The following is a 55,551-nucleotide window of genomic DNA, read 5'->3' as shown; positions in this document are numbered from 1 at the left end:
ACGACCTCCTCGACGCCGCCTACGCGCAGGGCGTGCGCTACTTCGACGCGGCCCGCTCCTACGGGCGGTCGGAGGAGTTCCTCGCCGCCTGGCTACGGGAGCGCCCCGACGCGGGCGACGTCGTCGTCGGCAGCAAGTGGGGTTACACCTACACCGCCGACTGGTCCACCGACGCCGAGCAGCACGAGGTCAAGGACCACGGTGTCGCCACCTACGAGCGCCAGCGCGCCGAGACCGACGCCCTCCTCGGCGACCGGCTCGACCTCTACCAGATCCACTCCCTCACCCCCGACAGCCCGGCCCTCACCGACGCGAAGCTCCACGCCAAGCTCGCGGAGGCCGCCGCGCGGGGCGTCACCGTCGGCTTCTCCACCAGCGGCCCCGCCCAGGCCGACACCATCCGCGCCGCGCTCGCCGTGACCGTCGACGGCGAGCCCCTCTTCCGCGCCGTCCAGTCCACGTTCAACGTGCTGGACACCTCCGCCGGACCCGCGCTGGCCGAGGCGCACGACGCCGGGGTCACGGTGATCGTCAAGGAGGGCATGGCCAACGGGCGCCTCGCCGAGCCGTACGCGCCGGACGTCCTGAAGGCCGTGGCCGAGGAGACGACCCTGGGCTGCGACGCGGTCGCGCTCGCGGTGATCCTGCGGCAGCCCTGGGCCGGCGTGGTCCTCTCCGGCGCCGCGACCGTGGGCCAGCTCGGCTCGAACCTGCACGCCGCCGTCGTCGACCTCGACGACGACCAGGTCGCACGCCTCGCCGCCCTCGCCGAGGACCCGCGCGCCTACTGGGAGCGGCGCGGACAGCTGCCCTGGCACTGAGCGGGCCCCCGCCCGTGTGACCACCCCGGCGGCCCGGTGCCCCGGTGGTGAGTCACACATGCCCGCCGTGAGACATCAATGTCTCATATGGGTTATCGTTGTCTCATGGCCGTCGATCGAGAACAGGTACTGCGCAGCGCCGCGGCCCTGCTGACCCGCAGAGCCACCGCGACCATGGACGAGGTCGCGAGGGCCGCCGGAATCAGCCGGGCCACGCTGCACCGCCACTTCGCCGGGCGCGACGCCCTCGTCCGCGCCCTGGAGGCCCTCGGCATCGCCGAGTGCGAGGCGGCCATCGACGCGGCCCGCCTGGACGACGGGCCCGCGGCGGAGGCGGTGCGCCGGCTCGTGCGGGAGATGGAATCCGCCACCGGCCTCCTCGCCTTCCTCTACACCGAGAACCAGCTGTTCGAGGGCGAGCAGCAGAACGAGGGCTGGGCCCGCATGGACGCCCGGCTCACGGAGCTGTTCCGCCGGGGCCAGGAGAGCGGCGAGTTCCGCATCGACCTGACCCCGGTCTGGCTCACCGAGGCGCTCTACGGCCTGCTGGCCTCCGGCGCCTGGGCGGTGACCGAGGGCCGCGTGGCCCGCAACGACTTCACCCACATGATCGTCGAGCTGCTGCTCGGCGGCGCACTTCGGAGAGAGTGAACCATGACCCGCACCCTGCAGTCGGCGCAGTCGACCGAGGCGGTGAAGCGCCCCGGCCGCTGGCTGGCGCTGTCCGTCCTCGTGCTGGCCGTACTGCTGGTGGCCGTCGACGCGACCGTCCTCGGTCTCGCGACCCCCTACATCAGTGAGGACCTCGCACCCTCCGGCACCCAGCTGCTGTGGATCGGCGACGTCTACTCGTTCGTCATCGCCGGCCTGCTGGTCTCCATGGGCAGCCTCGGCGACCGCATCGGCCGCAAGCGGATCCTGCTGATCGGCGCCACGGCGTTCGGCCTGATATCGGTCCTCAACGCCTACGCCTCCACGCCCGAGCTGATGATCGTCGCCCGGGCCCTGCTCGGCGTCGCGGGCGCCACCCTGATGCCCGCCACCCTGGCCCTGATCCGCAACCTCTTCCACGACCCGCGCGAACGCAGCCTCGCCGTCGGCATCTGGGGCGCCACCGCCTCCGCGGGCACGGCCGTCGGCCCGATCGTGGGCGGCTTCCTGCTGGAGCACTTCTGGTGGGGCTCGGTCTTCCTGATCAACCTGCCCGTGATGGTCGTCCTGGTCCTCGTCGGCATCAAGCTGCTGCCCGAGTCCCGCAACCCGAACCCGGGCCCGTGGGACCTGGCCAGCGTCGTCCTCTCCCTGGTCGGCATGGTCGGCGTCGTGTACGCCGTCAAGGAGGCCGCCGCGCACGGCTTCGGGTGGGCCACGCTCGCCGCGGGCCTGCTGGGCGCCGCCGCGCTGTACGGCTTCGTCCGCCGTCAGCTGACCATGCCGGTCCCGCTGCTCGACATGCGGCTGTTCCGCAGCCGTGGCTTCAGCGGCGCCGTGCTGGCCGACCTGCTGACCATCCTCGGCCTGTCCGGGCTGGTGTTCTTCCTGTCGCAGTACCTCCAACTCGTGCAGGGCAGGCCGCCGTTCGAGGCGGGGCTGGCCGAACTGCCCGCCGCGATCGGCGCGGTGGTGGCCGGTCTGATCGCGGGCCGCGTGGCCCGGCGCTTCTCGGTGCGTGCCGTGGTCTCCGGCGGGCTCGCCGCCGTCGGCCTCGCGCTCGCCGCGCTGACCGTCATCGGCCAGCACACCGGCTACCCGCTGCTCGGCGCGGCCCTGCTGGTGGTCGGCGTGGGCGCCGGTTTCTCGTTCACCGTCACCGCCGACGTGATCCTCTCCAGCGTGCCCAAGGAGCAGGCGGGCTCCGCCTCGGCCGTCTCCGAGACGGCGTACGAGCTCGGCGCCGCCCTCGGCATCGCCCTGCTCGGCTCCATCGTGACCGGCGTCTACCGGGACTTCACCGGCCCGGCGGGCACCCCGGCCGCGGCCCACGAGTCGCTCGGCGGGGCGGTGCAGGCCGCTTCCGAGCTGCCCGCGGACACGGCCGGAGCACTGCTGGACGCCGCCCGTCAGTCCTTCGTCGACGGACTGACGCTCGCCTCGGGCGTGGGCGCGGTGGTGCTGCTGGCGGCCGCCGGCGCGGCCTGGTTCCTGCTGCGCGGCCAGCGGCTGGAGGACGGGGTCGAGCACCCGTAGCCGTACGGACACGGAGAGGGCGGGCCACTGGATCAGTGGCCCGCCCTCGGTGCGTGTGCTTCGCGCGGTGTTACGCCGCCTTCGCCTTGCTGGCGTACATGTCCACGTACTCCTGGCCGGACAGGCGCATGACCTCGGTCATCACGGAGTCGGTCACGGCGCGCAGGACGTAGCGGTCGCGGTCCATGCCCTCGTAGCGGGAGAACTCCATCGCCTCGCCGAAGCGGACCGTGACCTTGCCCGGCCGGGGCAGGCCCGCGCCGCCCGGCTGGAGCTTGTCGGTGCCGATCATGGCGAACGGGACGACGGGGGCGCCGGTCATCAGGGTGAGGCGGGCGATGCCGGTGCGGCCGCGGTAGAGGCGGCCGTCGGGGGAGCGGGTGCCCTCCGGGTAGATGCCGAAGATCCTGCCCTCCTCCAGCACCCGGCGCCCGGTCATCAGCGCCGCGACGCCGCCCCGGCCGCCGTCCCGGTCGACCGGGATCATGCCGACGCCGGTGAAGAACCAGGCCATCAGCCGGCCCTTGAGGCCCTTGCCGGTGACGTACTCGTCCTTGCCGATGAAGACGACCTGCCGGTCGCAGACCAGCGGGAGGATCATCGAGTCGATGAAGGTGAGGTGGTTGCCGGCCAGGATCACCGGGCCGTCACCCGGAATGTTCTCCACGCCCTCCACCTGTGGGCGGAACATCAGGCGCATGATCGGGCCGAGCACTGCCTTGATGAGCGCGAAGCGGGACAACGGGTCCTCCGGTGTCGGGGATGCGGTATGAGTCTGTGCAGGTGAGGACATTACTCGCGGCCCAGGGGGTCGCGCACGTCGGGTTCACCGAGGTCTTACCTGGTGTTGACGCGTGTTCACCTGGGAGGCCGGGCTGTCGCACGGCCGTAACGCGGACGGCGGGTGTGAGGCAACTCGCGTCCACGGGGAAGGATCCGCCCGCCCACGCTCGCCGCCCGCGCCGTGCCGTCCTGGTCCACAGGGACCGGCGTCGTCGCTCCTGGCCGTGTCCGCGAAGTCCGGACACGTCCCAGACGCGGACACCGCCCGGATCGAAGCACGTGCGGCGCGCGGACCGCGTGAGGCGCGCCGTCCGAGCCGCGCCGCCGACCCTGTCTGCGTGGCCCACGGGTCCCGTCGGGCACCGCCGGACGGGGCGCGGCCACCGATCGCGTACCCCCGGAACGGCACCCCCAAGCCGACGGCACGTCAGACATCCCGCCCCGCCTGCCCCTCCACGCCCGTCCGACATCCCGGGTCACCCGCGTGTTCCGCGGGCGGTCTCCCGCTCGTCATGTACGCGCCCCTACGATCGGCCCGCAGCGACGGTCAACGGCGGGAGGCCCCCATGGCAACGCAGGGAACGCAGGAGTCGGACGAGCGGGCGGACGGCACCGGACGGCGGGCGCTCCTCGGTGCCGCGGTGCTCGGCGCGGGAGGGGCCGTACTGGGCCTGTCCGGCACGGCGAGAGCCGCCGGCGCCCGGCACGGCGGCGGGCAGGGCGGGCTGAAGGGCCTGCCCGTCCCCACGGTCATCGGCCACCGCGGCGCCAGCGGCTACCGCCCCGAACACACCCTCGGTTCCTACGAACTGGCCCTGGACATGGGCGCCGACATCGTCGAGGCCGGTGACCTGGTCCCCACCAAGGACGGGCACCTCGTCTGCCGTCACGAACCGGAGATCGGCGGCACCACGGACGTCGCCGACCACCCCGAGTTCGCCGGCCGCAAGCGCACCAAGCTGCTCGACGGCGTCTCCACCACCGGCTGGTTCACCGAGGACTTCACGCTCGCCGAGCTCAAGACGCTCCGCGCCACCGAGCGCATCCCGGCCAACCGCCCGCACAACACCCTCTACGACGGGCGCTGGGAGATCCCCACCTTCGAAGAGGTGCTCCGCTGGCAGGACGAGCAGACCCGCAGGCGCGGCAAGCAGGTCTGGATCTACCCCGAGCTCAAGCACCCCACCTACTTCCGCAAACTGGGCCTCGGGACGGAGGAGCGCCTGGCGCGGCTGCTGCGCGAGCACGGCAAGGACAGGAAGAACTCGCCCGTCATCATCCAGTCCTTCGAGCCGACCAGCATCCAGCGGATGAACAAGCTCGTCGGCAACCCCCTCGCCGTCCTGCTGTCCGGCGCGAACAGCCGCCCCTGGGACTTCGTCGAGACCGGCGACCCGCGCACGACCGCCGACCTCGTCACGCCCGCGGGCCTGAAGGAGATCGCCTCCTACGCCCAGGGCATCGGCCCCACCCTGGACCTGATCATCCCGAAGGACTCGGCCGGCAGGCTCACCGAGCCCACCACCCTGGTGCGCGACGCCCACCGGGCGGGACTGATCCTGCACCCGTACACGATGCGCAACGAGAACCCCTTCCTGCCCGCGGACTTCCGCAAGGGCTCGGACCCCGACGCCTACGGCGACGCCTTCGGGGCCTTCCGGACGTACTTCGCCACCGGCATCGACGGCGTCTTCACCGACAACCCGGACACCGGCGTGCTGGCCCGCGAGGACTTCGTCAACCGCTGAGCGGCACCACCCCGGTTGGGGTGACGTTCGGCTGCCCGGGGCAACCACTGCCCGGGCGGCCGCGTCGCACTGCATATGACGCACGACCTGGTCACCTCCCTGCGCCCCCTCCTCACCGCGGAGGCCTCGGCCGAGGCATATGCCACCGGCGCTGAGCCCGGAGATCTGGAACAGGCGGTGTGGCTGCGCCTCCTGGAACGCCTGGAGGCCGACGGCCCGCCCCACGACCCCCACCGCTGGCTGCGCAGCGCCGTCCGCATCGAGGCCCGCCGCAGCCGCCGCACCTCCTGCGCCGAGCGGCCGTACGAGACCGAGCCCGCCGACGCCCTCGAACGCGAGCCCGAGCAGCTCGCCCTCACCGCCGCCCGCCACCGCGCCCTGCGCGACGCCGTGCGCCGGCTGCCCGGCCGCTGCCCCCGCCTGATGGAGGCTCTGCTGTCCCCGAGGGACCTCACATACCGGGAGATCGCGGGGGAGTTGGGTATCTCACAGGGCAGTCTTGGACCGGAACGCTCCAGATGTCTGGGATGTCTTCGGCGATTGCTGACGCCGGAGGTTGCGGCTCGCTGAGGACGGGGATAGGAGTGGGGGACCACAGGTGATCAGGTGAGCGGGAGGCATGCGCACATGGGCATGAGCGTGACCATCTCGGCGGCGACCGAGCAGGATGCCGAGCAGATCTTCCGGCTGCAGTACCTCTGCTTCCAGAGCGAGGCGGCGCTGTACGGCAACTACCGCATCGACCCGCTCGTCCAGACCCTCGACTCCGTGCGCGAAGAGGTCGCCGGGGACTGCGTCTTCGTGGCGCGGCTCGGCGACGAGGTCGTCGGCTCGGTCCGCGGCCGGGTGACCGAGGACGGCGCCGCATCCATCGGCAAGCTGTGCGTCCACCCCCGCCTCCAGGGCCACGGCATCGGTGCCCGCCTGCTGCGGGCCGCGGAGTCCGCCCTCGCCGAGGAGCGCGGCGCCACGCGCTTCCGTCTGCACACCGGCCACCGCAGCGAGAGCAACCTGAGCCTGTACCGACGGGTCGGCTACGAGACGGTGGGGACGGCCGAGGGCGCGGACGGCGTCATGATGATCGTTCTGGAGAAGCCGGCGGGGACGTACGCGACGACGGCGTGAGCCGCGGGCGCGCCCCGGGCGCCCGATGTCTCAGGCGGCGTCCCCGTGAGGGGCGCCCTTCCGCAGCCAGTACAGCGCGGACAGCGGCAGGAGCACCGGAATGAAGACGTAGCCCATGCCGAAGTCGGACCACACGGTCGCGTCGGGGAACACCGACGGCTCGGCCATCGTCCACGTACCCACGGCCAGCACGCCCACCAGCTCGGCGGCGCAGCAGACCCGCGCCGCCCTGCGGGCCGTCTCCCCGCCGCGTACCAGGGTGTACGTGATGAACCCGTAGACGACACCGGCGACGGCCGACAGCGTGTAGGCGAGCGGTGCCCGGTCGAAATCGGTGGCGATCTGGTACGCGGACCGCGACACGGCACCGACGACCATCACCCCGTACAGCCACACCAGCAGGATCCCGGGCCCGCCGATCAGCCGTGTGCGGGCCGGCTTCTCCTCGGTCGCCGCCATCTCAGCCTCCCCAGATGTCATACAGCCGCACCTCGAGGACGGCGAGGACCACACCGCCGGCGGCGACCGTCACCGAGCCCCAGCGGGTGCGCTCGGCCAGCGACATGAACCCCGCCGCCGGGACACAGGCGAAGGCGCCCAGCAGATACGCCACGAAGATCGTCGTGCCCTGCTCCGGCTTCTCGCCCCGCGCCAGCTGCACGATGCCGACCGCCAGCTGGATCAGCGCCAGCACCGAGACCGCGGCCATGCCGATGAAATGCCAGTCCTTCGTCGGCTGGTCACGGTAGGCCGCCCAGCCGCACCAGGCGGCGAGCAGCAGCGCGGCGACTCCGGTCACCAGCGTCAGGGCGTCAAGCATGGCAGCGACCCTATTACGCCGCAAAAGGCCCGCCGCGCGCGGCCCCGCCCGTGACGCCCGGCCGGACACCTCGCGGCGGCGCCGTAGGGTCGGGGGCATGACGATCCACGCCCAGGCCCTGCTGTTCGACAACGACGGAACCCTCGTCTCCTCCCTCGAGTCCGTGCGCCGCTGCTGGACGCGGTGGGCCGGCGAGTACGGGATCACGGCCGAGCGGTTCGCGCAGGTCGAGCTGCACGGGCGGCCGGCCGCGGAGATAGCCGCCGACCTGCTGCCCGCCCATGTCGTCCCGGAGGCCGTCGCGCGGATCGAGCACCTGGAGGTCGAGGACGTACCGAACGGCGGTGTGCACCTGCTGCCCGGCACCCGGCTCTTCCTCGACGCGCTGCCCGCCGACCGGTGGGCCGTCGTCACCTCCGCCACCAGGCGGCTCGCCGAGGCCCGGCTCGACGCCGTCGGCATCCTCCCCAAGACCCTCGTCGCCGCCGACGACATCACCCGCGGCAAGCCCGACCCCGAGCCCTACCTGCTCGGTGCCCGCGCGCTGGGCGTCGACCCGGCGGCCTGCGTCGTCTTCGAGGACGCGCCCGCCGGACTGCAGGCCGGCCGGGCCGCCGGCATGACCACCGTGGCGTTGGCCACAACCCACCGGGCCGCCGAACTCGACGCCGACCTGGTGGTCGACGACCTCTCGGCCCTGTCCGTCCTGGTCACCGACGGCGGGATCGAGATCTCCGTCCGGCGCTGAGCCGCGCCCGTCGTGACCGGTCACCGTCCACCGCTGTCCAGCATCCGGACAGCAGGATCCGCCCAGAACCGCCGGTCTGCTTTACTGATCGCATGAGCACCACGAGCGACCGCACCCCTGCGACCGAGGCGACGACGACGCCCGGTGCTCGTTGTATGTGCCGAATGTGCGCCTTCTAGAGGGCCCCTGCACCACCTGAGCCTCGCGCCCCGAAGCGAGTGCCGGCTCGTGTCCGCCGCCGCGCCCCGCGCAGGTGACCGAGCGACGCCCCGCGCACGTTCTCCCCGGTTTCACCGCCATCGCGCATCGCCACCGCGAGAACCGTGCCGCGTTCCGAAGGTCCCCCGAGAACCCCGAAGAACAACGCCCCCGTGCCCGGCGCCCACACCCGCGCCGTGCACTCGACAGTGACGGAAACCCACGTGATCACCACATCGGGCCTCACCAAGGTCTACCGCTCACGCGGCCGCGAGGTCACCGCCCTGGACGGCGTCGACCTGCACGTCCGCGAGGGCGAGGTGTTCGGCGTCATCGGCCAGTCCGGCGCCGGCAAGTCCTCGCTCATCCGCTGCGTCAACCTCCTGGAGCGCCCCACCTCCGGCACGGTCACCGTCGCCGGTCAGGATCTCACCGCGCTGGCGGGCCGCGGCCCCCGCGCCGGCCGGGAGCTGCGGCAGGCGCGCAGCCGTATCGGCATGGTGTTCCAGCACTTCAACCTGCTGTCCACGCGGACCGTGCAGGACAACGTCGAGCTGCCGCTGGAGATCCTCGGCAGGTCCGGGAAGGAACGTTCCCGCAAGGCACTGGAACTGCTCGACCTGGTCGGCCTCGCCGACAAGGCCAAGTCCTACCCCGCCCAGCTCTCCGGCGGCCAGAAGCAGCGCGTCGGCATCGCCCGCGCCCTGGCCGGCGACCCCAAGGTGCTGCTGTCCGACGAGGCCACCAGCGCGCTCGACCCGGAGACCACCCGCTCCATCCTCCAGTTGCTGCGCGACCTCAACCGCGAGCTCGGCCTGACCGTTCTGCTCATCACCCACGAGATGGACGTCGTCAAGAGCGTCTGCGACTCGGCCGCCCTCATGGACCGGGGCCGCATCGTCGAGTCCGGCACCGTCGGCGAGCTGCTGGCCACCCCGGGATCCGAGCTGGCCTCCGCCCTCTTCCCGGTCGGCGGCGAGGCGTCGGGCGACGACCGCACCGTCCTCGACGTCACCTTCCACGGCGAGGCCGCCACCCAGCCCGTCGTCTCCCAGCTGTCCCGCACCTACAACATCGACATATCGATCCTCGGCGCGGCCATCGACACCGTCGGCGGCCTCCAGATCGGCCGGATGCGCATCGAACTCCCCGGCCGCTACGAGGACAACGTCGTGCCCGTCGGCTTCCTGCGCGAACAGGGCCTGCAGATCGACGTGGTGAACCAGGAACCGTCCCTGCTGGTGAAGGAAGGTGCCAAGTGACCTGGTCCCAGATGCAGCCCCTGCTGGAGCAGGCCTCCTGGGAGACCCTGATCATGGTCGGCTGGTCCACCCTGATCGCCGTGGCCGCGGGACTCCCGCTCGGCGTCCTCCTCGTCCTCACCGACAAGGGCGGTCTGCTGCAGAACGTCGTGGTCAACAAGGTCATCGGCCAGATCGTGAACATCGGCCGCTCGATGCCGTTCATCATCCTGATGGTCGCGCTGATGAGCTTCACCCGCTGGATCACCGGCACGACCATCGGCAGCGAGGCCGCGATCGTGCCGCTCGCGATCGGCGGCATCCCCTTCTTCGCGCGGCTCGTCGAAACGGCCGTCCGCGAGGTCGACGGCGGACTGGTCGAGGCCGTCCAGTCCATGGGCGGCAACACCTGGACCATCGTCCGCAAGGTCCTGATCCCCGAGGCACTCCCGTCGCTGATCGCCGGCACCACGACCACGATCATCGCCCTCATCGGCTACTCGGCCATGGCCGGCACCGTCGGCGGCGGCGGCCTCGGCGACCTCGCCGTCCGCTACGGCTACCAGCGCTTCGAGCCCGCCTTCATGTGGGTCACCGTCGCCCTCCTCGCCGTCGCCATCTCGCTCATCCAGTTCGCCGGCGACTACGCGGCCCGCACCCTGCACCGCCGCGGCGGACGCGGGGGCGCAGCGCCGAAGCTCCGGCTGCTCAATGCCAAGGAGCCCGCGGCGGCCGACGTCGGCAAGGTCGCCTGACACCCCCGAAGACTCCCCGTCCCACCCGCCGCCCGGCCACCACCCCTCAACGTCGGCGCTTCGCGCCGGTACCCCTTGATTCAAGGGGCCGCACCACCTCAGGAAAGGCACTTTTCGTGCGTAACACCGCCAAGATCACCACCGCCGTCCTCGCCGCCGGAGCCCTCACCCTCGGGCTCTCCGCCTGCGGCTCGGACAAGGACGCCTCCGACACCTCCGGCCCGCTGGTCGTCGCCGCGACGCCCGTCCCGCACGCCGAGATCCTCAACTACGTCAAGGACAACCTGGCGAAGAAGGCGGGCCTCGACCTCGAGGTCAAGGAGTTCACCGACTACGTCACGCCGAACACGGCGACGGAGGACGGTTCGGTGGGCGCCAACTACTTCCAGACCGAGCCCTACCTCGCGGACTTCAACAAGAAGAACGGCACCCACCTGAAGTCCGTCGCCTCGGTGCACCTGGAGCCGCTCGGCCTCTACTCCAAGAAGGCCGACAAGGCGGACGACCTGAAGAGCGGCGCGACCATCGCCCTCCCCAACGACACGGTCACCGAGGCCCGCGCCCTCCAGCTGCTCGCCTCCCAGGGCCTGATCACCCTCAAGGACGGCGCGGGCAACTCGGCCACCACCGCCGACATCACCAAGAACCCGAAGAACCTGGAGTTCAAGGAGCTGGAGGCGGCCCAGACCCCGCGTTCCCTGAACGACGTCGACGCGGCGGTCATCAACGGCAACTACGCCCTGGAGGCCGACCTCAAGCCGGCCAAGGACGCCCTCGTCCTGGAGTCCGCCAAGAACAACCCGAACGTCAACCTCCTCGTCGTCAAGGAGGGCCAGGAGGACGACCCGCGGGTCCAGAAGCTCGCGAAGCTCCTCACCTCCCCCGAGGTCAAGAAGTTCATCGAGGACCACTACGCCGGGTCCGTGCTCCCCTCCTTCTGATACCGGGCGAGCCCCGCGCCGCGCACCGGGTTCCCTCCTTCCCCGGGGAGTGGGACCCGGTGGTGCGGCTGAGTGCTTTCATGCTGCATGCTGGGCAGTTCAGCAGGCCCTGACGGTCACACAGGTTACGGAGCGGCGCATGACGAGCACCTTCCCCAACATCTCCATCAGCACGGAGCGGTTGGTGCTGCGCCCCCTCGACGAGGACGACGTCCCCGCCCTCGCGGCGATGATGAACGACGAGCAGGTCGCCGCGTGGACCCACGTCCCGCAGCCCTTCACCGAGGAGGGCGCCCGCACCTGGATCACCGAGTACGCCCCCGCCGAACGCACCGCCGGCCGCGGACTCGACCTCGCCGTCACCGAGTTCCTCACCCAGCGGCTGGTCGGCATCGTCCAGCTCACCAAGACCAACTGGCACGTACGGTCCACCGAGCTGTCGTACATCGTCGCCCCGTGGGCCCGCGGCGAGGGCTACGCCTCCGAGGCGGCGCTCGCCACCGCGCAGTGGCTCTTCGGCGACCAGAAGTTCGAGCGCATCGAGCTGCGCACCGCGGCCGACAACACCGCTTCCCAGCAGGTCGCCCAGAAGATCGGCTGCATCAGCGAGGGCGTCCTGCGCAACGCCTGCATAGCGCGCATGCGCACCGACGACGGCACCTGGACCGACGTGCGCACCGACTTCATCGTGTGGAGCCTGCTGCCCGAGGACATCGAGGGCGCGGCGGAGCAACTGGCCGACAGCGACGGTTTCACCACCTTCACCGACTGGAACTGACCTGGGGGACGGCGGCGTCACCAGCACGCCCCAAGCCGCACCAGGTACCCTCACGGAGCCCGCCACGAGCGGATTCCGCGACCACGACCTGCGAAGACCCCTGGAGACTGACGACGATGGCCGACCGGGTCACGGTGATCGGCTGGGACGGTTCGCCGCTGACCGCCGCGGCACGCGCAGCCCTGGGCGCCGCCACGCTGGTGGCCGGCGCCGCACACCACCTCGCGCTCCCCGAGGTGCCGCCCGCCGCCGAACGCATCCGGCTCGGCAGCGTCGCCCTCGCCGCCCGCCGCATCGCCGCCCACCGGGGCACGGCGGTCGTCCTCGCCGACGGCGACCCCGGCTTCTTCGGCGTCGTCCGCACCCTGCGCGCGCCCGAGTTCGGCCTGGAGGTCGAGGTCGACCCCGCCGTCTCCTCCGTGGCCGCCGCCTTCGCCCGCGCCGGCATGCCCTGGGACGACGCCCATGTGGTGGTCGCCCACCCCCGTACGCTGCGCCGCGCGGTGAACGTATGCCGGGCCCACAGCAAGGTCGCGGTCCTCACCTCCCCGGGCGCCGGCCCCGCCGAACTCGGTCTCCTGATGGAGGGCGTCCACCGCACCTTCGTCATCTGCGAGGAACTCGGCACCGCCCGCGAGCAGGTCACCGTCGTCACCTCCGACAAGGCCGCCGACCACTCCTGGCGCGACCCGAACGTCGTCATCGTCGTCGGCGGCGCCACCGGCCCGGGCACCCCGTCCGACGGGGGCGGCTGGATCGCCGGCCGGGACCCCGCCGCCGGACCGCGCGGCTGGTCGCTGCCCGCCGATGCCTACGGCGGCGAACTCGGCGAGGGCGAGACCGAGCTGCTGCGCACGGCCCAACTCGCCCGGCTGGGACCGCGCCTCGGCGACCTGGTGTGGGACATCGGCTGCGGCAGCGGAGCCTTCGCCACCGAGGCCGCGCGCGGCGGCGCCGCCGTCATCGCCGTCGACCGGGACCGGGACGCCTGCGCCCGCACCGAGGCCACCGCACGGCACTTCGGCGTCCAGCTCCAGACCGTGCACGGCACCGCCCCGCACGTCCTGGAGAACCTCCCCGAACCGGACGTCGTCCGCGTCGGCGGCGGGGGAGCGGCCGTCGTCTCCGCGGTCGCCGACCGCCGGCCGCAGCGCATCGTCGCCCACGCGGCGACCCGTGACGCCGCCGAACTCGTGGGCAGGGACCTGTCGGAGCACGGCTACCGCGTCGAGTGCGCCCTGCTGCAGTCCGTCGGACTCGACACCCGCGCCTGGACGGAGACGGAGCGGAGCGTCGCGTTCCTGCTCAGCGGAGAAATCCTGCGGCGCGAACCGCCTCGTTGAGGGGCGGTGGCCGGGCGTCGGGCGGGACTGACCGACCGCGCCCCGTGATCGGATCGTCGTACCGCGCGGGGTAGGCTGGCGGATTGTTGTACCGCACTCGGACACCGGACGCTTCGTCGTCCAATGTCCTGAAAACCCGCCAGTTTTGGGTGGTGTGTGGTACGGCAGAACCGGAGGACGCGCAACGTGGCGCAGTCCACAGCGGGCCGTCGCGGATCAAGCTGTCGTGACGGGGGAACGACCGCGACAATGCCACTCAATGGCTTTGTCGTCTTTTCCGGCGGGTCGTTCGTGCCGCTGGGCACGCACGCTCGTTCTTCACTACGGGGCGGTCGGTGCGCCGTCCCGGGTGAGCTGGTCGTAGAAGCACTAACCGATGGGCGAGGGGTTACGCATGACCGACACCGGCCAGATCCCGGGCGAGGGGCTGCCGGAGAACTCAGGCATGGTGGAGCAGCCGGGCGTCCCCGCACCCGGCGCGTACACCTACCTCTCCGAGACCACCGCCGAGGACGAGGACCTCCTGCTGCTGCCGGGCGCCCAGAGCGCCTGGGGCAACGAGGTCGCGCCGCCCGCGCCGGAGCCGGTCGTCGAGACCGTGCACCAGCCGGGTCCGCACGAGATGTCCGGCCGCGACAGCGGTTCGGTCGACCTCGGCGGCGTCCGCCTCCCGGAGCCGGCCGCGGAGCCCACGGCCGCGCCGTCCCCGCCGCGCCGGCCCCTGCACCTGGGTCCGCCGATCCCCGACACCTCCGCCAGCCCCGTCCGCTCCCTCGCCGACCGGGGCCCCGCCGACATGCCGGCGCGGCACGCCGGACCGCCGACCGTCGGCCCCGAGTACCTCGACGTCCCGCAGGCCGCCGCGATGCCTCCGCAGGGGGCGGCGCCCTGGGACGCGCAGGCGGCCCCGTCGAGCGCCGGGGCGGCGCCTGCGGAAACGGTTGTTCCGGTACCGGGGCAGCGTCCCGAGCCGGTGGGCGCGGCCCAGGCACTCGTCACCCGCGTGGCGACGGAGGCCGTGGCGGCGACCGGCGGCGTCCCGGCGCCGGGGGAGACCGGTGAGGCCGGGGCCGAGACGGACGCGCAGGCCGTGCCGGGTGACGGGACGACCCCCGCGACGGGCGGCGCGCTGGAGGCCGACGGTGTCCCCGAGGCCGATGGTGCCCAGGCTGCCGACGGTGCCCTCGGGGCCGGTGATGTCCCGGGAGCGGTGGCCGCACAGCAGCCGCCCGCGCAGGAACCGGGCCCCGCGCCGGGACCGGCTGACGCACCGGCATCCGAGGCGCTCGCGCCCGATTCCGTGCCGGCTCCCGAGCCGGTCGCACCTGAGTCCGTGCCGCTTGCCGAGGTTCCCGAGGCCGGGACCGAGACCGTGCCGGGACCGGAGGCCGGCCAGGCCGCCGCCGTGACGCACGCGCCGGAGGCCGGTGCCGAGCAGCCCGGCGCGTCGGAACCTGCTCCCATACTGGCCCCGGGTGAGGGCGTAGCGGCCCCCGAGATGCCCGCGTCCGAGCCCGAGGCAGAGGTGCCCGCGTCTGATTCCGCCTCGGTTTCGGAAGCGGTCGCCCAGTCCGAGCTGGCTCCCGAGCCCGCGCCCGCCGTCGAGACGCCCGCTCCCGAGTCCGCGCCGGTTCCTGAGGCGCTCGCGCCCGAGCCCGAGCCGGCTCCCGAGCCCGCGCCCGCCGTCGAGACGCCCGCGCCCGAGTCCGAGCCGGTCGCGCCCGAGTCCGAGCCGGTCGCCGAGGCTGCCGAGGCCGGGACCGAGACCGTGCCGGGACCCGAGGCCGGCCAGGCCGCCGCCGTGATGAACGCGCCGGAGGCCGGTGCCGAGCAGCCCGGCGCGTCGGAGCCTGCTCCCCTACTGGCGCCGGGGGAGGGCGTAGCGGCCCCCGGAATGCCCGCGTCCGGGCTCATGCCGGCCGCCGACGCGCCCGCGCCCGTCGCGGAAATGTCCGAGCCGCCCGTGGCGGGCGAGGCCGAGCCGGTCGCCGAGCCGGCGGAAGACCCCGCGTCCCAGTCGTCCCCGGCCGTGGATCAGCCCCAGCCCGTGGAGCCGACCCCGATGGCCGAGTCGGTCCCGACCGCTGGCCCGCCCGTGGCGGCCGAGCCCGTCGTCCCGGCGGAAGCGACCCCGACCGCCGAGCCCATCGTTCAGGCCGAGCCGACCGCGACCACGGAGCCGGCCCCGGCCCCCGCGCCGCAGCAGCCTCAGCCCGCCGACGCGCCCGCGCCCCAGGAGGCCCAGGCCCCCGCCGTGCCCGGACCCGCCCCGGAGGCACCCGCGGACCAGACGGCCGCCCCCGCGGCGGTCGTTGCCGAGGAGGCCGAGGAGGCCGCCGCCGTGCAGGACCACCCCGCGCAGCCCCACCCGGAACTGCCGCACCCCGCCCAGGGCCCCCAGTCCCTGCCGGACACCGACGCGACGCCCCACACGCACACGGCCACGACGCGGCCCGCAGACCCGGCGGAGCACCCGGTGTCCCACCCGGACCAGCCGGTGGGCCGGTTCGTGCCGGTCGGCGATGGCAAGGTGCCCACCACCCCGCACCTCGCGCCGACCCCGCCCGAGGCCCTCGTCCTCCCCCCGGAGGCACACGACGCACCGGCCCATGACGCCGTCGCCGACGTCCCCGCCCCGCGCGAGACCGACGCCGAACTCGTACAGAACGCCGACGACCTGGACACCCGGGACGCCGGACAGGAAGACCAGGAAGACCCGCACGTGAGCACGGCCGCAGAGGCAGACGTACGACAGTCCACCGGCCCGGCCGCACCCGCCTACGACGACGCCGAACGCGAGGCCGTCCTGAAGGTCATGCGGGAACGCCGGGACATCCGCAACGGCTTCCGCGGCGACCCCATCCCGCACGAGGTGCTGCTCCGCGTCCTGGAGGCCGCCCACACCGCGCCCTCCGTCGGCCACTCGCAGCCCTGGGACTTCGTCGTCATCCGCTCCGCCGACACGCGGCGCGCGATGCACGAACTGGCGATGCGGCAGCGCGACGCGTACGCGAAGTCCCTCCCCAAGGGCCGGGCCAAGCAGTTCAAGGAACTGAAGATCGAGGCCATCCTCGACACCCCGGTCAACATCGTCGTCACCGCCGACCCGACCCGCGGCGGCCGGCACACCCTGGGCCGGCACACCCAGCCGCAGATGGCGCCGTACTCCTCCGCGCTCGCCGTCGAGAACCTCTGGCTCGCCGCCCGCGCCGAGGGCCTCGGCGTCGGCTGGGTCAGCTTCTTCGACGAGCGGGAGATGGTCCGCGCCCTCGGCCTGCCCGAGCACCTGGAGGTCGTCGCCTACCTGTGCGTCGGGTACGTCGACGAGTTCCCGGACGAGCCCGAGCTGATGCAGGCCGGCTGGTCCAAGCGCCGCCCGCTGTCGTGGGTCGTCCACGAGGAGACGTACGGCCGCCGCGCCCTGCCCGGCGAGGCCCCGCACGACCTGCTCGCGGAGACTGTCGCGCAGATCCGACCGCTGGACGCCAAGGCGCTCGGCGAGGCATGGGAGCGCCAGAAGCGCATGACCAAGCCGGCCGGTGCGCTCGGCATGCTGGAGATCATCTCCGCGCAGCTGTCCGGGCTGTCACGCCAGTGCCCGCCGCCCATCCCGGAGCCCGCGGCCGTCGCCGTCTTCGCCGGTGACCACGGAGTGCACGCCCAGGGCGTCACGCCGTGGCCGCAGGAGGTCACCGCCCAGATGGTGGCCAACTTCCTGGGCGGGGGAGCGGTCTGCAACGCCTTCGCCACCCAGGTCGGCGCCGAGGTCTGCGTCGTGGACGTCGGTGTCGCCGCCGACCTGCCCGCCACCCCCGGTCTGCTGCCCCGCAAGGTCCGCGCCGGCACCTCCGACATGACCACCGGCCCCGCGATGACCCGCGAGGAGGCCGCGCAGGCCATCGAGGTGGGCATCGAGACCGCCCGCGACCTGGTCGCGGCCGGCAACAAGGCGCTGCTCACCGGCGAGATGGGCATCGCGAACACCACCGCGTCCGCCGCCCTGATCTCCGTGTTCACGGGTGCCGACCCCGCCGAGGTCACCGGCCGAGGCACCGGCATCAACGACGAGACGCTGGCCCGCAAGACGGAGGTCGTGCGCCGGGCGCTGGACCTCCACCAGCCGGACCCGGCCGACCCCATCGGCGTGCTCGCGGCGATCGGCGGCTTCGAGCACGCGGCCATGGTCGGCCTGCTGCTCGGCGGCGCCTCCCTGCGCACCCCGGTGATCCTGGACGGCGTCAGCGCCGGAGCCGCCGCCCTCGTCGCCCGCGCGATCGCCCCCGAGGTCCTCGCGGCCTGCATCGCCGGTCACCGCAGCGCCGAGCCCGGCCATGTCGCCGCGCTCAACAAGCTGGGCCTGCGCCCCCTGGTCGACCTCGACCTCCGCCTCGGCGAGGGCACCGGCGCGCTGCTCGCCCTGCCGATGGTGCAGAGCACGGCGCGGGCGATGCACGAGGTGGCGACGTTCGACTCCGCGGGCGTCACCGAGAAGTAGCCGTCGCACGGGGGACCGGGACCACGGTTCCGGTCCCCCTGTCGACCTGTCGACCTGTCGGCTCCCGCGGCCGTGGGCACCCGTCCGCATGGCGGAACGCAGGGGCACAACCGCCCACGGCCCGCACCGGCAACGCAGTCCAACCACCGGACCACCTGGGCCCCAGAGGCCACCCCGCCATAAAATCCGCACGTCAGCGCCACCGCCGCAAGAGGAGCCGTCCCCTCATGGCCGAACACCCCGCCTACCCCGTAGGCCTCCGCCTCACCGGCCGCCGTGTGGTCGTCCTCGGCGGCGGACAGGTCGCCCAGCGCCGCCTCCCGGCCCTCATCGCCGCGGGCGCGGACATCCGCCTCGTCTCCCCCGAGGCGACCCCCTCGGTCGAGGCCATGGCGGACGCGGGCGAGATCACCTGGGAGAAGCGCCCGTACACCGAAGGGGACCTCGCCGACGCCTGGTACGCCCTGATCGCCACCAGCGACACCGCCGCCAACACCGCGGCCTCCGCCGAGGCCGAACGGCACCGCGTCTGGTGCGTCCGCTCCGACGACGCCGACGCGGCCACCGCCTGGACCCCGGCCACCGGCACCAGCGAGGGCGTGACGGTCGCCGTGCTCACCACCGACGCCCGCGGCCGCGACCCCCGCCACACCGCCGCCATCCGCGACGCGGTCGTGGAGGGCCTGCGCGACGGCACCCTCGTCGCCCCGCACCACCGCACCCGCACCCCCGGCGTCGCCCTGGTCGGCGGCGGCCCCGGCGACCCGGACCTGATCACCGTCCGCGGCCGCCGCCTGCTCGCCGAAGCAGACGTCGTCATCGCCGACCGGCTCGGCCCCCGCGACCTGCTCGCCGAGCTGCCGCCGCACGTCGAGGTCATCGACGCGGCGAAGATCCCCTACGGCCGGTTCATGGCGCAGGAGGCCATCAACAACGCGCTGATCGAGCACGCCAAGCAGGGCAAGTCGGTCGTACGGCTCAAGGGCGGCGACCCGTTCGTCTTCGGCCGGGGCATGGAGGAGGCGCAGGCGCTGGCCGAGGCGGGCATCGCGTGCACCGTCGTCCCCGGCATCTCCAGCTCCATCTCGGTCCCCGGCGCGGCCGGCATCCCGGTCACCCACCGGGGCGTCGCCCACGAGTTCACCGTGGTCAGCGGGCACGTCGCCCCCGACGACGAGCGTTCCCTGGTCGACTGGCCGTCCCTCGCGAAGCTCACCGGCACGCTGGTGATCCTCATGGGCGTCGACAAGATCGGCCGGATCGCCGAGACCCTCGTCGCGCACGGCAGGTCCCCCGAGACCCCGGTCGCCCTGGTCCAGGAGGGCACGACCGCCGCCCAGCGCCGGGTCGACGCCACCCTCGCCACGGTCGCCGAGACCGTCGTCGCCCAGGAGATCAAGCCCCCCGCGGTCATCGTCGTCGGCGACGTCGTCAACCAGGGGCCGCAGGGAACCGCGTGACATGGCCGAGCCCATCACCCTCCACGACCCCGACGACCCCCGTCTGCACGACTACACGAACCTGACCGACGTCCAGCTGCGCCGTCGGCGCGAACCCGCCGAGGGCCTGTTCATCGCCGAGGGCGAGAAGGTCATCAGGCGGGCCGCCCAGGCGGGCTACGCCATGCGGTCGATGCTGCTGTCGGCCAAGTGGGTCGACGTCATGCGCGACGTCATCGACGCCACCCCCGCCCCGGTGTACGTGGTGGACCCCGCGCTCGCCGAGCAGGTCACCGGCTACCACGTGCACCGCGGTGCCCTCGCCTCCATGCAGCGCGAACCGCTGCCCACGGTGTCCGACCTGCTGCGCGCGACGCCCGCGCACGGACGGGGGGAAGGCACGGTCCGCCGCGTCGCGGTCTTCGAGGACATCGTCGACCACGCCAACGTCGGCGCCGCCTTCCGCAACGCCGCCGCCCTCGGCGTCGACGCGGTCCTCCTCACCCCGCGCTGCGCGGACCCGCTCTACCGGCGGTCCGTGAAGGTGTCGATGGGCGCCGTCTTCCAGGTGCCGTGGACCCGCCTGGAGTCCTGGCCTGCGGACATCGACACGCTGCGCTCCGAGGGCTTCACGGTCGCCGCGCTCTGCCTGAGCGACCGAGCCGTCACCCTCGACGAACTCGCCGCGAAGGAACACGGGAAACTCGCCCTGCTCTTCGGCACGGAAGGCACGGGTCTCACCCCCGGGGCGCTCGCCGCGGCCGACGAACACGTGCGCATCCCGATGGACGCCGGCGTCGACTCCCTCAACGTGGCAGCCGCCTCGGCGGTCGTCTTCTACGTCACCCGTCCGGGAGCCGCCTGACCCCGCCGCCCCGCGCCCGTAGCCGGGGGCAGTCAGGCGGCACGGGTGGGTGCTGGGGGTACCCCCTCCGGGGGAGGCCCCGGCAGCGGCGGCCGTGCGCCGCCAGGCGTGGCGACGACGACCCGGACCGGGCAGATCAGAGCCCGGACGTACCCAGTTCCGGCGCGTCGGCGCGCACGTCGACCTGTTCCTGCTGAGCCCGTACCCCGCCCCGCTCGTCACCGAGCCCCCGGGACGGCCCCTGGCATCCCTGCGCGGCGGCGATACCCAGGGCGACCAGCAGCGTCACCACCACGAACACGGTCAGCCGCTGTCGCAGCAGCCGCGGATTCGCGGGACGCAGCCGGGTCCCCGTGGTCCTCTGCCCAGGACGGCCGGACCCGCGCGGCCCGGGCCGGCTGCTGCCGCCGGAGCGGGTACCGTTCCGCCCGGTGTCGCGGGAGGCGGGCATGGGCCGCGCCCCCGACCGGGATCCCGCGCGGCCGCCGCGCGAGGCACCGCCGCGGGACGTGCTGTCGCGGGACGTGCTGTCGCCCCGTGCGGACGAGCCCCCGCGTGAAGGCACGTCACCGCGTGAGGAGGGGCCTCTGCCGCGCGCGGGCGTACCACCCCGGGAGGCCCCCGAGGCACCCCGGGGCGCGTGAGTGCCGTGACCGCCCGGCTGCCCCTGCGGGCGCCGCTGGACGCGCTCACGCTCCGGGTAGGTGTCGGCGAGCTGTCCCGTGGGCCGGTCCGCCTCCGCGGAACGCGGCGCGGGCGGCCGTACGTCGGCGATCCCGTGGGCCTCCCGGGCGGCGATCTCCTTGAGCCGCAGGGAGAGCTGGAGGGTGCTGGGCCGCTCGTCCGGGTCCTTCGCCAGGCACGCACGGACCAGCGGTGCGAGGGCGTCCGGGACGCCGTGGAGCTGGGCCTCCTCGTGCACCACGCGGTACAGCATCACCTCGGAGCTGCCGTGTCCGAAGGGCGAGTCGCCCATCGAGGCGTACGCCAGCGTGGCACCCAGCGAGAACACGTCGGTGGCCGGCGTGACGGCCGCCCCGCGCACCTGTTCCGGCGCGAGGAATCCGGGCGAGCCGACCGCCGTGCCGACGTGCGTGAGCGTCGAGGCGCCCGTCGCCCAGGCGATGCCGAAGTCGATGATCCGCGGCCCCTTCGGGGACAGCAGGATGTTGGACGGCTTCAGGTCCCGGTGCACGACCCCCGCCTCGTGCACGGCGACCAGGCCCTCGGACAGGGCGGCCCCGACGGCGGCGACGTCCGCCGCACCGAGCGGGCCCTCGTCGACGACCTTGTCGTGCAGGGACGGCCCGGGGACGTACTGCGTCGCGAACCACGGCCGGTCCGCGTCCAGGTCCGCGGCGACCAGCCGCGCGGTGCACCCGCCGCGGATCCGCCGGGCCGCCGACACCTCGCGGGCGAACCGGGACCGGAACTCCTGGTCCTCCGCGAGGTCCGGCCGGATGACCTTCAGCGCCACCCGTTGCCCCTTCTTGTCGGAGCCCAGGTAGACCACGCCCATACCGCCCGCGCCGAGCCGTCTGTGAAGCCTGAACGAGCCGACGACGCGCGGGTCCTCGCGCCTCAGGCGCATCATCGCCATGTTCATCCCCGCTGCCCGGTCCCTGTGACGTGCCACAGCTTACGTTTCCACGGCCGCCCGCGCGCAGAGGCCGCGCCCTCTCCGCCCAAGGGATTGTCGGTACGGGACGCGAGAGTTGAAGGACGGTCAGACCCCCGGGGGGCATGCGCGCCCGGCAGAGCCGGTGATCCCAACCGCCGGGCGTGGCCGGGGGATTGGTCCACGGAAGAACGATCATGCGGGGCGGCGCCGCCGGCCGGTGCCGGGACCGCGAGCCGAGCGTCGCGCACGTGATCGAAGTCACCGGACGGCGGGTGTCCCTTCCGGGAAGACCCCGAAACGCACGGGCCGGTCTCCACCCAGGGGAGTACACCGCGGTGGACGGCTCATCCTCCGGGAGGCCCGGCAATCGGTACGAGGGCATGACGTCCGGTGGTCCCCGGGCGCCTAGATTTGAGGTCAAGCGGCGGGTGCAGCACTCGTCCCCCGAGGTCAGACGCCCGCCGCTGCCAAAGACAACGGAATCGGTCAGGAGAGGGACCATGGCCCAGACGGCACCGCGGACACTGCTCCGCACACGGGAACAGCGCCGTCAGGGACGTCGTCACCCTGTGGTGGCGACGCTCATGGCCCTGCCCCTGGCGGTCCTGCTCCTCCTCGTCTTCGACGGGTGGGAGACAGTGGCCACACAGGCGTCGTCCGTGGGTGTGATGCTGGGGCGCTGAGAGGCGACCCCCAGGCCCGGAAGAGCGGTCCGGGCGGGGACATCCACCCATGAAACCCCGTGGGGACGGGGGTGCGGCGGACGGCAAAATGCCGGCGCAGCTGGGGAGCTGCGCCGGCATTGCTTTTCCCCCACCACCCACACACCGGCCCCACGCCCCGCCGCCCGCCACAGCCCCGGCCCGCGATGCCGCCCTCGTCGGGGGCACCACGCCGCCCAGCCGCGGCCCGCCCTGGCCCGCCCATATAGCCGCGGCCCGCCCTGCCCGCGATGCCGCTCTCGGTGGGGGAGCCATGCCACCCCAGCCGCGGCCCGCCCTGCCCACCCGCATGCTGCGGCCCGGCCCGGCCCGCGCGCCCGCCCGCATAGCTGCGGGCAGTCGTGCCGCTGGGGCGGCACGGGTGGGCGCAGCGGCACCCGGGCAGCGCCGGGCCGCACCCCCCACCCCGCCACGCACCCACGCCCGGCACCCGTGGACGCCGGGCCACGCGACCCACCCCGCCCCGCACCCACGCCGGACACTCGTAGACGCCGCTCCGCGCGCCCCCACCCCTCACCGCACACCAAGACACCCGCACCGCCCCCACCACCCCCGTACCCTCACCCCGTGACCCCGGACTCCCTCCTCCCCGCCCTGACGGCCCACGCCAGGGAAGCCGCCCACGCCAGGGAAGCCGCCCACGCATACCCACCCACCCCCTGCCCCTGCGGCGCAGCCACCCTCGCCGACCGCCCCGACGCCACCGTCGTCCGCCACGCCGGCACCGTCGCCAAGGCCCACGCCGCGGACGCCGACCCGGCCGAGCTGGCACTCCGGGTCACCATCGCCGCCGGTTTCCCCGGCGTCCTCCTCCCCCCGCTCCACCCCACCCCCACCGACCTGCACGGACGGCTGGTCACCCACTGGCCCTACGGCACCCCCGTCGACCCCGACGCCCCGGACGCCGCGCCGTGGGAGGCCGCCGCCACCCTCCTCGCCCTCCTCCACCGCGCCCCGTCCCCCGTCGCCGGGACACCCGTCATGCGCGGCCCCGAGAAGGCGGCCCGCGCCGTCGCCCGGCTGCGGACCACCGCCCCGCACCACCCGGGCACCGCCCCCGTACTGCGGGCCTGGGCCGCGCTTCCCGCCTGGGCACGCGGCGAGGCCGCCATGCCGGACACCACCACCCTCTGCCACGGCGACCTCCACCTCGGGCAGCTCGTACGCCACCCCGCCCCCGACGGCCCCTGGCTGCTGATCGACGTCGACGACCTGGGCGTGGGCGTGCCCGCCTGGGACCTGGCCCGGCCGGCGGCCTGGTACGCCTGCGGGCTGCTCCCGCCCGACGAGTGGGACCGCTTCCTGACCGCCTACCGCGCGGCGGGCGGCCCGGCCGTGCCGCCGGACGGCGACCCCTGGCCCGCCCTGGACGTGCCGGCGCGTGCCCTCACCGCACAGACCGCGGCCCGCGCCCTCACCAAGGCCGCCGCGGCCGGCCGCCCCCTGGACGAGGTGGAACAGTCCCTGGTCGACGCCTGCGCGCGGATGGGCGCCGTCACCCCTGCCGCCCCCGCCCCGCCCTCCTGCCCGCCGAGTTGAGCCGGGGTTTCCCGAAGTAGGGTGCAACCGACCGCCGCCGGACGGAGTCTGTCCTGGCGATACGCGAAGCAGGACCGACCGGCGAGGAGTTGAGCCGAGCATGCAGTGCCCCAAGTGTCACGCACCGATGCACACCTACAACCGCAACGGCGTTCAGATCGAGCAGTGCAGCGGCTGCCGCGGGATCTTCCTCGACTACGGGGAGCTGGAGTCGCTGACCCGCCTGGAGGCGCAGTGGTCCCAGCCCGCGCCGCCGGCCCCGCCCGCCGCCCCGCAGGCCTACCCGGCCGCACCGGCTCCCGCCTGGGGCGCCCCGCAGGCCGGCCACGGCCACTACGGTCACCACCGCCAGAAGAGCTTCGGCCGCATGCTGTTCTCCAGCTGAGCGCGGACACGACGAAGCCCCGGCCGTACGAGACGGCCGGGGCTTCGGCGATGTGGACGATACTGGGATTGAACCAGTGACCTCTTCCGTGTCAGGGAAGCGCTCTCCCGCTGAGCTAATCGTCCTGGGAGACACTGCGTGCGCGATACTGGGATTGAACCAGTGACCTCTTCCGTGTCAGGGAAGCGCTCTCCCGCTGAGCTAATCGCGCGGGGGACCCGAAGGTCCAGTGGACGATACTGGGATTGAACCAGTGACCTCTTCCGTGTCAGGGAAGCGCTCTCCCGCTGAGCTAATCGTCCTTGGAGGTGGAGACGGGATTTGAACCCGTGTAGACGGCTTTGCAGGCCGTTGCCTCGCCTCTCGGCCACTCCACCAGGAGTGTAGGAGACCCGGGAGGCCTCCTGTTCCTGCGAGCGGACGACGAGGCTCGAACTCGCGACCTCAACCTTGGCAAGGTTGCGCTCTACCAACTGAGCTACGTCCGCCTGTCGGTTCGGTCCGCTTGCGCGTCCCGGCGACGTGTTGAACTCTAGCGGATTCCGGAGCCAGCACAAAAACGCGTTTGTGCAGCGTGCTGCGGTGCCCCGGCGCACGGACCTGGTCAGGGCCCCCGGAAGGACACGTTCGGGTCACCTCGACGACACGCCGCCTAGACTCGGCCACGTGCTCCACCTCCCTCCCCTCGCCCGTTTCGGCGACCGTCTCGCCACGGGTCTCCTCGACGTCACGAGCGATCCCGCCGCCCTCGAATCCCGTGGCTTCTGGGCCGTGTGCGCGGACTTCGAGGGCCGTCTGACCTGCGCACGCTTCGCCGACGTACGGATGCGCGCCGTCCCCGCGCCGGTGCCGGGCCGGTGGCGGGGGCCGGCCGTCGGTGACTGGACGTCGTCCCTCGACCGCGACGCGTACACCGCCGCCGTGCGCCGCATCCGCGCGTACATAGCCACCGGCGAGGTCTACCAGGCCAACCTCTGCCGGGTGCTGTCGGCGCCCGTCGCCCCCCACGCCGACGTGGACGCCCTCACCGCGCTGCTGGCCCGCGGCAACCCCGCGCCGTACGCGGGAACGATCCGGCTGCCCGGCCACGGGGTCGAGATCGCCACCGCCTCGCCCGAGCTGTTCCTGCGCCGGGACGGCGGGACCGTCGAGTCCGGGCCGATCAAGGGCACCGGACGGACCGAGGCCGACCTGCTGGACAAGGACTACGCCGAGAACGTGATGATCGTGGACCTGGTCCGCAACGACATCGGGCGGGTCTGCGCCACGGGCAGCGTGACGGTGCCCGACCTGTGCGCCGTCGAGAAGCACCCGGGGCTGGTCCATCTCGTGTCCACCGTGCGCGGCGAACTGCGCGACGGCGCCGGCTGGCCGGAACTGCTCGGCGCCGCCTTCCCGCCCGGTTCCGTCACCGGCGCCCCCAAGTCGAGCGCCCTGCGGATCATCGAGGAGCTGGAGACCACGCCCCGGGGCCCCTACTGCGGCGGCATCGGCTGGGTCGACGCCGACCGGGGCACCGGCGAGCTGGCCGTCGGCATCCGCACCTTCTGGATCGACCGGGCCGCGGGGCTGCTGCGCTTCGGCACGGGCGCCGGCATCACCTGGGGTTCCGACCCCGAGGGGGAGTGGCGGGAGACCGAACTGAAGGCGTCCCGCCTGCTCGCGGTAGCGTCGGGTGCGTACGAGGCGGACGGAAGTGGAGAGGCGCAACAGACGTGAAGATCTGGCTCGACGGCGGACTGCAGGACATCGAGTCCGCCCGTGTCTCCGTGTTCGACCACGGGCTGACCGTGGGCGACGGCATCTTCGAGACGGTCAAGGCGGTGGACGGCAGGCCGTTCGCGCTGACCCGGCACCTCGACCGGCTGGCCCGCTCGGCCCGCGGGCTGGGCCTGCCCGACCCCGACCTCGACCTGGTCCGCCGCGCCTGCGCCGCCGTCCTCGAGGCCAATCCCATGCCGCTCGGCCGGCTGCGGATCACCTACACCGGCGGCCACGGTCCGCTGGGCTCCGACCGCGGGGAGCACGGCACGACCCTGGTGGTCGCCCTCGGCGAGACCGGCCGCCGTCCCGACTCCACGGCCGTGATCACGGTGCCCTGGACCCGCAACGAGCGCGGCGCGCTCACCGGCCTGAAGACCACCTCCTACGCCGAGAACGTCGTCGCCCTGGCCCGCGCCCGCGAACGAGGCGCCACCGAGGCCCTGTTCGGCAACACGGTCGGGCAGCTGTGCGAGGGCACCGGGTCGAACGTCTTCGTCGTCCTCGACGGCGAGATCCACACCCCGCCGGTCGCCTCGGGCTGCCTCGCCGGGATCACCCGGGCCCTGGCCGTCGAGTGGACCGGCGCCCGCGAGACCGATCTCCCGCTGGACGTCCTGGAGCGCGCCGACGAGGTGTTCCTGACCTCCACCCTGCGGGACGTGCAGGCCGTGCACCGGATCGACGACCGCGAACTGCCGGGCGCCCCAGGCCCGGTGACCGCCAAGGCCATGCGGATCTTCGAGGAGCGCTCCGGGGACGACCTCGACCCGTGAGGCGGGATATTCGGCTGCTCCGCGGGCCGCGCGGAGGGTAGAACATCCCTGATGACCACGACCCTGCGGCCGACCGAGCCGCTCCAGCGCGCAGCCGACGGGAGCCGTTCACGCCGCTACCAGGTGTGCGTGAACAGCCGTCCCGTCGGCGCGGTACACCTCGGCACCTCCCCGGCCTTCGGCGACTCGGTGGCGGTGATCCACCGGCTGAGCATCGACGAACCCGACCGCCGGCGCGGAAGGGGCACGGTCGCCGCCCTCGCCGCGGAGGAGGTGGCACGGAGCTGGGGCTGCCGGCAGATCCAGGTGAGCGTCGCCGGCGACGGCGAGGCGGGCCCGCACCTCGCCGGGGGGCTCGGCTACGTCCTGCGCACCCGCGGCATGGTGAAATCACTCGGCGGCACTCCGCCCGCCCTCCCCGCGGGCAGCAGCCCGCGCCCCATGTCGCCCGCCGAGTTCGGCGCCTGGCAGACCTACCAGTCCGAGCAGTACGCCCGCACCTGGATGGAGCAGGGCGTCCCGGAGGCCGAGGCCCGCGCCAAGGCCCGCAACGACCACCGGACACTGCTGCCACAGGGTCTGGACACCGAGAACATGCTGTTCAGCGTGCTCCAGCACAACGGCGACCGGGTCGGCATCCTGTGGCTGGCGCTGCGCGAGGACCGGGCCTATGTCTTCGACGTCGAGGCCGACGCGGCCCACCGCGGGCAGGGTCACGGCCGCACGCTGATGCTCCTCGCGGAGACCCAGGCCCTCGCCGCCGGCCGGCGCCTCGTCGGCCTGAACGTCTTCGTGGGCAACACCCCGGCCGAGCGGCTCTACGAGTCGCTCGGCTACGAGACCACTCGGTACAACTACTACAAGCCGTTGCTGTAGCGGCGGTGACGGGGGGCGGTTCAGGCCTCCTGGCCGGCCAGGAGCCGGTCCACGATCTCCTCGATGCGTTCGCGCAGCCCCTCCTGGCTCTTGCCGCCGTCGAGGCGCTCGCCGTCGATCACGTACGTGGGGGTGCCGGTCACGCCGATCGCCTTGCCCTCGGCCTGGTCGGCGTCGACGATCAGGATGTGCCGGCCGTCGACGAGGGCTGTGTCGAACTCGTCCGCGTCCAGTCCCAGTTCCCGGGCCACCTCGACCAGGAGGGCTTCTCCCTTGCGGTCCAGCTCAGCGACCCGGCCCAGTACGGCCTCCACGTACGGCCAGCCCCCGCCCTGCTCCATGGCCTCCTCGGCGGCCTGGGCGGCGGCGAAGGCGTGCTTGTGCTTCTCCAGCGGGAAGTGCCGCAGCCGCACCTCGAGACGGTCGCCGTAGCGGGCGCGCAGGGCGCGGACGTCGTCCAGGGCGGTGTGGCAGTCCGGGCACTGCAGCTCGCACCAGACGTCGAGAACGGGAACGGCGGCAGGCGCGGGGTGGGAGTCGCTCATGCCCCCAGTCTTCCAGCCTCCGCGAGGGCGGCCCAACCGGACCCGGGGCGCCGCCGGTGTACGCCGTCACCGGCACCTGGGGAGGAGCCGACCCCTAGATCTCCCTGAAGTCGGGCCGGAGCGTGGCCCGTGCGGGCCCCGGCGGTGCAGGATGGAAGGGACGAAATACTCCTGCCCGACCGAGTCCAGCCTGGAGGACCGGATGATTGCCGAGACCGTCTGCTCCGCGGTGTCCGCGGCCGGCCTGGGCATCGCGGCGGTCACCGCGTACCGCAGGCGATTCCTCGCGGCCGTCCGTATCGCCGCGTACTCACTGATTCCGGTCGGCCTGGTGATGACGGGTGTCGTGGAGTGGCTGGCCGACACGGCCTTCAGCCCGACGGCCTGGGCCGGCTTCGCCGTGCTGGGCGTGGCCTGGCTGCTGTTCATGACCACGCGCGCCGTGGAGCGCCGCCGCGGCGGCACCCGCAAGGAACGCAAGGAGGCCCGTGCCGCCGCACAGCGCGAGGCGGTCGCCCCGTCGGCCTCCAAGCCCACCCTGGGCGGCTCCGCCACCCCCGCCTCGCCCCGGCCCGCGAGCGCGCCCCGCGGCGACGAGGACTTCAGCGACATCGAGGCCATCCTGAAGAAGCACGGCATCTGAAACGACACAGCGGTCCGGGCCCGTCAGCGGGCGCTCCGGAATGATCACAACGTGGACCGGACCTTGCGGAATTCAACGACCACCTGGTCCTTACGGGCGTGTTGATCGCGCCGGGCGGGTGCGCTGCGTCATCATCGCCGCGAGATGCCGGACCCGACTCAGCTGGACACACAGCTGGACACGAGACAGAGCGAAACCGCGCCACCGCAGGACGAACCGCGCGGCTGCCTCTTCGCCCTTTCCCAGCCACCGCTCATGATCTTCCTCGCGGTGATCGGGTGTCTGATCCTCATGGCTGCGTTGCACGACCTGCTGTTGCTGTGAGCCGTACCCGCGGTCCCCGGCGTCACCCGCCGGGGCCGTGTCGGCCCGTGGTCAGCCCGTGGCCTCCTTGCGCCGCGCCCGGTACGCGGCCACGTGCAGCCGGTTCCCGCACGTGCGGCTGTCGCAGTACCGCCGCGAGCGGTTGCGGGAGAGATCGACGAAGGCGCGCCGGCAGTCGGGCGCCTCGCAGCGGCGCAGTCGCTCCTGCTCCCCGGCGACCACGAAGAACGCCAGGGCCATGCCGCAGTCGGCGGCCAGGTGATCGGCGACCGAGGCGCCGGGCGCGAAGTAGTGGATGTGCCAGTCGTAGCCGTCGTGGTCGGTGAGCCGGGGGGTGGTCCCGGCGGCGGCGACCAGTTCGTTGATCAGCCCGGCGGCGGCACGGGGCTCCGGGGCGGCGAAGACCGCCGCGAACCGTCCGCGGATCTTGCGCACCGCCGCGAGGTCCAGCTCCGAGAGGACGCCCACGTCGCTGATCTCGTGCGTTCCCACGAAATCCTCGAGGGCCGCGACGTCCGGCAGCCCGTCCGGTGCCGATTCGTCCTCCGGCACGGTGTTCACCAGATCCACCACGGTGTCGAGCGCGCACCGGGTGTCGTGGGTGATCAGCACGTTCTGCTCCCTGGCCTGGGGGTCGGGCGCGGGCGCCCGCCGATGCTGGCCGATGGTAGTGGCTTCCGCGGTGGCCGGACCGGCTCCGCCCACGGCCCCGGCCCGCGGTTGCCGATACAACGCCGCCGACCCGCCCTTGGTTCCCGAGCCCCGTCCCGTCTCGGCCCTCCGCTGCCAGGCGCGGCCCCACGCCCTGCCCCCGCCCTCGACGGCCGCGCACGATCCCGCGCCTCTGTCACGCACGTTTCGCGGCCCAGGGACCCTTCCGCCCCCGCTCGGGCATACGGCCCGCGCTACGGCTGTCTCCGCGTCCCCGGCTGCCGCGCACGTCGGCCCCGCAGCCAAAGGGGCCCCTTCTGTCCCGGCTCGGGCACACGGGCCCGCTACTGCTCTCCCCGCCCTCGCCGCAGGGCCCCCTGCGGCGACGGGCGCCGCAGGGACACGCACGCGCACCGGCGCCGCCACGCGGGGATCCGCGGTGGCGACGCCGCTGTGTGCCGTATGCGGTTGTCCGGGCCCGTGCCGTCACCCCGAGTCGACGGCGACGGGCTGCTTCACGGGGCCTCGCCCTAGCTTTCCGCCAGGATGTGCGAGAGCTCCTGGTCGAGATCGAAGTGCCGGTGTTCCGTGCCGGGGGGCACGGCGGCGTCTGTGCGCTTCAGGAAGGACTCCAGAGCACGTGCCGGGGCCTCGAGCAGTGCCTCGCCCTCCGGGGAGCTCAGGGCGATGCACACGACGCCCTGACCGTGACTGCGCGACGGCCAGACTCGGACGTCGCCCGTGCCGGTGGGGCGATGGAGGCCTTCGGCGAGGAGGTCGCGGGCGAACACCCACTCGACGGTTTCCTCGGCTCCGGTGTGGAAGGTGGCGTGCACGGCGTAGGGGTCGGCCGTGTCGTACCGCAGGCCTGCGGGGACAGGCAGGGAGGACTCGCTCGACACAACGAGGCGCAGGTGCAGCTCGCAGCTGACCGTGGTGTTCATAAGCGCCAGGGCCTTTCGCTCAGTGTGCGCTCGGGGATTCGCACGTCGGCGAAATCGACATGCCACCTACGGTGCCGTTGTAAACCCCTCTGAGTGTTTTGCGTGTGTTTACGTAACTCTTCCGGCCGAAAGATCGTTCGCGGCGTGCGCCCATTCCGGTGACAGGTTTCGCTCCGGTAGTGTTTGGCCGTATGAACACGGGGAGTAACAAACCCGGCGAGGCTGCCGTGGCGCAGGACCGATCGGGGACGGACGGTGCGCCGGAGCAGCGTGAGCTCGGGTCGCGGGCACCGGAATTCATCAAGGCGCGCCGTGCCCTGCACGTCAGCTGGCAGGTCGGCGTCTTCATCGTGGGGCTCGCGGTGGTCGTGGCCGGCATCATCATGCTGCCGCTGCCCGGGCCCGGCTGGGTCGTGATCTTCGGCGGCATGGCGATCTGGGCGACCGAGTTCGTGTGGGCCCAGCTGGTGCTGCGCTGGACCAAGCGCAAGGTCACCGAGGCGGCACAGCGTGCGCTCGATCCCAGGGTGCGGCGCCGGAACATCATCCTGACCTCGATCGGCGTGGTGATCATCGGCGTGCTGGCCGGCATCTACCTGTGGAAGTTCGGACTGCAGATGCCCTGGAAGATCAAGGACCAGTGATCCGCGGCGGGGGTGCGGCCGACCGGCCCCCGCTGGTCACGGGCACCCCCTGACATGGGGTAATGTTCTTCCTGCGTCCGGGCGATTAGCTCAGTGGGAGAGCGCTTCGTTCACACCGAAGAGGTCACTGGTTCGAACCCAGTATCGCCCACCGGATCATCAGGCGGCCCGGCTCACCGATCGTGAGCCGGGCCGCTTTGTCGTGCGCGTGCCCGGCCTGCGGCCGTCCCGCGCGCACGCGGACGGCCGTCCCGGCCGTTCCGCTTCGGCCCGCCTTCATCCAACCGTGACCTTCCGCGGCGCGGTCCCTGCCGGGGCCCTCGGTGTTCGATCGGTCGGTCACGCTGCGTCGACCTGCGGATTTCCCTCCGTGTCGGCCCGGAGGGCCGCGGCTGTCACCGTCGTCGCCCGTTCCCGCGCGCCGGCGATTCCTGTCCGAATCATTGACGTGCCCCCGGGCCCTCCGTAACTTGTGCCAGCAAGCGCTTACTTGAAACGATTCATGGAGCGACGCACCAGCGCGGGGAGGCTCATATGCAGCAGAACGGGAATGCGGAGAGGCGGACGATCCTCAAGGCGGCGGGGGCCTCGCTGGCCGTCGTGGGACTGGGTGCCACGGCCACCGCGTGCGGCGGCGGCAGTGGCGCGGGAGACGGAACGGTGACGATCCGTTATTCCTGGTGGGGTGCCGAGGACCGGGCCGAGCGCATCAACAAGAGCATCGCGCTCTTCGAGAAGAAGTACCCGAAGATCAAGGTCAAGACCGACTTCCAGCAGTACACCGACTTCTGGAAGAAGTTCAACACCCAGGCCTCCGGCGGAAATCCACCGGACGTCTTCCAGAATGCCATCGGATTTCTGCGCAAATACGACGCGAAGAATGTCCTGCTCGACCTGAGTGAGCAGGTCGAGGCCGGCAACCTCTCCATGGACGGTTTCCGGGCCGGTCTGGAGAAGTTCGGCGAGGTCGACGGCAAGCTCCTCGGTGTGCCCGTCGGGTCGAACTCGATGGCCCTGGTCATCGACAAGCCCGTCTACACCCGGGCCGGCGTCGAGCCCGAGCAGGGCTGGACCTGGGACGACTTCGACGACGCGATGACGAAGATCCGCGACAGGACCGGCCGGGCCGGGGACAGCGGCATGTACGGCGTCATGTACCTCTACGACCTGTACCTGCGCCAGAACGGCAAGGCCTTCTTCACCGAGGACGGACTCGGCTTCACCGAGGCGGACCTGACCCAGTGGTGGTCCAAGGCGGAGAAGGGCGTGAAGTCCGGTCTGTTCGCCGACGCCAAGAAGGTCGTCCAGGTCAAGCCCAAGTCGGCGCTCTCCGCCGAACTGGCCGGCAGCGAATTCACCTGGGACAACTTCACCGTCCGCTACACCTCGGAGGGCAAGAGCGAGTACGGTCTCGCGCCCATCCCCACCACGGACGGCAAGAAGACCGGTCAGTACCTCGGCTCCCTGATGCTCAGCGCCTCCAAGCGCACCCAGCACCCGAAGGAGGTCGCCCAGTTCATCGGCTTCATGGTCCACGACCCCGAGGTCGCCAAGATCATGGGCTACGACCGCGGTGTCCCCGCGACCCAGGCCCAGTACGACGCGTACCGGCCGACCGACCCGGTCAACAAGGCGATCGCGGCCTATGAGGAGTCCCTCGTGAAGGCGGGCGTCCTGGAGCCCATCACCCCGCACCCCGCCGGTGCCGACGTCTGCGAGGCCGCGTTCCTGCGCATCGCCGAGGAGATGGCGCTGGGCAAGCGGTCCGTGGACGACGCGGTCGAGCAGTTCTTCAACGAGTCGAAGACGGCTCTCGCCGGCTGATGGGAACCGCCGTGACACACGCCCCCGCGCTGGAGGACCTGACCCGGGACTCCGAGCCTCGGCACGGTCCGGTGAAGACCCCGCGCCCCGCCGCCCTGAAGCGGCGGCGGCGCCGGGACAACCTGGCCGGCTACCTCTTCATGTCCCCCTGGATCGCCGGTTTCCTGCTGCTGACAGCGGGACCGATGGTGGCCTCCCTCTACTTCGCGTTCACCGACTACGACCTGTTCGACGCGCCCCGGTGGATCGGCCTGGACAACTTCTCCGAGATGTTCGGCGACCCCCGCTGGCGCCACTCGGTGCAGGTCACGCTCTGGTACGTCGTCGTCGGCACGCCGATCAAGCTGATCGCCGCCCTCGGCGTCGCGCTGCTGCTGGCGCAGAAGCGGCGCGGACAGGCCTTCTACCGGGCCGCCTTCTACGCCCCGTCGCTGATCGGCGCGAGCGTGTCCATCGCCATCGTGTGGAAGGCGATCTTCTCGGACGACGCGGCCGTCGACCGTACCCAGCAGTTCTTCGGGATCGACGTCGGCGGCTGGACCGGTGACCCGGACCTGATCATCTACAGCCTGGTGGCGCTCACCGTCTGGCAGTTCGGCGCCCCCATGGTCATCTTCCTGGCCGGCCTCAAGCAGGTGCCGCGCGAGCTGTACGAGGCGGCCGACGTGGACGGGGCGGGCAGGCTGCGGCAGTTCTGGAACATCACCCTGCCGATGATCTCCCCGGTGCTCTTCTTCAACGTCCTGCTGGAGACGATCCACTCGTTCCAGATCTTCAGCTCGGCGTACATCGTCGGCGGCGGCGCCGGAGGCAACGCCTGCGGTCCGGCCGACGGCTCGATGGTCTACACCTGCTACCTGTACGTCCAGGGGTTCGAGAACAGCCGCATGGGCCTGGCCTCCGCCATGGCGTGGATGCTGCTCGTCGCGGTCGCCCTGGTGACAGCGGTGCTGTTCTGGTCCCAGAAGCGCTGGGTGCACTACGAGGAGGGCGGCCGATGAGCGCGCAGGCCACCGACGTCACGCCGGCCCGGTCCACGACAGGAGCGCTGCGGCGCAGACTGCCGGGCTCGCTCGCCTGGCACATCGGGTCGCTGGCGATCCTCGCGGTGATCCTCTACCCGGTGATCTGGGTCATCGGCGGCTCGTTCAAGAAGAGCGAGGACATCGTCGGCAGCCTGGACCTCTTCCCGGGCGACCCGGTCGTCTCCAACTACACGAGCCTCGCCGACGGCATCGCGGACATCTCGATCTCCACGTTCTTCTTCAACTCCCTCTTCCTCGCGGTCGGCTCGGTGGTCGGGATCCTGGTGTCCTGCTCGCTCACGGCGTACGCCTTCGCGAAGATCAGGTTCGCGGGCCGCAATGTGCTCTTCACGCTGATGATCGGCACGCTGCTGCTGCCGTACCACGTGCTGCTGATCCCGCAGTACGTGCTGTTCCGCAACATGGGCATGATCAACACGTACACCCCGCTGCTGCTGGGCAAGTACCTCGCCACGGAGGCGTTCTTCGTCTTCCTGATGGTGCAGTTCATGCGCAACCTGCCCCGGGAACTGGACGAGGCGGCCCGGCTCGACGGCTGCGGGCACTTCCGCATCTACTGGTCGATCGTCCTCCCGCTGTGCCGCCCGGCGCTGATCACCAGCGCGATCTTCACCTTCATCAACTCCTGGAACGACTTCATGGGCCCGCTGATCTACCTCAACGAGCCCGGCAAGTACACCGTCTCCCTCGGCCTGAAGATGTTCGTGGACCAGGAAGGGCTGGCCAACTACGGCGGCATGATCGCCATGTCGCTCGTCGCCCTGCTGCCCGTCCTCGCCTTCTTCCTGGCCTTCCAGCGCTACCTGATCGACGGCATGGCGACGTCCGGTCTGAAGGGCTGAGGTGATCCGATCATGACCGAGCTGCGCGCGAAGGCCCGTGCGGAACGCGGGGAGTCACGGCTCGCCGAGCGGTTCGCGCTGTTCGCCGAGTGCCTGCTGACCGGGGTGTGGATCGCGGTGGCCTCGCTGCCGCTGGTCACCTACCCCGCCGCGTTCGCGGCCGGCGCGCGGCACCTCGGGCGCCGGCTCGCCCACGAGCAGGGCGGTCTGCGCGAGTTCGCGGCCGACTTCCGGGCCGCCCTGCGCCGGGGGTGGCTCGTCGGGCTCGCCGGATGGGCCGCCCTGGCCGCGGTGTGGGTGGACGTGCAGGCCGTACGGAACGGTCTGCCGGGCGGCCCGTTCGTGGGTGCCGTCGGAGTGCTCGCCCTGATCGGCGCCGCCGTGGCCGGGCTGCGAGCGGCGGCGGCCTGGCGGCCCGGCGCCTCCTGGCGGTCCCTGCTCGCCGAGGCCGGCCGCCGCACCGTACTCGACCCGGCCGGCTCCTTCCTGATCGTCGGCGGGCTGGCCCTGGTGGTCTGTTCCGCCTGGTTCAGCGCGCCGCTCGCGGTCGCCGTGCTGGGCGCCGTCGCGGCGGCGGCCGTCGCCGTGGAGGAGCGTTACCGGCACCGCTGACGAGCGGTGTCTCCCCGTACCGAGGTCGGCGCCCCGGCGCCGCACCTCCATCTGTCATGCCCTTGACATCCCCTGCAGGTGCACGGAACGGAAAGGAAAGGCCATGTCCCCCATCCCCCGCAGGTCCCTCCTCAAGGCGGCCGCCGTCGCCGGCGCCGCCGCCCAGTTCAGCTGGGCCCTCGGCGCCAGGAACGCCCAGGCCGCGCCCGCCGCCGCGGCGGCCGACGACAGCCCCGTCACCCTGACCTGGCTGGAGGACGGCGGCCTGGGTGCCGCCCCCGGCTCCACCGTCGGCGTCCCCTGGCCCAGGGGCACCTACCAGGAGGACCAGTCGTTCGCCGTGACGGACGCGGACGGCAAGGCCGTACCCGTGCAGTCCTGGCCCCTCGCGTACTGGCCGGACGGCTCCCTCAAGTGGACCGCGCACGCCGTCGGCTCGGGCAACGGCGCGCTCACCCTGACCGCCGGCACCCCCGCCGCACCCGCCAGGAAGGTCACCGTCGGCCGGCGCGGCGGCACCATCGACATATCGACCGGCGTGATCACCGCCAGGATCGGCACGTCCGGCGCCACGCTGATCAAATCGGTCACCAGAGGCTCCACCGAGATCGCGAAGAACGGCCGTCTCGTCCTGCTGCGCCAGCCCGAGATCGAGGACGGCGACCAGGGCACCGTGAAGTACGAACGCTTCGACGGCGCCATCGACAAGGCCGAGGTCGAGCAGGAGGGCCCGGTCCGGGCGGTCGTCCGCATCGACGGCAAGCACCGCAAGGGCGACCGCGGCTGGCTGCCCTTCTCCATCCGCCTCTACTTCTACGCGGGCGCCGACTCCTTCCGCATGGTGCACACCATCACGTTCGACGGGACCCAGGAGCCCGGCAAGGCGAGCGGCGACTTCGTCCGCGGTCTCGGCGTCCGCTTCACCGTGCCGATGCGCGACGAGTCCTACGACCGCCACATCCGCATCGGCGGCGAGGGCACCGGTCTGCTGCGCGAGGCCGTCAAGGGCATCACCGGACTGCGCCGCGACCCGGGAGCGGCCGTGCAGGCCGCGCAGTTCGCCGGCGAGAAGCTGCCCGACCCGTCCACCTGGGACCAGCGGGTCACCACCCGCCTCCAGTACATCCCCGAATGGGGCGACTACACCCTCTCCCAGCTCTCCGCCGACGGCTTCACCCTGCGCAAGCGCACCAAGAAGGGCCACGGCTGGATCGGCGCCGGCGGCGGACGGCGCGCCTCCGGCTTCGGCTACGTCGGCGGGGCGAGCGGCGGACTCTCCTTCGGCCTGCGCGACTTCTGGGAGAAGCACCCCGCCCAGCTCGACATCCGCGACGCCCACACCGACAACGCCGAGGTCACCCTCTGGCTCTGGTCGCCCGAGGCCCAGCCCATGGACCTGCGCTTCTACCACGACGGCATGGGCCAGGACACCTACGCCGAGCAGCTCGAAGGCCTCAACATCACCTACGAGGACTACGAGCCCGGCTTCGGCACCCCCTACGGCATCGCCCGCACCTCGGAGCTGCTGTTCTGGGCCAACGCCGCCACCCCGAGCGCCGAGGCGCTCGCCGAACAGGTCGAGGCCGTACGCGTGCTCCCGCAGCTCGCCGCGCCGCCGAAGCAGCTCGTCGAGGCGGGCGTCTTCGGCAAGGGCCTGTACGCCGAACCCGACCGCTCCACCCCCGCCAAGGCGAAGATCGAGGACCACCTCGACTTCCTCTTCACCTACTACAAGGACCAGGTGGAGCAGCGCCGCTGGTACGGCTTCTGGGACTACGGCGACATCATGCACACCTACGACACGGCCCGGCACGTCTGGCGCTACGACGTGGGCGGCTACGCCTGGGACAACTCCGAGCTCTCCCCGGACCTGTGGCTCTGGTACGCCTACCTGCGCTCCGGCCGCGCCGACATCTTCCGCTTCGCCGAGGCCATGACCCGGCACACCGGCGAGGTCGACGTCTACCACCTGGGCAAGTGGGCGGGCCTCGGCACCCGGCACGGCATCCAGCACCACGCCGACAGCGCCAAGCAGCAGCGCATCGCCAACACCACCTACCGCCGCTTCTACTACTTCCTCACCGCCGACGAACGCGTCGGCGATCTCATGCGGGCCAACGTCGACTCCGACGAGACCTTCCTCGTCCTCGACCCGCAGCGCAAGGTCCGCCCCGACCCGGACTACACGCCCGACCCGCACGCCCTGTCGATCGGTTTCGGCACCGACTGGAGCGGCCTGGTGTCGGCCTGGCTCACCGAGTGGGAACGCAAGGGCCCGAAGTGGGAGAAGGCCAGGGCCCGCGTGCTGTCCACCATGGAGACCATCGCGGCCCAGCCCAACGGGTTCGTGCAGGGCAGCGGCCTGTACGACCTGGACACCGGGAAGTTCGCCATCGCCGAGCAGCCGGTGGTCTCCGTCTCGCACCTCTCGGCGGTCTTCGGTCTGGGCGAACTCTGCGCCGAGCTGATCGACCTCGTCGACATGCCGAAGTTCAACGAGGCGTACTACGACTACTGCCGCTACTTCAACGCCACCAAGACCGAACAGGCGGCCCGCTACGGCAGCAACTTCGGCAGCCTGATCCTCTTCCAGGGCCACTCCCGCCTCGACGCGTACGCGGCCGTCCGGACCGGGGACGACAAGCTGGCCAAGCGCGCCTGGGACAAGTTCTACAACTCCGACGGCTACAAGGAGTCGGCACCCTGGACGACGGAGAAGCTGAGCGGCCCCGTCACGCTGGTGCCGGGCAGCGAGGCGAGCTGGGTGTCCACCAACGACACCGCCCTCTACGGCCTCGCCGCCATCGAGAACCTCGCACTCCTGGGGGACAGGATGCCGTAGCCCGCATGTGAGGGACGCGGGCCCGGGCACACTCCACGGGTGGACTGGAACCATTACGTCTTCCGCAGCCAGTGGGCCCTGCCCGCGCCCGCCGCCGCCGTCTACCGCGAGCTGGAACGGATCGAGGACTACCCCCGCTGGTGGCCCCAGGTGCGCGAGGTCACCCGCCTCGACGCCACCAGCGGGGCCCTCCGGATCCGCTCCCTCCTCCCGTACGACCTGACACAGACCGTGCGGGAGCTGCGCCGCGACCCGGCGGCGGGCGTGCTGGAGGTCTCCCTGTCCGGCGACATCGAGGGTTGGGCCCGCTGGACGGTCGCCCCCGACGGCACCGGCGGCAGCAGCGTCCGCTACGACCAGGAGGTCGACGTCCGCAAGCCGCTGCTGCGCCGCCTCGCCGTGCCGGGGCGGCCCCTGTTCCGGGCCAACCACCGGCTGATGATGCGGGCGGGGCGGCGCGGACTGGCGGCCCGACTGAACACGGTTTGAAGAGAGCGTGCCGGTCACTGTATTGTTCAGTGCGTTCCCGGGCGATTAGCTCAGTGGGAGAGCGCTTCGTTCACACCGAAGAGGTCACTGGTTCGAACCCAGTATCGCCCACGCTCGGGAGAGCGACGTGGGTCCGCAAACTACGCGGACCACGTCGCTCTCTTCGTTTCTGCGCGGATTCGCCGCGCGTTGTGGGGGCTGCGCCACCCACACCCCCGGTCCCGGTGTCGTCCCGGGCCGGAGACGAAAGGTCACGCAGCCGCCGGCAGGTCCGGACGCAGGGGCCAGGCCGGGTCCACGGCCTCCTCGGTCCCGTTGAGCGCGAACCACGCCTGGAGCCCCCGGGCCTGCCCCGCGTGCCACACCGCCTGGAGGGTGTGCAGCTCGGCGGGGGAGAGGCGCTCCAGCCGCGACTGGAAGCGGCGCCCCACCGCCCGGACGACCCCCAGCGCGGCCTGCGCGTCGGCCGCCGCGTCGTGCGCGCCCTCCAGTTCGACGCCGTAGTGCGCGCACAGGTCGGTGAGGGTGCGGCGGCCCTTGCGGTAGCGGTCCAGGTGTTTGTCGAGCACGCGCGGGTCGAGGACGTACAGCGACGTCCGCTCCAGCCGCGCGGCCAGCGACGAGGCCCGGTGGCGGCGCAACTCCCGGTCCAGCAGCGTGAGATCGAACGGCGCGTTCATCACCACGAGCGGCCGGCCGGCCCGGGCCTGTTCGCCCAGCGCCTCGGCTATCTCGTACATCACCGGCGCCGGCCAGCGTCCGTTGCGCTGCAGGTGCTCCTCGGTCAGCCCGTGTACTGCCGTCGCCGCCTCGGGCACCGGCACCCCCGGGTTCACCAGCCAGCGGCTGACCCGGGGCCTGAGTCCCGGGGCGTCCTGGACGACCAGGGCCGCCGACACGATCCGGTCGGTCTCGACGTCCACACCCGTGGTCTCCGTGTCGAAGGCGGCCAGCGGCCCCTCGAACCAGCACGTCATAGGGCACTCAACTCCTCGTCCATGCACGGCAGCTGACGCGCCGTCTTCTGTCCCGGTTCGGTGATACCCGGGCTGTTTGCGACGTACGCCGGAAGGACACAACAGGAGTACGGGTCTTTGCAGTTCAGCGACCCGCAGCGTGGTTACACCAGTTCTGGAAGGCTGTTGGCCATGGCCATAGCGCAGCCCGAACGGGGCGGGCTGCTGCCCGATCGCACGGCGCCCACTCGCGGGTCCCTCGCCACCACCGCCTGCATGGAGACCCTGCAGGTCGGCTATCTGCACGCGGTCGCCGCGGCGGCCGGCTGCTCGTTGTCCCAGCCCTTCCCGGACAACGGCATCGACTGGCACGTCAGCCACAGCGCACCCGGCCACGTCGTCGACGACGAGGTCACCATCAAGGTGCAGCTCAAGGCGACCTACCAGATCCCGCCGAGCCCGCCGGGCCGCTTCTTCTCGTTCACCCTCGACAACGACCATCTGGCCAAGCTCGCCCGCACCCCGGTGTCCGTGCACAAGATCCTGGTCGTGATGATCGTCCCGCGGTCCCGGGACCAGTGGCTGCGCGCCGGCCACGACCGGCTGGACCTCAGGCACTGCTGCTACTGGACCAACCTCGCCGGACACCCGATCACGGGCCGGCGGCGCACCACCGTGCGGATACCGACCGCGCGGGTCTTCGACGACCGGGCGCTGTGCGAGATCATGACGCGGGTCGGGACGGGAGGGAAACCATGACGCACCGCCCCACCCACGAGCCCCTGCGCCCCGTGCCACCGCGTCCCGCCGACGCCGGCGACACCGCCTGGGACGGCGGCACGCCCGAGCCCGCCGCCGTCGACCCGGCCGTGCTCGCCGCGCTCCTGCACCGGCACGGCTGGCACCGGCGCGGCGGCGCCCCCGGCCGCTACGGCCGCTGGACCCCGCCCGGCCCCGGCGGTGGCGCCACCAGCTTGCTGGTGCCCGACAGCCGGGCCTTCCCCGACAGCGACGACCTCCTCGGCGAGGCACTGCTCGCCCTGTCCCGCAGCGGCACGCCCTCCGCCCGCGAGATCCTCGTCTCCCTCTCCGTGCCCAGCGACGAGATCCGCTGGTGGCGCGACCTGCCGACCGGCCCCGCCGGCACCGCGCCCTGGACGGTGGAGGAGCAACTGCGCTCCGCCGCCCGGCGCGTCCTGCTCGCCGGCGCCCTCGCCACCCGCGCGCGGGCCGGCTATCACGGCGCCCGGCACCGCCGCTCCGCCGCCGCGTCCCTGGCGAACGTCCTCGTCGGCCCCGCCACCGACGGCCGCCGCCTCACCGCCTTCGTGCCCGTCACCACCGGGCGCCCCCTCGCCGTCCGCCTCCACCAGGCCCTCTTCGCCGCCCGCGAGGCCGTCGACTACCGGCGGGCCACCGGCGCCATGGACGCCTTCGACAGCGCCGTCGCGGCCGGCGTCAGCCACGAACTCACCGAGGCGCTCGTCACCCTCGTCCGCGGTACGGAGGGCGCCCGCGTCGCCGTCGCGTGGGCACCCGCCGCCGGGGTCCCCGAGGGCTGCGCCGCCCTTGCCGAACCCGTCGAGTTCTCGCCCGGCGACCTCCCCGCCCTGCGCGAGGCCGGCGCCCGCTACCTGGGCGCGGAGCCCTCCGTGCCGGTGCGGCTCACCGGCACGGTCGTGAGGATGCGCCGGACCGGGCCGCGCGGCGCCGGCACGGTGCGGCTGCGGGTGCTCGCCGGGGCCGACGTCCCGCACGTGCGGATCACCCTGGACGAGGAGGCGTACCGGATCGCCGGGCACGCGCACCTGGTCGGGCTGCCCGTGCGCGTGCTGGGACGGCTGGAGAGCCGGGGCGGATTCCGCCGTCTCACCGGCGCCTGCGAGGTCGCCCCCGTGCAGGTCGACGACGCCGAGCGGGACCGGCTGCTGAAGGCCCTCCACGAGAACCTGGACGTCTTCGGGGAGGCCTGCGGCGGGGAGTGACTTCGACCGGGGTGGGCCCGGGTCGGTACGATCGCCCTCGTGCGTGCGCTCCGGTATGGCGCCGCCGCCCCACCTTCAGTCAGGAGAGACCGGTGTCAGACGTCCGTGTGATCATCCAACGCGATTCCGAGCGGGACGAACGCGTGGTGACTACGGGCACTACGGCCGCCGAGCTCTTCGCCGGCGAGCGCTCGATCGTCGCCGCCCGCGTCGGCGGCGAGCTCAAGGACCTCGCGTACGAAGTGAAGGACGGCGAGACCGTCGAGGGCGTGGAGATCTCCTCCGAGGACGGCCTCGCCATCCTGCGCCACTCCACCGCGCACGTCATGGCGCAGGCCGTGCAGGAGCTGTTCCCCGAGGCCAAGCTCGGCATCGGCCCGCCCGTCAAGGACGGCTTCTACTACGACTTCGACGTCGAGAAGCCCTTCCACCCCGATGACCTCAAGGTTATCGAGAAGAAGATGCAGGAGATCCAGAAGCGCGGCCAGCGCTTCTCCCGCCGCGTGGTCACCGACGAGGCCGCCCGCGAGGAGCTCGCCGACGAGCCGTACAAGCTGGAGCTGATCGGTCTCAAGGGCTCCGCCTCGCACGACGACGGCGCGGACGTCGAGGTCGGCGCCGGCGAGCTGACGATCTACGACAACCTGGACGCCAAGACCGGTGAGCTGTGCTGGAAGGACCTCTGCCGCGGTCCCCACCTGCCCACCACCAGGAACATCCCGGCGTTCAAGCTCATGCGCAACGCCGCCGCCTACTGGCGCGGCAGCGAGAAGAACCCGATGCTCCAGCGCATCTACGGCACCGCCTGGCCCTCCAAGGAGGAGCTGAAGGCGCACCTGGAGTTCCTCGCCGAGGCCGAGAAGCGCGACCACCGCAAGCTCGGCAGCGAGCTGGACCTGTTCTCCGTCCCGGAGCAGATCGGCTCCGGCCTCGCCGTCTTCCACCCCAAGGGCGGCATCGTCCGCCGGGTCATGGAGGACTACTCGCGGCGCCGCCACGAGGAGGAGGGGTACGAGTTCGTCTACACCCCGCACGCCACGAAGGGGAAGCTCTTCGAGACCTCGGGCCATCTGGACTGGTACGCGGACGGCATGTACCCGCCCATGCAGCTCGACGAGGGCGTGGACTACTACCTCAAGCCCATGAACTGCCCGATGCACAACCTGATCTTCGACGCGCGAGGCCGCTCCTACCGCGAGCTGCCGCTGCGCCTGTTCGAGTTCGGGACCGTGTACCGGTACGAGAAGTCGGGCGTCGTGCACGGCCTCACCCGGGCCCGCGGCTTCACCCAGGACGACGCGCACATCTACTGCACCCGCGAGCAGATGTCGGAGGAGCTCGACAAGACGCTCACCTTCGTGCTGAACCTGCTGCGCGACTACGGCCTGACCGACTTCTACCTGGAGCTGTCCACCAAGGACCCGGAGAAGTTCGTCGGTTCTGACGAGGCCTGGGAAGAGGCCACCGAGACGCTGCGTCAGGTCGCCGAGAAGCAGGGCCTGCCGCTGGTCCCGGACCCGGGCGGTGCCGCCTTCTACGGCCCGAAGATCTCCGTCCAGGCCAAGGACGCCATCGGCCGTACCTGGCAGATGTCGACCATCCAGCTCGACTTCAACCTGCCGGAGCGCTTCAACCTGGAGTACACGGGCGCCGACGGCACCAAGACCCGTCCGGTCATGATCCACCGTGCGCTGTTCGGCTCCATCGAGCGCTTCTTCGCGGTGCTCCTGGAGCACTATGCGGGTGCCTTCCCGGCCTGGCTGGCCCCGGTCCAGGCGATCGGCATCCCGATCGGCGACGCGCACGTCGAGTACCTGGAGAAGTTCGCCGCGGCCGCGAAGCGGCAGGGCCTGCGCGTCGAGGTCGACTCCTCCTCCGACCGCATGCAGAAGAAGATCCGCAACGCCCAGAAGCAGAAGGTGCCCTTCATGGTCATCGCCGGTGACGAGGACATGGCCAACGGTGCCGTCTCCTTCCGCTACCGCGACGGCTCGCAGGAGAACGGCATCCCCGTCGACGAGGCCATCGCGAAGATCGCGAAGGTCGTCGAGGAGCGGGCGCAGGTCTGACCGTACGGACGGACCCAGGCCCCCGGGAGCGATCCCGGGGGCCTTTTCCGTGGCCTCCGGTAACGCCATATGCTGCACGCATGACGAGTGAGCCGGAGCAGCAGATCGGAGTGGGGACGCAGGACGCGTTCCAGCGCCTGTGGACGCCCCACCGGATGGCCTACATCCAGGGCGAGAACAAGCCGAGCGGCCCCGGCGCCGACGACGGCTGTCCCTTCTGCTCGATCCCGGCCAAGTCCGACGAGGACGGGCTCGTCGTCCGGCGCGGCGAGCACGTGTACGCGGTGCTCAACCTGTACCCGTACAACGGCGGCCACCTGATGACGGTGCCGTACCGGCACGTCGCCGACTACACCGACCTGACCGACGCGGAGACGGCCGAACTGGCACTGCTGACCAAGCAGGCGATGACGGCCCTGCGGACCGCCTCCGGCGCCCACGGGTTCAACATCGGAATGAACCAGGGCACGGTGGCCGGCGCGGGCATCGCGGCGCACCTGCACCAGCACATCGTGCCCCGCTGGGGCGGCGACACGAATTTCATGCCGGTCGTCGGCCACACGAGGGTGCTGCCGCAGCTGCTGGGGGACACGTGGAAGATGCTGGCGGAGGCCTGGCCGACGGGCTGATGCCGGGATCGCGCCGCATCGATCAGCCCGTCCGGCGTTCGACGACGAGGCCGTTCAGGCCGAAGGGGGGTCTGGGGGCGCGGCCCCCAGCGACGCGCCCGCACGCCTCCGGCTGAACCGCCGGAGGCCTACGCGTCGTAGACGTCGGCCTTCCGCGGCGACGGGTCCTGCACCGCCGTGCTGAGGAACGACGACCGCGCGCCGAACTTCTCCGTGTCCACGCCGTTCTCCTCCAGCACCCGGATCGCCGCCGAGTGCACCACCCGCAGCACCGGTGTAGCCGCCCGCAGCGCGTCGTCGGCCATGAACCGGTGCCGCCAGGGCTGGTCCGCCCACGCGTGCCGCAGTCCGAAGGGCTCCGGCAGGCCGATCGTGCCGCCGAGCCAGTTCAGCAGGGGCGGGTACCAGGTGAGCGGGGCGCGGACGGCGAGCCGTACCACCTCGTTGGCGGTGACCAGCGGGAGCATCACCTTGCGCGTCTCCCACGGCTTGAACGACTTGGCGACCTCCTTGGACGGCGCCTCCGGCTTGGTCGTGAAGAGCGGGTTGACCGGGCCCAGGGCATGCCCGGTCACCTCGATGCGCAGGGTCGAGTGCAGCACGGTCACCGTGATCAGCATCGTGATGACCAGCTGGCCGTCCCACAGCGTCCACTGGACGCCCAGGTAGTGCCGGTCGCCCGCGCCGAACTGCTGCTTGTTGCAGATGTCCTGGATCGCGTGCGGCTTGACCTGGTACGCCTCGACGTCCGTGCCCTCCGGGCGGGACACCGCCTTGGCGTTCTCCCCGATCGGCGTGACGATCCAGTGCCGTATGGACGGCTTCGTGAAGCCGCCGGTGTTCAGCGGGCCGCGCTCCAGCATGCGCAGCTGGTCGTGGATGGACCGTATGACGTCCCAGCTGCGGAACGGGTGGATCTCCCGGGTCGGGTCGGCCGGCACCAGCTCCTCGGCGAGCTGCCAGCTGCCCCACCGCGTGCCCATGCCGAGGATGCCCTTGGGGCCGGCGTAGAAGACGGAGTTGGACTGCTGCTCGGCGCCGAGCTTGGCCAGGGACTGGCGCAGCTGCTCGGCCGCCGTCTCGTTCGGGTTGGTGGGCACCGCCTCGGGCACCTTGGCGCCGACGCCGCTGCCGGACAGCAGGCCGTCCCAGCGCTCCCGCAGGTCCCTGGCCGTGCTCTCGCAGATCCGCTTGGCCCAGAACCAGCCGACGACGGGCATCACGACGGCCGCGCGCGCGTACCAGGCCCAGAAGCCGGAGAACGGCATCTTGAGCAGGAACAGCACCGCGAGGGCGGCGATCGCCACGAGGACGGCGGTGCCCAGGGCCCCGGCCTGCTTGTTCTCCGCCTTGGAGACGGTGGTGCGGATCTGGAAGCCGAGCAGCCAGACCAGCGTGCCCGGGAGGAACAGCAGACCGCACAGCACGCTGACCATGGTCAGCCGGTTGTCGCGGGCCTTGCGGATGCCGTTGGCCGCCAGGCAGTGCTCCACGACCACCTGCGGCTCGGCCCCGAAGGACTGGATGAGCGGCTTGCGGTCGCCGCCCAGCATGCGGTCGGCCACCGCGCGGGAGAAGGCCTCGCCGAGGTTGGGGCGGAAGATCGTGGCCCAGGAGCGGCCCGCGTTCACGGTCGTCTGGTGCCACTCGTTGTCGGCCTTCTTGATCTCCTCCATCGGGGCGTCCCGGTAGGCGGCCGAGGCCAGCGCGAAGGTGGCCGTCTGCCCCCCGTCGTCCGTACGCGGAACCTGCGGTCCGAAGAAGTCCGCGTAACCGCCGTCAACGGCCATTCCCGCCCCCGATCGCCACCACTGTCGCTCCTGCGGCCTTCCCGACTTCCCTGGCCCGCACACCTGTTGATCAGGTCATCAGCGTATCCGCAGCGATCGGCATGCGTCGCCGGACGGCCAAAGGCGCCCCCGCGCGCGCGGATCGATGCCGAGATGCGCCGTCGTGCGCCGGGGCGACGGGCCTCCGGCGCGGGGCGGCCCGCGCCGGTTCGAGCACCGTCACGACGTCGCGTGCACCTCCTCGCGCAGCCGCTCCGCGACCTGCTGCGGCATCGGTTCGTGCCGTGCGTAGCGGCGGTCGAAGCGTGCGGTGCCGTGGGACAGGGAGCGCAGGTCCACCGCGTACCGGCCGATCTCGATCTCGGGCACCTCGGCCCGGATCAGGGTCCGCCCGCCGCTGGTCTGCTCGGTGCCGAGCACCCGGCCGCGCCGCCCCGACAGATCGCTCATCACGGCGCCCACGTAGTCGTCGCCGACCAGCACGCTCACCTCGGCCACCGGCTCCAGCAGATGGATCCGGGCGTCGGCCGCGGCCTCCCGCAGCGCCAGCGCGCCGGCCGTCTGGAAGGCGGCGTCGGAGGAGTCCACCGAGTGCGCCTTGCCGTCCAGCAGCGTGACGCGGACGTCGATCAGCGGATGGCCCGAGGCGACGCCCTTGGCGGCCTGCGCCCGCACGCCCTTCTCGACCGACGGGATGAACTGCCGTGGCACCGCCCCGCCGACCACCTTGTCCACGAACTCGATGCCCGAACCGCCCGGCAGCGGCTCCACCTCGATCTCGCAGATGGCGTACTGTCCGTGCCCGCCGGACTGCTTGACGTGCCGCCCGCGCCCGGCCGCCCTGCTCCCGAAGGTCTCCCGCAGGGACACCTGGTGGGGGACGACGTCGACCTGGACGCCGTACCGGCTGCGCAGCCGCTCCAGGGCGACGTCCGCGTGGGCCTCGCCCAGGCACCACAGGACCACCTGGTGGGTGTCCTGGTTCTGCTCCAGCCGCATCGTGGGGTCCTCGGCGACCAGCCGGGCGAGCCCCTGGGAGAGCTTGTCCTCGTCGGGTTTGCTGTGCGCCTGGATGGCGAGCGGCAGCAGCGGGTCGGGCATCTCCCAGGGTGCCATCAGCAGCGGGTCGTCCTTGGCCGACAGCGTGTCCCCGGTCTCCGCGCGGCTCAGTTTGGCCACGCACGCCAGGTCGCCCGCGATCACGTGTGTGACCGGCCGCTGCTGCTTGCCGAACGGCGTCGACAGGGCGCCGATCCGCTCGTCGACGTCGTGGTCCTCGTGGCCGCGGTCGGCCAGCCCGTGCCCGGAGACGTGCACCGTCTGGTCGGCGCGCAGGGTGCCCGAGAAGACGCGGATCAGCGAGATCCGGCCGACGTACGGGTCGGAAGAGGTCTTCACGACCTCCGCGACCAGCGACTCGTCCGGGTCGCACATCCGCAGCTCGCGCGGTGAGCCGTCGGGCGTGGTCACCCGGGGTGCCTCCCGTTCCAGCGGCGTCGGGAAGCCGCGGACGATCAGCTCCAGCAGCTCGACCGTGCCCAATCCCTGCCGGGCGCCCTCGGCGGCGGGAGCGGCGGCCAGGACGGGGAAGAACGCGCCGCGCGCGACGGCCCGCTCCAGGTCCTGGATCAGGGTCTTGACGTCGACCTGCTCGCCGCCGAGGTAGCGGTCCATGAGGGTCTCGTCCTCGCTCTCCGCGATGATCCCCTCGATGAGCCGGTTGCGGGCCTCGTCGATCAGCGGCAGCTGGTCGCCGACCGGTTCGGACTCCTCGCGCACGCCGGAGGAGTAGTCGAACAGCCGCTGCGTGAGCAGCCCCATCAGCCCCGTCACGGGCGCGTGCCCGTCGGGTGCCTGCGGCCCGCGCAGGGGCAGGTACAGCGGCAGCACGGCGTCGGGGTCGTCCGCGCCGAACGCGTCGGCGCAGATCCGCGTCATCTCCTCGAAGTCGGCCCGCGCCGCCTCCAGGTGCGTGACGACGATGGCGCGCGGCATGCCGACGGCCGCGCACTCCTCCCACACCATGCGGGTCGAGCCGTCCACCCCGTCGGAGGCCGAGACGACGAAGAGGGCCGCGTCCGCGGCGCGCAGACCGGCCCTGAGCTCACCGACGAAGTCGGCGTATCCGGGAGTGTCCAGCAGATTGATCTTGATGCCGTCCCATTCCACCGGCACCAGGGAGAGCTGTACCGAGCGCTGCTGCCGGTGCTCGATCTCGTCGTAGTCCGAGACGCAGCCGCCGTCCTCCACGCGGCCGGCCCGGTTCACTGCTCCCGCGGTCAGCGCGAGAGCCTCCACCAGAGTCGTCTTGCCCGAACCGGAGTGGCCGACCAGCACCACATTCCGTACGGACGCGGGGTGGTCGGCCGCCGTTGCCCTGCCGGCGGCTCCGGGGTGGGTATGTGCCTTGTCGCCCATGTCCTTGCCTCCCGTGCACGGTGAGGTCGTTGTGGGCGCGGACGCGCGGGACCGCGTGCACTGGCGGCTCCGGCGACGCCCGCGGTCCTTCGAGATTCCCACTCCCGTCACGCCGCGTCCATACGACGGACGTACGACGGCCCCTGCCCCGGCGCCCACCGGCCGCGGAGCCCGGGGTTCGGGTGCCCGTCCGCCGTGCACGCGCGCGCGTGACTACGATGGGCCAGCCGGTGGCCAGCAAGGGCCGCGCGGCCACACCGACCGTCGGGAAGGCCATGCTGAACAAGTACGCGCGTGCATTTTTTACGCGTGTCCTCACACCGTTCGCCGCGTTTCTCATCCGCAGGGGCGTCAGCCCGGACACGGTCACGCTGATCGGCACCGCCGGTGTGGTCGCGGGTGCGCTGGTCTTCTACCCCATGGGCGAGTTCTTCTGGGGCACGGTCGTGATCACGCTGTTCGTGTTCTCCGACCTCGTCGACGGCAACATGGCACGCCAGCTCGGCCGCTCCAGCCGCTGGGGCGCCTTCCTGGACTCCACCCTGGACCGGGTCGCCGACGGCGCGATCTTCGGCGGCTTCGCCCTCTGGTACGCGGGCCACGGTGACGACAACGTGCTGTGCGCCGTGTCGATCTTCTGCCTGGCCAGCGGACAGGTGGTGTCGTACACCAAGGCGCGCGGCGAGGCGATCGGCCTTCCGGTCGCCGTCAACGGGCTGGTGGAGCGCGCCGAGCGCCTCGTCGTCTCCCTGGTCGCGGCCGGTTTCGCGGGACTGCACAAGTTCGGCGTGCCCGGCATCCAGTACCTGCTGCCGATCGCCCTGTGGATCGTCGCCGTCGGCAGCCTCGTGACGCTGGTCCAGCGGGTCGTCACGGTCCGCCGGGAGTCCGCCGAGGCGGACGCCGCCGCGCAGGAGAACCAGGGCACCGAGGCGGCGAAGTGAGCGCTCGGGACCGGCTGTCCGACGCTCTGTACGGCGCCGGCTGGAGCACCGTCAAGAAGCTCCCCGAGCCGGCCGCGGTACGGCTCGGCCGTACCGTCGCGGACCTCGCCTGGAAACAGCGCGGCACGGGCGTGCGGCGGCTGGAGAGCAACTACGCGCGCGTGGTGCCGGGCGCGACCCCGGAGCGGCTCGCCGAACTCTCGCGCGCGGGCATGCGCTCGTACCTGCGCTACTGGATGGAGTCCTTCCGGCTGCCCGCCTGGAGCGCCGAGCGCGTCAAGGCGGGCTTCGTCCCCAAGGACCTGCACCACCTGACCGAGGGCATGGACGCGGGCAAGGGCGTGATACTCGCTCTTCCGCACCTGGCCAACTGGGACCTCGCCGGCGCCTGGGTCACCACGAAGCTGGGCATCCCGTTCACGACGGTCGCCGAGCGCCTGAAGCCGGAGACCCTCTACGACCGCTTCGTCGCCTACCGCGAGGGCCTCGGCATGGAGGTCCTGCCGCACAGCGGCGGCACCGCGTTCGGCACGCTGGCCCGGCGGCTGCGCGACGGCGGCCTGGTCTGCCTGGTCGCCGACCGCGACCTGTCCGCGTCCGGCGTGGAGGTCGACTTCTTCGGCGAGACGGCCCGCATGCCGGCCGGCCCCGCCCTGCTCGCCCAGCAGACCGGCGCACGGCTGCTGCCGGTGACGCTCTGGTACGACGACTCGCCGGTCATGCGGGGCCGGGTCCATCCGCCGGTCGAGGTACCCGAGTCAGGTACCCGGCGCCAGAAGACGTCTGTCATGACACAGGCGCTGGCCGACGCCTTCGCCACGGGGATCGCCGACCATCCGGAGGACTGGCACATGCTGCAGCGCTTGTGGCTGAAGGACCTCGACCCGGCCAAGGCGCCCGCCGCCGGCGAGCGGGACGCGTCGTGAGGATCGGCATCGTCTGCCCGTACTCCTGGGACGTGCCGGGCGGCGTCCAGTTCCACATCCGCGACCTCGCCGAGTACTTCATCCGCCTCGGCCACGAGGTGTCCGTCCTCGCACCCGCCGACGACGACACCCCGCTGCCGCCGTACGTCGTCTCGGCCGGGCGTGCCGTACCGGTGCCGTACAACGGCTCGGTGGCCCGCCTGAACTTCGGCTTCCTGTCGGCGGCCCGGGTACGGCGCTGGCTGCACGACGGCGCGTTCGACGTCATCCACATCCACGAGCCGACCTCGCCGTCGCTGGGCCTGCTGACCTGCTGGGCGGCGCAGGGCCCGATCGTGGCCACCTTCCACACGTCCAACCCGCGCTCGCGGGCGATGATCGCCGCCTACGCGATCCTCCAGGCCGCCCTGGAGAAGATCAGCGCCCGGATCGCGGTGAGCGAGTACGCCCGCCGCACGCTCGTCGAGCACCTGGGCGGGGACGCGGTCGTGATCCCCAACGGCGTCGACGTGGGCTTCTTCGCCGAGGCGGAGCCGAACCCCGCGTGGCAGGGCGACACGATCGGTTTCATCGGGCGCATCGACGAACCCCGCAAGGGGCTTCCGGTGCTGATGGGGGCCCTGCCGAAGATCCTGGCGGCGCGTCCGGGGACCCGCCTGCTGGTCGCCGGGCGCGGCGACGAGAAGGAGGCGGTGGCGTCCCTGCCCGCCGAGCTGCGCTCCCGGGTGGAGTTCCTCGGCATGATCAGCGACGAGGACAAGGCCCGCTTCCTGCGCAGCGTCGACCTGTACGTGGCGCCCAACACGGGCGGCGAGAGCTTCGGCATCATCCTCGTCGAGGCCATGTCGGCGGGCGCCCCCGTACTCGCCTCCGACCTCGACGCCTTCGCCCAGGTCCTCGACCAGGGGTCGGCCGGCGAGCTCTTCGCCAACGAGGACGCCGACGCGCTGGCCGACGCGGCGGTACGGCTGCTGGCCGACCCGGAGCGCCGGGCCGTGCTGCGGGAACGGGGCAGCGCGCACGTACGGCGCTTCGACTGGTCCACGGTCGGCGCGGACATCCTGTCCGTCTACGAGACGGTGACGGCGGGAGCGGCGGCGGTGGCGGCGGACGACCGGGCGACGGGCCTGCGCGCGAGATTCGGCCTGGCGGCGAAGGACTGAACACCGGGTCCGTCCGGCCACCCCTGAACGCCGGGTTCGGGTCCTCGGCCCGTCCGGCGTTCGCCGTCCGGGCCGAAGAGGGGGCCGCGGCCTCCGGCGACCGCCACCACGGCGCACCCCCCGGCCCGGCGGAGCGTTAGGGTTGCCGCCCGTGACTCCAACCCTCATCTGGATCCTGGTCGTCCTCGTCGCGATCGGCCTGTACCTCAGCTGGACGGCGGGCCGGCTGGACCGCCTGCACGCCCGCATCGACGCCGCTCGTGCCGCGCTCGACGCCCAGCTGCTGCGCAGGGCCTCCGTGGCTCAGGAACTGGCCACCTCGGGCGTGCTCGACCCGGCCGCCTCGATCGTCCTGTACGAGGCCGCGCACGCCGCCCGGCAGTCCGAGGAGGAGCAGCGCGAGGTCGCGGAGAGCGAGCTGAGCCAGGCCCTGCGGGCGGTGTTCGAGGACCCCCGGCAGGTGGAGGCGGTGCGCGAGGCGCCCGGGGGAGAGGAGGCGGCCCACGAACTGACCGAGGCGGTCCGCAGGGTGCCGATGGCCCGGCGCTTCCACAACGACGCCGTGGGCGCCGCGCGCCGCCTGCGCGAACACCGCAAGGTGCGCTGGTTCCGGCTGGCCGGACACGCCCCCTTCCCGCCGGCCTTCGAGATGGACGACGAGCCCCCGGCCGCGCTGGTGGACAGGGCCGCCTAGCCGCCGTTTCGGCCCCTTCGCCCGCAAAAGGATCCACCGGCTGCCCATTGGCCCTTGCTGTGGCCTGGTCCAATCGCGTTTCCTCAGTGCTGCAGAAACCCCCTTTTCTCTTCAGCGAGGTACCCGTGTCCAGCACGCTCTCCGAAAACCAGGCCCCCGAGACCGGCACCGCCCGTGTGAAGCGCGGCATGGCCGAGCAGCTCAAGGGCGGCGTGATCATGGACGTCGTCACGCCGGAGCAGGCGAAGATCGCCGAGGACGCGGGCGCCGTCGCCGTCATGGCCCTGGAGCGCGTCCCGGCCGACATCCGCAAGGACGGCGGGGTGGCCCGCATGTCCGACCCGGACATGATCGAGGGCATCATCGACGCGGTCTCCATCCCCGTGATGGCCAAGTCCCGCATCGGCCACTTCGTCGAGGCCCAGGTCCTGCAGTCCCTCGGCGTCGACTACATCGACGAGTCCGAGGTCCTCACCCCGGCCGACGAGGTCAACCACAGCGACAAGTTCGCCTTCACGACCCCGTTCGTCTGCGGCGCCACCAACCTCGGCGAGGCCCTGCGCCGCATCGCCGAGGGCGCGGCCATGATCCGCTCCAAGGGCGAGGCCGGCACCGGCAACGTCGTCGAGGCCGTGCGCCACCTGCGCCAGATCAAGAACGAGATCGCCCGCCTGCGCGGCTACGACAACAACGAGCTGTACGCCGCCGCCAAGGAGCTGCGCGCCCCGTACGAGCTGGTCCGCGAGGTCGCCGAGCTGGGCAAGCTCCCGGTCGTCCTGTTCTCCGCCGGCGGTGTCGCCACCCCCGCCGACGCCGCGCTGATGCGCCAGCTCGGCGCCGAGGGCGTCTTCGTCGGCTCCGGCATCTTCAAGTCCGGCGACCCGGCCAAGCGTGCCGCCGCCATCGTGAAGGCCACCACCTTCTACGACGACCCGAAGATCATCGCGGACGCGTCCCGCAACCTCGGCGAGGCCATGGTCGGCATCAACTGCGACACCCTCCCCGAGACCGAGCGCTACGCCAACCGCGGCTGGTAAGGCACCGAACCCATGAGTGACACCCCCGTCATCGGCGTCCTGGCCCTCCAGGGCGACGTACGGGAGCACCTCGTCGCCCTGGCCGCGGCCGATGCCGTGGCCAGGCCGGTCAGGCGCCCCGAAGAACTCGCCGAGGTCGACGGCCTCGTCCTGCCCGGCGGCGAGTCCACCACCATCTCCAAACTGGCCGTCCTGTTCGGCGTGATGGAGCCCCTTCGCGCGCGCGTGCGCGACGGCATGCCCGTCTACGGCACCTGCGCCGGCATGATCATGCTGGCCGACAAGATCCTCGACCCGCGCTCGGGCCAGGAGACCGTCGGCGGCATCGACATGATCGTGCGCCGCAACGCCTTCGGACGGCAGAACGAATCCTTCGAAGCGGCCGTCGACATCACGGGCGTGGCGGGCGATCCTGTCGAGGGCGTCTTCATCCGCGCCCCCTGGGTCGAGTCCGTGGGAGCCGCGGCCGAGGTGCTCGCCGAGCACGACGGCCACATCGTCGCGGTCCGTCAGGGCAACGCGCTGGCCACGTCGTTCCACCCGGAGCTGACCGGCGACCACCGCGTCCACCGCCTCTTCGCCGACATGGTGCGCGCGAAGCGGGCGGCGGAGTCCTTGTAGGATTCCTGCGTTCGTTGCAGAGATGGGTTACGCGAAGGAGACAGGCAGATGTCCGGCCACTCTAAATGGGCTACGACGAAGCACAAGAAGGCCGTGATCGACGCCAAGCGCGGCAAGCTCTTCGCGAAGCTGATCAAGAACATCGAGGTCGCGGCGCGCATGGGCGGCGTCGACATCGAGGGCAACCCGACGCTGTACGACGCCATCCAGAAGGCGAAGAAGCAGTCGGTCCCCAACAAGAACATCGACTCCGCGGTCAAGCGCGGCGGCGGCCTGGAGGCCGGTGGCGCCGACTACGAGACGATCATGTACGAAGGTTACGGCCCCAACGGTGTCGCGGTGCTCATCGAGTGCCTCACCGACAACCGCAACCGCGCCGCCTCCGACGTCCGTGTCGCCATGACCCGCAACGGCGGCTCCATGGCCGACCCGGGATCGGTGTCGTACCTCTTCAACCGCAAGGGCGTCGTGATCGTCCCCAAGGGCGAGCTGAGCGAGGACGACGTGCTCGGCGCCGTCCTGGACGCGGGCGCCGAGGAGGTCAACGACCTCGGCGAGACCTTCGAGGTCATCAGCGAGGCCACCGACCTGGTCGCGGTCCGCACCGCCCTCCAGGACGCCGGCATCGACTACGAGTCCGCCGACGCCAACTTCGTCCCGACCATGCAGGTCGAGCTGGACGAGGAAGGCGCCCGGAAGATCTTCAAGCTGATCGACGCCCTCGAGGACAGCGACGACGTGCAGAACGTCTTCGCCAACTTCGACGTCAGCGACGAGGTCATGGAGAAGGTCGACGCGTAGCGTCCGCAGACGCAGCGGCATCCCGGCGGGGGGGGGGGGGGGGGGGGCCCGCCCCCCCCCCCGGGGGGGGGGGGCCCCCCCCCCCGCCCCCGGCCGGGGGGGGCGGGGGGGGGGGGGGGGGGGGGGGTGGGGGGGGGGCGGGGGT

Annotated in this window: 51 protein-coding genes and 7 tRNA genes (1 of these 58 only partly in view); 43 read left to right on the top strand and 15 right to left on the bottom strand. The window is 72.3% G+C overall.

Annotated elements, in window-relative coordinates; translation table 11 throughout:
• The 3 genes from ACIRG6_RS30915 to ACIRG6_RS30905 form a co-directional block, all read left to right on the top strand.
• Positions 1–821, top strand: the 3' portion of a protein-coding gene (locus ACIRG6_RS30915; protein ID WP_364676755.1) for an aldo/keto reductase. The gene continues 151 nt to the left of window position 1, outside the view; only the last 821 of its 972 coding nucleotides appear in the window; the start codon falls outside the window, past its left edge; its stop codon occupies positions 819–821.
• A 105-nt stretch (positions 822–926) separates the two neighbouring features.
• On the top strand, positions 927–1,472 hold the full coding sequence (locus ACIRG6_RS30910) for a TetR/AcrR family transcriptional regulator (RefSeq protein ID WP_239770013.1): 546 nt from the start codon (positions 927–929) through the stop codon (positions 1,470–1,472).
• Positions 1,473–1,475: 3 nt separating this feature from the next.
• Entirely contained in the window at positions 1,476–3,008 is a 1,533-nt protein-coding gene (locus tag ACIRG6_RS30905; RefSeq protein WP_364676753.1) for an MFS transporter, read from the top strand.
• 70 nt (positions 3,009–3,078) lie between these two features.
• Here the strand turns inward: ACIRG6_RS30905 and ACIRG6_RS30900 are convergent, their stop codons facing one another.
• Complete coding sequence (locus ACIRG6_RS30900; protein ID WP_239770016.1) at positions 3,079–3,750, bottom strand: lysophospholipid acyltransferase family protein; 672 nt, start codon at positions 3,748–3,750, stop codon at positions 3,079–3,081.
• Positions 3,751–4,357: 607 nt separating this feature from the next.
• Between ACIRG6_RS30900 and ACIRG6_RS30895 the strand changes: the two genes are divergently transcribed.
• The 3 genes from ACIRG6_RS30895 (at position 4,358) to ACIRG6_RS30885 (ending at position 6,664) form a co-directional block, all read left to right on the top strand.
• Positions 4,358–5,539: a glycerophosphodiester phosphodiesterase gene (locus tag ACIRG6_RS30895; RefSeq protein WP_364676752.1), complete on the top strand. Its 1,182-nt coding sequence runs from the start codon at positions 4,358–4,360 to the stop codon at positions 5,537–5,539.
• 75 nt (positions 5,540–5,614) lie between these two features.
• A complete protein-coding gene (locus tag ACIRG6_RS30890; protein WP_364676750.1) occupies positions 5,615–6,109 on the top strand; it encodes a sigma-70 family RNA polymerase sigma factor in 495 nt (164 codons plus the stop codon).
• A gap of 57 nt (positions 6,110–6,166) precedes the next feature.
• Positions 6,167–6,664, top strand: a complete 498-nt coding sequence (locus tag ACIRG6_RS30885; RefSeq protein ID WP_350719194.1) for a GNAT family N-acetyltransferase — start codon at positions 6,167–6,169, stop codon at positions 6,662–6,664.
• A 30-nt stretch (positions 6,665–6,694) separates the two neighbouring features.
• Here ACIRG6_RS30885 and ACIRG6_RS30880 read toward each other — a convergent pair whose 3' ends face one another.
• Both ACIRG6_RS30880 and ACIRG6_RS30875 read right to left on the bottom strand, forming a co-directional pair.
• Entirely contained in the window at positions 6,695–7,123 is a 429-nt protein-coding gene (locus ACIRG6_RS30880; protein WP_318218687.1) for a hypothetical protein, read from the bottom strand.
• Between the two features lies 1 nt (position 7,124).
• Positions 7,125–7,484, bottom strand: coding sequence for a hypothetical protein (locus ACIRG6_RS30875; RefSeq protein ID WP_239770023.1), 360 nt, complete (start codon positions 7,482–7,484; stop codon positions 7,125–7,127).
• Positions 7,485–7,581: 97 nt separating this feature from the next.
• Between ACIRG6_RS30875 and ACIRG6_RS30870 the strand changes: the two genes are divergently transcribed.
• From ACIRG6_RS30870 to ACIRG6_RS30830, 9 genes are all read left to right on the top strand, one after another.
• Entirely contained in the window at positions 7,582–8,232 is a 651-nt protein-coding gene (locus ACIRG6_RS30870) for an HAD family hydrolase (RefSeq protein ID WP_364676747.1), read from the top strand.
• 422 nt (positions 8,233–8,654) lie between these two features.
• On the top strand, positions 8,655–9,692 hold the full coding sequence (locus ACIRG6_RS30865) for a methionine ABC transporter ATP-binding protein (RefSeq protein ID WP_364676746.1): 1,038 nt from the start codon (positions 8,655–8,657) through the stop codon (positions 9,690–9,692).
• Positions 9,689–10,426, top strand: coding sequence for a methionine ABC transporter permease (locus tag ACIRG6_RS30860; protein WP_403325096.1), 738 nt, complete (start codon positions 9,689–9,691; stop codon positions 10,424–10,426). The genes ACIRG6_RS30865 and ACIRG6_RS30860 overlap by 4 nt, the downstream gene beginning before the upstream one ends.
• A gap of 116 nt (positions 10,427–10,542) precedes the next feature.
• Positions 10,543–11,367, top strand: a complete 825-nt coding sequence (locus ACIRG6_RS30855) for a MetQ/NlpA family ABC transporter substrate-binding protein (protein ID WP_392126851.1) — start codon at positions 10,543–10,545, stop codon at positions 11,365–11,367.
• 139 nt (positions 11,368–11,506) lie between these two features.
• The gene (locus ACIRG6_RS30850) at positions 11,507–12,145 is read left to right on the top strand and encodes a GNAT family N-acetyltransferase (protein WP_318217793.1); all 639 of its coding nucleotides are present in this window, start codon (positions 11,507–11,509) and stop codon (positions 12,143–12,145) included.
• 116 nt (positions 12,146–12,261) lie between these two features.
• On the top strand, positions 12,262–13,488 hold the full coding sequence (gene cbiE, locus ACIRG6_RS30845) for a precorrin-6y C5,15-methyltransferase (decarboxylating) subunit CbiE (protein ID WP_364676739.1): 1,227 nt from the start codon (positions 12,262–12,264) through the stop codon (positions 13,486–13,488).
• Positions 13,489–13,882: 394 nt separating this feature from the next.
• Positions 13,883–17,983: a nicotinate-nucleotide--dimethylbenzimidazole phosphoribosyltransferase gene (gene cobT, locus ACIRG6_RS30840; protein WP_403325095.1), complete on the top strand. Its 4,101-nt coding sequence runs from the start codon at positions 13,883–13,885 to the stop codon at positions 17,981–17,983.
• Between the two features lie 227 nt (positions 17,984–18,210).
• On the top strand, positions 18,211–19,443 hold the full coding sequence (cobA, locus tag ACIRG6_RS30835; protein WP_350719141.1) for a uroporphyrinogen-III C-methyltransferase: 1,233 nt from the start codon (positions 18,211–18,213) through the stop codon (positions 19,441–19,443).
• Between the two features lies 1 nt (position 19,444).
• The gene (locus ACIRG6_RS30830) at positions 19,445–20,287 is read left to right on the top strand and encodes a TrmH family RNA methyltransferase (RefSeq protein ID WP_318217789.1); all 843 of its coding nucleotides are present in this window, start codon (positions 19,445–19,447) and stop codon (positions 20,285–20,287) included.
• A gap of 136 nt (positions 20,288–20,423) precedes the next feature.
• On the opposite strand, the gene ACIRG6_RS30825 is transcribed toward ACIRG6_RS30830, so the two are convergent.
• Positions 20,424–21,893 (bottom strand): serine/threonine-protein kinase, encoded by a 1,470-nt coding sequence (locus ACIRG6_RS30825; protein ID WP_403325106.1) that lies wholly within the window; start codon positions 21,891–21,893, stop codon positions 20,424–20,426.
• 515 nt (positions 21,894–22,408) lie between these two features.
• On the opposite strand from ACIRG6_RS30825, the gene ACIRG6_RS30820 reads away from it, so the two are divergent.
• The 3 genes from ACIRG6_RS30820 to ACIRG6_RS30810 all read left to right on the top strand — a co-directional run bounded on the left by ACIRG6_RS30820 (position 22,409) and on the right by ACIRG6_RS30810 (position 24,554).
• Complete coding sequence (locus ACIRG6_RS30820) at positions 22,409–22,591, top strand: hypothetical protein (RefSeq protein WP_189230586.1); 183 nt, start codon at positions 22,409–22,411, stop codon at positions 22,589–22,591.
• Positions 22,592–23,197: 606 nt separating this feature from the next.
• Complete coding sequence (locus tag ACIRG6_RS30815; RefSeq protein ID WP_403325094.1) at positions 23,198–24,169, top strand: phosphotransferase family protein; 972 nt, start codon at positions 23,198–23,200, stop codon at positions 24,167–24,169.
• A 100-nt stretch (positions 24,170–24,269) separates the two neighbouring features.
• A complete protein-coding gene (locus tag ACIRG6_RS30810; RefSeq protein ID WP_189230588.1) occupies positions 24,270–24,554 on the top strand; it encodes a TFIIB-type zinc ribbon-containing protein in 285 nt (94 codons plus the stop codon).
• A 53-nt stretch (positions 24,555–24,607) separates the two neighbouring features.
• Here the strand turns inward: ACIRG6_RS30810 and ACIRG6_RS30805 are convergent.
• The 5 genes from ACIRG6_RS30805 to ACIRG6_RS30785 form a co-directional block, all read right to left on the bottom strand.
• Positions 24,608–24,679 (bottom strand) — tRNA-Val (locus ACIRG6_RS30805).
• A gap of 14 nt (positions 24,680–24,693) precedes the next feature.
• Positions 24,694–24,765, bottom strand: a tRNA-Val gene (locus tag ACIRG6_RS30800).
• Positions 24,766–24,784: 19 nt separating this feature from the next.
• Positions 24,785–24,856, bottom strand: a tRNA-Val gene (locus ACIRG6_RS30795).
• 1 nt (position 24,857) lies between these two features.
• Positions 24,858–24,931: transfer RNA gene (locus ACIRG6_RS30790), tRNA-Cys, on the bottom strand.
• A 38-nt stretch (positions 24,932–24,969) separates the two neighbouring features.
• Positions 24,970–25,042: transfer RNA gene (locus ACIRG6_RS30785), tRNA-Gly, on the bottom strand.
• A 178-nt stretch (positions 25,043–25,220) separates the two neighbouring features.
• On the opposite strand from ACIRG6_RS30785, the gene ACIRG6_RS30780 reads away from it, so the two are divergent.
• The 3 genes from ACIRG6_RS30780 to ACIRG6_RS30770 are packed head-to-tail and all read left to right on the top strand — an operon-like array spanning position 25,221 to position 27,967.
• Positions 25,221–26,273 carry a chorismate-binding protein gene (locus ACIRG6_RS30780; protein WP_403325093.1) on the top strand — a complete coding sequence of 351 codons (1,053 nt, stop codon included), beginning with the start codon at positions 25,221–25,223 and terminating at the stop codon, positions 26,271–26,273.
• Positions 26,270–27,091: an aminotransferase class IV gene (locus ACIRG6_RS30775; RefSeq protein WP_239770042.1), complete on the top strand. Its 822-nt coding sequence runs from the start codon at positions 26,270–26,272 to the stop codon at positions 27,089–27,091. The genes ACIRG6_RS30780 and ACIRG6_RS30775 overlap by 4 nt, the downstream gene beginning before the upstream one ends.
• A gap of 51 nt (positions 27,092–27,142) precedes the next feature.
• Positions 27,143–27,967, top strand: a complete 825-nt coding sequence (locus ACIRG6_RS30770) for a GNAT family N-acetyltransferase (RefSeq protein ID WP_403325092.1) — start codon at positions 27,143–27,145, stop codon at positions 27,965–27,967.
• A gap of 20 nt (positions 27,968–27,987) precedes the next feature.
• Here ACIRG6_RS30770 and ACIRG6_RS30765 read toward each other — a convergent pair whose 3' ends face one another.
• Positions 27,988–28,512, bottom strand: a complete 525-nt coding sequence (locus tag ACIRG6_RS30765; protein ID WP_364676729.1) for a DsbA family protein — start codon at positions 28,510–28,512, stop codon at positions 27,988–27,990.
• A 202-nt stretch (positions 28,513–28,714) separates the two neighbouring features.
• Here ACIRG6_RS30765 and ACIRG6_RS30760 point away from each other — a divergent pair, with 202 nt between their 5' ends.
• Both ACIRG6_RS30760 and ACIRG6_RS30755 read left to right on the top strand, forming a co-directional pair.
• Positions 28,715–29,155: a hypothetical protein gene (locus ACIRG6_RS30760; protein ID WP_239770047.1), complete on the top strand. Its 441-nt coding sequence runs from the start codon at positions 28,715–28,717 to the stop codon at positions 29,153–29,155.
• A gap of 144 nt (positions 29,156–29,299) precedes the next feature.
• Entirely contained in the window at positions 29,300–29,479 is a 180-nt protein-coding gene (locus ACIRG6_RS30755) for a hypothetical protein (protein ID WP_161168424.1), read from the top strand.
• A gap of 51 nt (positions 29,480–29,530) precedes the next feature.
• On the opposite strand, the gene ACIRG6_RS30750 is transcribed toward ACIRG6_RS30755, so the two are convergent.
• Entirely contained in the window at positions 29,531–30,091 is a 561-nt protein-coding gene (locus ACIRG6_RS30750; protein ID WP_364676727.1) for a CGNR zinc finger domain-containing protein, read from the bottom strand.
• A 569-nt stretch (positions 30,092–30,660) separates the two neighbouring features.
• Positions 30,661–31,074, bottom strand: a complete 414-nt coding sequence (locus tag ACIRG6_RS30745) for an SsgA family sporulation/cell division regulator (RefSeq protein WP_004002642.1) — start codon at positions 31,072–31,074, stop codon at positions 30,661–30,663.
• A 191-nt stretch (positions 31,075–31,265) separates the two neighbouring features.
• Here ACIRG6_RS30745 and ACIRG6_RS30740 point away from each other — a divergent pair, with 191 nt between their 5' ends.
• From ACIRG6_RS30740 to ACIRG6_RS30700, 9 genes are all read left to right on the top strand, one after another.
• Positions 31,266–31,718, top strand: a complete 453-nt coding sequence (locus ACIRG6_RS30740) for a TIGR02611 family protein (protein ID WP_364676725.1) — start codon at positions 31,266–31,268, stop codon at positions 31,716–31,718.
• Between the two features lie 79 nt (positions 31,719–31,797).
• Positions 31,798–31,869 (top strand) — tRNA-Val (locus tag ACIRG6_RS30735).
• A gap of 383 nt (positions 31,870–32,252) precedes the next feature.
• Entirely contained in the window at positions 32,253–33,542 is a 1,290-nt protein-coding gene (locus tag ACIRG6_RS30730; protein ID WP_403325091.1) for an ABC transporter substrate-binding protein, read from the top strand.
• Entirely contained in the window at positions 33,542–34,543 is a 1,002-nt protein-coding gene (locus tag ACIRG6_RS30725) for a carbohydrate ABC transporter permease (RefSeq protein ID WP_318217782.1), read from the top strand. The genes ACIRG6_RS30730 and ACIRG6_RS30725 overlap by 1 nt, the downstream gene beginning before the upstream one ends.
• Positions 34,540–35,430 carry a carbohydrate ABC transporter permease gene (locus tag ACIRG6_RS30720; RefSeq protein WP_239770057.1) on the top strand — a complete coding sequence of 297 codons (891 nt, stop codon included), beginning with the start codon at positions 34,540–34,542 and terminating at the stop codon, positions 35,428–35,430. Before ACIRG6_RS30725 ends, ACIRG6_RS30720 begins: the two co-directional genes overlap by 4 nt.
• Before the next feature lie 12 nt (positions 35,431–35,442).
• Positions 35,443–36,042: a hypothetical protein gene (locus ACIRG6_RS30715; RefSeq protein ID WP_364676719.1), complete on the top strand. Its 600-nt coding sequence runs from the start codon at positions 35,443–35,445 to the stop codon at positions 36,040–36,042.
• Positions 36,043–36,145: 103 nt separating this feature from the next.
• Entirely contained in the window at positions 36,146–38,884 is a 2,739-nt protein-coding gene (locus tag ACIRG6_RS30710) for an exo-rhamnogalacturonan lyase family protein (protein WP_403325090.1), read from the top strand.
• A gap of 39 nt (positions 38,885–38,923) precedes the next feature.
• Complete coding sequence (locus tag ACIRG6_RS30705) at positions 38,924–39,373, top strand: SRPBCC family protein (RefSeq protein ID WP_364676717.1); 450 nt, start codon at positions 38,924–38,926, stop codon at positions 39,371–39,373.
• Positions 39,374–39,412: 39 nt separating this feature from the next.
• Positions 39,413–39,484, top strand: a tRNA-Val gene (locus tag ACIRG6_RS30700).
• 140 nt (positions 39,485–39,624) lie between these two features.
• Here the strand turns inward: ACIRG6_RS30700 and ACIRG6_RS30695 are convergent.
• Positions 39,625–40,350 carry a 3'-5' exonuclease gene (locus ACIRG6_RS30695; protein WP_318217777.1) on the bottom strand — a complete coding sequence of 242 codons (726 nt, stop codon included), beginning with the start codon at positions 40,348–40,350 and terminating at the stop codon, positions 39,625–39,627.
• A 171-nt stretch (positions 40,351–40,521) separates the two neighbouring features.
• Between ACIRG6_RS30695 and ACIRG6_RS30690 the strand changes: the two genes are divergently transcribed.
• The 4 genes from ACIRG6_RS30690 to ACIRG6_RS30675 all read left to right on the top strand — a co-directional run bounded on the left by ACIRG6_RS30690 (position 40,522) and on the right by ACIRG6_RS30675 (position 45,012).
• Positions 40,522–41,088: a DUF4365 domain-containing protein gene (locus tag ACIRG6_RS30690; RefSeq protein WP_239770066.1), complete on the top strand. Its 567-nt coding sequence runs from the start codon at positions 40,522–40,524 to the stop codon at positions 41,086–41,088.
• Positions 41,085–42,314, top strand: coding sequence for a hypothetical protein (locus tag ACIRG6_RS30685; protein ID WP_403325089.1), 1,230 nt, complete (start codon positions 41,085–41,087; stop codon positions 42,312–42,314). Before ACIRG6_RS30690 ends, ACIRG6_RS30685 begins: the two co-directional genes overlap by 4 nt.
• Before the next feature lie 92 nt (positions 42,315–42,406).
• Positions 42,407–44,383 carry a threonine--tRNA ligase gene (thrS, locus tag ACIRG6_RS30680; protein ID WP_403325088.1) on the top strand — a complete coding sequence of 659 codons (1,977 nt, stop codon included), beginning with the start codon at positions 42,407–42,409 and terminating at the stop codon, positions 44,381–44,383.
• 80 nt (positions 44,384–44,463) lie between these two features.
• Complete coding sequence (locus ACIRG6_RS30675) at positions 44,464–45,012, top strand: HIT family protein (protein WP_403325087.1); 549 nt, start codon at positions 44,464–44,466, stop codon at positions 45,010–45,012.
• A gap of 128 nt (positions 45,013–45,140) precedes the next feature.
• On the opposite strand, the gene ACIRG6_RS30670 is transcribed toward ACIRG6_RS30675, so the two are convergent.
• Both ACIRG6_RS30670 and ACIRG6_RS30665 read right to left on the bottom strand, forming a co-directional pair.
• On the bottom strand, positions 45,141–46,802 hold the full coding sequence (locus ACIRG6_RS30670) for a hypothetical protein (RefSeq protein WP_318217773.1): 1,662 nt from the start codon (positions 46,800–46,802) through the stop codon (positions 45,141–45,143).
• Between the two features lie 219 nt (positions 46,803–47,021).
• On the bottom strand, positions 47,022–49,220 hold the full coding sequence (locus ACIRG6_RS30665; RefSeq protein WP_350719176.1) for an elongation factor G-like protein EF-G2: 2,199 nt from the start codon (positions 49,218–49,220) through the stop codon (positions 47,022–47,024).
• Between the two features lie 218 nt (positions 49,221–49,438).
• On the opposite strand from ACIRG6_RS30665, the gene pgsA reads away from it, so the two are divergent.
• The 7 genes from pgsA to ACIRG6_RS30630 all read left to right on the top strand — a co-directional run bounded on the left by pgsA (position 49,439) and on the right by ACIRG6_RS30630 (position 55,406).
• On the top strand, positions 49,439–50,164 hold the full coding sequence (gene pgsA, locus ACIRG6_RS30660; RefSeq protein WP_189230739.1) for a phosphatidylinositol phosphate synthase: 726 nt from the start codon (positions 49,439–49,441) through the stop codon (positions 50,162–50,164).
• Positions 50,161–51,090, top strand: a complete 930-nt coding sequence (locus ACIRG6_RS30655) for a phosphatidylinositol mannoside acyltransferase (protein ID WP_403325086.1) — start codon at positions 50,161–50,163, stop codon at positions 51,088–51,090. The genes pgsA and ACIRG6_RS30655 overlap by 4 nt, the downstream gene beginning before the upstream one ends.
• Complete coding sequence (locus ACIRG6_RS30650; protein ID WP_364676704.1) at positions 51,087–52,253, top strand: glycosyltransferase family 4 protein; 1,167 nt, start codon at positions 51,087–51,089, stop codon at positions 52,251–52,253. Before ACIRG6_RS30655 ends, ACIRG6_RS30650 begins: the two co-directional genes overlap by 4 nt.
• A gap of 151 nt (positions 52,254–52,404) precedes the next feature.
• Positions 52,405–52,947, top strand: a complete 543-nt coding sequence (locus ACIRG6_RS30645; RefSeq protein ID WP_350719181.1) for a LemA family protein — start codon at positions 52,405–52,407, stop codon at positions 52,945–52,947.
• Between the two features lie 125 nt (positions 52,948–53,072).
• Positions 53,073–53,984: a pyridoxal 5'-phosphate synthase lyase subunit PdxS gene (gene pdxS / locus ACIRG6_RS30640; protein ID WP_350719183.1), complete on the top strand. Its 912-nt coding sequence runs from the start codon at positions 53,073–53,075 to the stop codon at positions 53,982–53,984.
• A 12-nt stretch (positions 53,985–53,996) separates the two neighbouring features.
• Positions 53,997–54,605, top strand: coding sequence for a pyridoxal 5'-phosphate synthase glutaminase subunit PdxT (pdxT, locus tag ACIRG6_RS30635; RefSeq protein WP_364819908.1), 609 nt, complete (start codon positions 53,997–53,999; stop codon positions 54,603–54,605).
• Between the two features lie 48 nt (positions 54,606–54,653).
• Positions 54,654–55,406 carry a YebC/PmpR family DNA-binding transcriptional regulator gene (locus tag ACIRG6_RS30630; protein WP_189230614.1) on the top strand — a complete coding sequence of 251 codons (753 nt, stop codon included), beginning with the start codon at positions 54,654–54,656 and terminating at the stop codon, positions 55,404–55,406.
• The last annotated feature ends 145 nt before the right edge of the window (positions 55,407–55,551 follow it).

The organism is Streptomyces flaveolus (assembly GCF_044765825.1).
Classification (GTDB): Bacteria; Actinomycetota; Actinomycetes; order Streptomycetales; family Streptomycetaceae; genus Streptomyces; species Streptomyces flaveolus.
This window is presented reverse-complemented; position numbering and strand designations above follow the sequence as displayed.

What these genes read in the sequence shown, in the direction of transcription:
- ACIRG6_RS30910 (WP_239770013.1), top strand. Translation starts at nt 927, where the DNA reads ATGGCCGTCGATCGAGAACAGGTACTGCGCAGCGCCGCGGCCCTGCTG.
- ACIRG6_RS30905 (WP_364676753.1), top strand. Translation starts at nt 1,476, where the DNA reads ATGACCCGCACCCTGCAGTCGGCGCAGTCGACCGAGGCGGTGAAGCGC.
- ACIRG6_RS30895 (WP_364676752.1), top strand. Translation starts at nt 4,358, where the DNA reads ATGGCAACGCAGGGAACGCAGGAGTCGGACGAGCGGGCGGACGGCACC.
- ACIRG6_RS30890 (WP_364676750.1), top strand. Translation starts at nt 5,615, where the DNA reads ATGACGCACGACCTGGTCACCTCCCTGCGCCCCCTCCTCACCGCGGAG.
- ACIRG6_RS30885 (WP_350719194.1), top strand. Translation starts at nt 6,167, where the DNA reads ATGGGCATGAGCGTGACCATCTCGGCGGCGACCGAGCAGGATGCCGAG.
- ACIRG6_RS30880 (WP_318218687.1), bottom strand. Translation starts at nt 7,123, where the DNA reads ATGGCGGCGACCGAGGAGAAGCCGGCCCGCACACGGCTGATCGGCGGG.
- ACIRG6_RS30875 (WP_239770023.1), bottom strand. Translation starts at nt 7,484, where the DNA reads ATGCTTGACGCCCTGACGCTGGTGACCGGAGTCGCCGCGCTGCTGCTC.
- ACIRG6_RS30870 (WP_364676747.1), top strand. Translation starts at nt 7,582, where the DNA reads ATGACGATCCACGCCCAGGCCCTGCTGTTCGACAACGACGGAACCCTC.
- ACIRG6_RS30850 (WP_318217793.1), top strand. Translation starts at nt 11,507, where the DNA reads ATGACGAGCACCTTCCCCAACATCTCCATCAGCACGGAGCGGTTGGTG.
- cbiE (WP_364676739.1), top strand. Translation starts at nt 12,262, where the DNA reads ATGGCCGACCGGGTCACGGTGATCGGCTGGGACGGTTCGCCGCTGACC.
- cobT (WP_403325095.1), top strand. Translation starts at nt 13,883, where the DNA reads ATGACCGACACCGGCCAGATCCCGGGCGAGGGGCTGCCGGAGAACTCA.
- cobA (WP_350719141.1), top strand. Translation starts at nt 18,211, where the DNA reads ATGGCCGAACACCCCGCCTACCCCGTAGGCCTCCGCCTCACCGGCCGC.
- ACIRG6_RS30830 (WP_318217789.1), top strand. Translation starts at nt 19,445, where the DNA reads ATGGCCGAGCCCATCACCCTCCACGACCCCGACGACCCCCGTCTGCAC.
- ACIRG6_RS30825 (WP_403325106.1), bottom strand. Translation starts at nt 21,893, where the DNA reads ATGAACATGGCGATGATGCGCCTGAGGCGCGAGGACCCGCGCGTCGTC.
- ACIRG6_RS30820 (WP_189230586.1), top strand. Translation starts at nt 22,409, where the DNA reads ATGGCCCAGACGGCACCGCGGACACTGCTCCGCACACGGGAACAGCGC.
- ACIRG6_RS30810 (WP_189230588.1), top strand. Translation starts at nt 24,270, where the DNA reads ATGCAGTGCCCCAAGTGTCACGCACCGATGCACACCTACAACCGCAAC.
- ACIRG6_RS30770 (WP_403325092.1), top strand. Translation starts at nt 27,143, where the DNA reads ATGACCACGACCCTGCGGCCGACCGAGCCGCTCCAGCGCGCAGCCGAC.
- ACIRG6_RS30765 (WP_364676729.1), bottom strand. Translation starts at nt 28,512, where the DNA reads ATGAGCGACTCCCACCCCGCGCCTGCCGCCGTTCCCGTTCTCGACGTC.
- ACIRG6_RS30760 (WP_239770047.1), top strand. Translation starts at nt 28,715, where the DNA reads ATGATTGCCGAGACCGTCTGCTCCGCGGTGTCCGCGGCCGGCCTGGGC.
- ACIRG6_RS30755 (WP_161168424.1), top strand. Translation starts at nt 29,300, where the DNA reads ATGCCGGACCCGACTCAGCTGGACACACAGCTGGACACGAGACAGAGC.
- ACIRG6_RS30745 (WP_004002642.1), bottom strand. Translation starts at nt 31,074, where the DNA reads ATGAACACCACGGTCAGCTGCGAGCTGCACCTGCGCCTCGTTGTGTCG.
- ACIRG6_RS30740 (WP_364676725.1), top strand. Translation starts at nt 31,266, where the DNA reads ATGAACACGGGGAGTAACAAACCCGGCGAGGCTGCCGTGGCGCAGGAC.
- ACIRG6_RS30730 (WP_403325091.1), top strand. Translation starts at nt 32,253, where the DNA reads ATGCAGCAGAACGGGAATGCGGAGAGGCGGACGATCCTCAAGGCGGCG.
- ACIRG6_RS30725 (WP_318217782.1), top strand. Translation starts at nt 33,542, where the DNA reads ATGGGAACCGCCGTGACACACGCCCCCGCGCTGGAGGACCTGACCCGG.
- ACIRG6_RS30720 (WP_239770057.1), top strand. Translation starts at nt 34,540, where the DNA reads ATGAGCGCGCAGGCCACCGACGTCACGCCGGCCCGGTCCACGACAGGA.
- ACIRG6_RS30715 (WP_364676719.1), top strand. Translation starts at nt 35,443, where the DNA reads ATGACCGAGCTGCGCGCGAAGGCCCGTGCGGAACGCGGGGAGTCACGG.
- ACIRG6_RS30710 (WP_403325090.1), top strand. Translation starts at nt 36,146, where the DNA reads ATGTCCCCCATCCCCCGCAGGTCCCTCCTCAAGGCGGCCGCCGTCGCC.
- ACIRG6_RS30695 (WP_318217777.1), bottom strand. Translation starts at nt 40,350, where the DNA reads ATGACGTGCTGGTTCGAGGGGCCGCTGGCCGCCTTCGACACGGAGACC.
- ACIRG6_RS30690 (WP_239770066.1), top strand. Translation starts at nt 40,522, where the DNA reads ATGGCCATAGCGCAGCCCGAACGGGGCGGGCTGCTGCCCGATCGCACG.
- ACIRG6_RS30685 (WP_403325089.1), top strand. Translation starts at nt 41,085, where the DNA reads ATGACGCACCGCCCCACCCACGAGCCCCTGCGCCCCGTGCCACCGCGT.
- ACIRG6_RS30675 (WP_403325087.1), top strand. Translation starts at nt 44,464, where the DNA reads ATGACGAGTGAGCCGGAGCAGCAGATCGGAGTGGGGACGCAGGACGCG.
- ACIRG6_RS30670 (WP_318217773.1), bottom strand. Translation starts at nt 46,802, where the DNA reads ATGGCCGTTGACGGCGGTTACGCGGACTTCTTCGGACCGCAGGTTCCG.
- ACIRG6_RS30665 (WP_350719176.1), bottom strand. Translation starts at nt 49,220, where the DNA reads ATGGGCGACAAGGCACATACCCACCCCGGAGCCGCCGGCAGGGCAACG.
- pgsA (WP_189230739.1), top strand. Translation starts at nt 49,439, where the DNA reads ATGGGCCAGCCGGTGGCCAGCAAGGGCCGCGCGGCCACACCGACCGTC.
- pdxT (WP_364819908.1), top strand. Translation starts at nt 53,997, where the DNA reads ATGAGTGACACCCCCGTCATCGGCGTCCTGGCCCTCCAGGGCGACGTA.
- ACIRG6_RS30630 (WP_189230614.1), top strand. Translation starts at nt 54,654, where the DNA reads ATGTCCGGCCACTCTAAATGGGCTACGACGAAGCACAAGAAGGCCGTG.